This window comes from Streptomyces sp. bgisy027 (assembly GCF_057710365.1).
This window is the reverse complement of the sequence record NZ_JBYIVZ010000011.1, coordinates 1-56547: the sequence shown is the minus strand read 5'-3', so window position 1 is coordinate 56547 and position 56547 is coordinate 1. Positions and strand designations below refer to the sequence as shown.

Here is a 56547-nt window from a genome sequence, read left to right as displayed (position 1 = left end):
TGCTGAGTTCCTTCTGGGCGTCCTTCGTCATCTCTTCGGTGACGCCGTGGTCCACACCCCAGGGCACGCGGGCGTGGAGCGGCACACTGCGTCCGTGGACGGCCAGGAGAGGAACGCCCCTGGCCGCGGCGGAGTGGAAGGCGAAGTCGAGCACATCGTCGGAGGATCCGTGCAATTTCACAGCCGCGACCACGCGGGCTGCGGGTGCCGGGGCTGCTCCTTCCTGTGCGGTCTCGGCGCGGACCAGCACCACCGGCCGCTCGGCCCGTGCCACGACGGGCAGGCTGACGTCGCCCAGGAAATAGCTCTCCACGGGCTCCAGCCCCCGGGAACCGAGCACGGTCATCTCGGACTCCGACGCCGCTCGGAGCAGGGCGCTCTGGGCATCCTCGGCGACCAGATCCCCGACGACGGACAAGCCCGGGTGACGTGCGCGGAGTTCGGCTTCGGCGGTGTGGACGAGACGCTTCGCCCAGTAGTTCTGATCGACTTCCGAGGGGACGTCCGTCGGTTCCGGCGCCAGCAGTGGCCACGCGTGCAGGAGGTGCAGGGTGAGCTTGCGCTTCTGGGCCTCGTCGGCGGCCCAGCGGGCTGCGGCAAGGCTCTCGGGTGAGCCGTCCAGGCCCACGGTGACGATTGCTTGCATGGCGGCGGCCTCCGTCTCGTACGAAGCTGGAGTTGACGGTGAACGGGTCCGCCGGCGTGGATCTTCCGGACTTCGCCGGCATGCCGGGTGGGGCGTGCTCTCTCCTTCGAGGAGTACCCCAATCTCCTCCGCGGCGCATGTGGACCGGCGAATGAGAGGACCGACGTGGAGTCCGGCACGAAAGGAGACGGGGCCGGTGTCGATTCCCGTGGTGGTCGGCGTCGACGGGTCCGTGGCAAGCCTGGAGGCGGTCGACTGGGCTGCCGCCGAGGCGGGCCGCCACCAGGTTCCGCTCCACCTTCTGCACGCGGCGGCAGACGACCGCGAGGCATCCGACGTGATCGACGCCGCCTCGGAGCGTGTCAGGGAAGCCGCACCCACGGTGCGCCTGTCGAGCGAGTTGCGGCACCAGGACGCGGCTTCCGCCCTGGTCGACAAGGGGCGCAACGCCTTCGCGCTGGTGCTCGGATCCCGGGGGCTCGGTGGCCTCGCCGGGATGCTCCTGGGCTCGGTCGGCCTGGCCGTGGCGGCACGGGCGGACTGCCCTGTCGTCGTGGTCCGCGGCGCGGCGGACCACAGGGGCGTCCGGTTCGGGACCGTCGTGGTGGGTGTCGAGGACGGGGAGAGCAGCGGTACGGCTGTCCGGTTCGCGTTCCGGGAGGCCCGGGTGCGGCGCTGCCGGCTGGTGGCGGTGCACGCCCGGAACACACCGTTCGGCGCCTTCACCACACCTCAAGCCCCTTCCCGGTACGCCCTGGAAGCGCAGCAACGCCCGCCGGAGCAGGTACTCGACGACGCCCTGCGCGGCAGCGCGGAGCAATACGGGGACGCCCCGGTGAGCCGCAGGGTGATCGAGGGACCCGCGCGCCAGGCGCTGCTGGAGGCGGCTTCCGGCGCGGACCTGCTGGTCGTCGGCGCCCGCAGGAGGCAGGGGCATCTGGGTTTGCAGCTGGGACTGATCAATCATGCGGTACTGCATCACGCGCCGTGCCCGGTCGTGGTCGTTCCCCAGATATGACCGTGCCGGACCCGGCTGGGACCCGGCGGGGACGGGGCACGTCTGTGGCCGGCCGGCGTGGGGCCGGACGGCGGCTCCGCAGGGACTTTCGGCCCAGTGACCGGACTCCACCCGCCGTTCGATGGTGGGACGGAGAGATGGAGGAACGGACCAGCAACCTGCTGGAGGCCGACTCATGAGTGCACAAGGTTCACCGTCAGCGTCCGGCCCGTCCCCGCCGCATCAGGAGCACACCTCGAAGGGGGCGAACCCCCTGCGGCGTACGTCCGACAGGGTCGAGTCCTGGATTCTCACCTTCTTGATGTGCGTGTTCGTCGTCGGCATGCCGGCGGCGGCGCTGGGTGCCGGGCTGACGGCGTACGAGTCGTCGATGCGCGCTGTGCAGACCCAGTCGGCCGAGCGCCACGAGGTCAGCGCCACCCTGACGTCGGATGCCAAGGGCAGTGCCGAAGACGCGAAGCGACAGGCGCCCGTCCGCTGGACGGATGACAATGGCGCAGTGCGGACGGGAACCACCCTCGTGGAGCCGGGAACGCCCAAGGGCGCGACCGTGCAGGTCTGGGTGGACCGGGACGGAACCCTCACCGAACCGCCGATGAGCACGCTCAACGCCCAGACCACGGGCTGGTTCGTGGGCGGCATGGCGGCGGCGGGCGTCACCGCCGCCTTCTTCGCGGCGCGGACCGGCGTGCACCACGTGTTGGACCGCAGAAGGTACGCGCAGTGGGAGGCCGAGTGGGTCCTGGTGGAGCCCCTGTGGTCCGCGCGCTACCGCAGGTGACGGACGCAGAGACCGGGCGCACACCGAGGAGGTGACGCTCATGTCCGACGCGAGCACCATCGACCTGTACGAGGTCACGATGGCCATGTCCTATCTGCGGGAGGGCATGTCCGGCCCGGCGACCTTCAGCCTCTTCGTGCGCGACCTGCCCCCTGAGCGCGGCTTCCTGGTCGCGGCGGGGCTTGAGTCGGCCCTGGATCATCTCTGCGGCCTCCGTGTCGGCCAGGAAGACGTCGACGCCTTCGCTTCCGCCCTGCGCCGGCCGCCCCGGGACCTTCGGGCCCTGCTCGGCCTGGAGTTCACGGGCGACGTGCGAGCCGTTCCGGAAGGACGGATCGTGCTGGCGGGAGAGCCGCTGCTGGAGGTGACCGCGCCGCTTCCGGTGGCGCAGCTGGCCGAAACCTACGTCCTCAACCAGCTCAACCATCAGACCACGCTCGCCTCGAAGGCGGCGCGATGCGTGCTCGCCGCGGCCGGGCGTCCGGTCGTGGACTTCTCCTTGCGGCGGGCCCACGGCCCGCAGTCCGGGTTCCAGGCCGCCCGCCTCGGTGCGATGGTCGGCTTCGCCGGAACCAGCAACGTGGCCGCGGCCACGACTGTCGGGATACCTGCCGTCGGCACGATGGCGCATTCCTTCGTGGAGGCGTTCGGCACCGAGGAAGAAGCGTTCCGTGCCTTCGCACGGTCCCACCCCGGCCCTGTGACGTTGCTGGTGGACACCTATGACACCGAGGAGGGTGTCCAGGTCGCGGCGCGCGTCCTGCGGGACCTGGACCGCGGGCCGGGCTCGGCCCTGCGGCTGGACAGCGGCGACCTCGGGGCCCTGGCGGTACGGGCACGAACCGTCCTCGACGGCATGGGCCTGCCGGACGTGCGGATCATCGCCAGTGGCGGTCTCGACGAGTACGCCGTGGACGACCTGGTCCGCTCCGGTGCGCCGATCGACACCTACGCCGTCGGCACCCGCGTCGGCGTCTCGGCCGACGCCCCGTTCCTGGACTCCGCCTACAAAATGGTGGAGTACGACGGACGGCCGGTGATGAAGCTCTCCTCCGCGAAGGCCACGGCACCCGGCCCCAAACAGGTGTTCCGCCGCCCCGGCTACGCCGACGTGATCGGTCTGGCCGACGAGCAACCCCCCGACGACGGCGGGCCGTTGCTGATGACGGTGATGCGGGGCGGGCGGCGCACCGGTGACAGGCCCACGCTCGACGAGTGCCGGGCGAGGTTCGCCGCGGACCTGCGCGAACTGCCGTCGGCGGCCCGCCGAATCGGAACACCGCTCGCGCCTCACGCAACCGTGTCCGAGAAGTTGAGCGCTCTGACCGCCCGGGTCCGTCGCCGCATCGACGAGACGACGTCGGCCCCCGCCCCACGATCCCCGGACGCAGAACGAACCGCGTCCGGACCTCATCGGTCCGTCCCGACGTGAGGAGGAAAGCGATGCCGCACACGACGGAATGGAAGGTTCGGCTGCACTTGTTCGAGGACGACGAGGGGGCGACGAAGGCACGCGCCGTGGTCGACACCGGCACCACCACGCTCACCGGCACCGGCTCCGCGCGCCGTAATCCGGCCGACATCAACGTGCCTGAGATCGGCGACGAACTGGCGGCGGGCAGAGCCATGAACGACCTCGCCCGGCAACTGCTGAACGTTGCCGAGGGTGACATCGAAGACATGGGCGCGTCCCGGCCCGGCACCCGGCAGGCCGCTGGATGGCCCCTGTGAACTCCCGGATCGGAAGGCAAGGAGAATCAGTCATGACACATCCCGTACGACGCGGCCGGGGCGCCCATCCCGTGTGGGATCCGTTCCGTGAGATCGAGGATCTCCGCACCCGCATGGACCGGCTCATGCACGCGACCTTCCCGGTCGCCGGCTTCCCCGAGTTCGACACGGCCGAGGCGTGGGCGCCCCTGGCCGACGTCGAGGACACCGAGGACGCCTACCTGGTGGAGCTGGAGCTCCCCGGTGTGGACAAGGACCAGATCACCGTGGAGGTCGTCGAAGGCGAACTGGATGTCCACGGTGAGATCCAGGAAAAGGAACGCACCGGGGTGGTCCGCAGGCACTCCCGCCGCATCGGGCAGTTCGACTACCGCACGGCCCTTCCCCCGAACGCGGACACCGAGCACGTCAGCGCGGATCTGACGAACGGTGTGCTGACAGTCCGCGTCCCCAAGACCGAACGAGGGAAGCCGCAGCGCGTCGAGATCACCGGTTGATCCGCAGGCACGGCCGCCCGCCTGGACGTGCCAGGTCCGGCAGCCGGCGCCCGTCTCCGCCTGGACATGCCAGGTCCGGCAGGCCGGCGCCCGTCTCCGCGGAGGGCCGACGGTTCCGTCGCCGTCCGCCGACGGGCGCACCGCTCCGCCGGCCGGATGCCCTGTGTGGGCGGCCTCAGGTGGCGGGACCGGGCCGCAAGTCGTCCGTCCGGTACCCCACATGGTCGGCGACCGACACCACGCCGTCGACGCTCCGGCACAACCGCTCGATGACGGGGATCAAGCTGCTGTGCTCGACCGTGCCGTGGAGGCTGACCTGACCGTCGTGCACGTCGACCGTGACGTCCGAGGGAATGAGCCCCATCGTCCGGCGCAGCACGTCCTCGGTGATCTCGTCCCGGATGGCGTCGTCACGGCGCAGGAAGATCCGCAGAAGGTCGCCCCGGCTGACGATGCCCAGGAGCCGGTCGGTCTCATCGACCACCGGCAGCCGTTTGATGTGGCGGCTCTCCATCAGACGAGCGGCCTCGACCACGTTCCACTCCGGACGTGCGCAGATCGCCGGAGCCGACATCAGTTCCTCGGCGCGGGCCCCCTCGGCCTTGGCCCGCTCCCATGCCTCCAGGTGCGGAACCGGGTTCCGGCCCGAGGGGTCGGCCTGGTCGGCGCTCTTGCGCAGCAGGTCGGCCTCCGACACCACGCCGACCGGGTGGTCCCGGTCGTCCACCACGGGTGCGGCGGTGACGTCGTTCTCGGTCAGCAGTCTGACGATCTCTTTGAACGGCATGTCACGCCGCGCCCGCACGACGTCCCGGGTCATGAGCTCGGCGACCGTTCGGTGGTGCATGTTGCCTCCCGGATACGGGCCGCTCGCCTCGCCGACCCGGGGCTCTCGGCCCCATGCGGCGGCGTGTCGAGCGTGGCACGTTGGATACAGCACCATTCTGCGGAGAGGGCGGCGACCATGCGAGCTCACCTCGGCGACCAGCTCGTCATCGAAAGCCCGGCGACCGGTGTCACCAGGCGCGACGGCGAGATCGTGGGACTCCACCACGCGGACGGCACACCTCCCTACGACGTGCGCTGGTCGGACACGGACGAAGTGACGCTCGTGTTCCCCGGGCCCGACGCGCACATCCGCCCGGTCGAGCACGGACAGCCCGGCACGACCCACGAGTTCTCCCGGCCACCCGCGGGTGACGGGGAGAGCGCCGTCGCGGCCTCCCGGCCCACCGGCACCTTCAACCCCGGTGACGTCGGCCGGCGCGTGGCCGTCGAACGTCGCAGGCAGAGGCTCAGCCGAGTGGAAACGGCTCGCCGCGCACGGATGTCGCCCGGCTATCTGGCGTACCTGGAGGAGCGGCCCGCAGACCCGACCGTGGCGACACTCATCAGGCTGGCCGACGCGCTGGGCATCCCCGTCACCGCCCTGCGCGGAGGAGGCGTCGAGCTCCCTCCCGGTCAAGGCCACGCGCTGATGCATCCTCAGCTGAGCGACCTCGGCCCGGAGGAATGCCGCACGCTCCTGTCCACTCACGGGGTGGGCCGCGTGGCGGTGACGGCGTCCGACGGACGTCCGGCGGTCGTCCCGGTCAACTACGAGGTCGTCGACGACACGATCATGTTCCGGACCGCTCCCGACTCCGTTTCCGCGGCCGCCGTGGGAACGGACGTCGCCTTCGAGGTCGACCACGTCGACGAGGCTCTGAGCCAGGGCTGGAGCGTGCTCGCAGTAGGCCCGGCAGGCGTCGTGACGGAGCCCGATGCCGTGCGCAGGCTCTCCCAGCGGGCCCACAGCCGGCCATGGGCGGGGGGTCGACGCGAGATGTGGGTGTCGATCCGGCCCACGAGCCTCACGGGCCGCCGTATCACTCCGGCCGATCAGTAGCGGACGGCACGCGTCACGGCCTTGTCGCGGCCTGCCGCTCACTCACGACGGGACTCGGGTGAACGCCGCCTGTGCGAGAGCCGGTCCGTATGTCGCGGCGGTTCGCAGGCGGTGCGACGGTAGTCACAGGGGGCCTTCAGCAGCCGGACGGATAGGGCGGTGGCGACGATGGAACTCCCGCTGGTCGTGGGCGTCGACGGATCGGACTCCAGCCTGCTGGCAATTGACTGGGCAGTGGACGAAGCGGCACGCCACGGGCTGCCGCTGCGCCTGCTCTACGCCTCCCTCTGGGAGCGTTACGAGGGCGGCCGGCCGTCCCTCAGGACCGATCGTCCGGCTGAGGAGGTCATGGTGGAGCACATCATCGCCTCCTGTACGGAACGTGCCCGGCTCCGCAATCCCGAGGTGAAGGCATCGGGCGAGGTGCTGCCCGACGATGCCGTGTCCGTGCTGCTGGGAGCAGGACACGAGGCGTTCGCCCTGGTCACGGGTTCCCGCGGGCGAGGCGAGGTCGCAGGCCGGCTGCTGGGGTCGGTCAGCCTGGCAACAGCGGCTCGCGCAGTGTGCCCGGTCGTCGTGGTCCGCGGCTCGGATCGGAACCTTCAGGGGGCCTTCGGCCGAGTCGTGGTGGGAGTCGGCGACTCGACCGGCGGCGAGGGCGCCGTACGGTTCGCCTTCCGCGAGGCAAAGGCGCGCGGCTGCGCCCTCACAGCCGTGCGGGCGTGGCGCAGCCCGGCCCGTGAGCACGCAGAGCATCTGCTGATCACGGACGACGCCGCGGGAGCCTACGAGGAACAGGCTTCCAGCCGACTCACCGCCGCCCTTGGTGCATCCGCACGGGAGCACCCCGAAGTCGAGGTACACCGCCGGCCGGTCGAAGGCCCGGCCCACCGCGTCCTGCTTGAGGCGTCGGCCGACGCCGATCTGATCGTCGTCGGCGCTCTGCGTCGGCACGGTCACTTCGGACTGCAACTCGGCAGGGCCGCCCATACCCTGCTGCACCATTCCGACTGCCCGGTCGCTGTCGTCCCTCAGCGGCTCTGAGGATTCCACCGGGCCGGGGCCCCTCGGCTCCTCGAGGAGAGCGGAGTGCGGCGGATGTCGCAGTGGACGTGGCAGTGGGAGGGCTACGACCCCGCTGCCGAGCGGTTGCGTGAATCGCTCTGCACCCTCGGCAACGGCTACTTCGCCACGCGGGGCGCCGTGCCCGAGTGCCGGGCGGGTCTGGTGCACTGTCCCGGAACCTACGTGGCCGGGTGCTACGACCGTCTGAAGTCGACCGTGGCGGGACGACAGGTGGTGAACGAAGACCTGGTCAACCTTCCGAACTGCTGCTCCTGCGATTCCGTCTGCGCCGCACCGAGGGAGCGTGGGGCCGCTGGTTCTCCCCCGACACCCACGCCTTGCTGGACCACCGGCACACCCTGGACCTGCGCCGCGCCACGCTCACCCGCTCGTTCCGCCACCGGGACGACAAGCTAGGCGTACTCGCAGTCGAGCAGACCCGACTGGTGCATATGGGGGACCCGCATGTGGCGGCCTTGCGGACGGTCTTCACCGCCGAGGACTGGTCGGGAGAGATCGAGATCGAGTCGTGCCTCGACGGCGATGTGATCAACAGCAACGTGCACCGTTACCGCGCCCTCGACCGGCGCCACATGACCCGTGTGCGGACAGGGACACAGGCTCCCCACACGGCCTGGTTGAGCTGTCGTACGAGCACCTCGGACATCCGTGTCGCCATGGCCGCCAGGACGGTCGTGGTAGGTCGGCCTGCGGCCTCGTCGGAGCTTCGGCCGACCCGCAGCCGTGCAGTTCACCGCCTGGTGGTCCCGATCGATCCCGGCCGGCCCGTCGCCGTGGAGAAGACCATGGCACTGCACACCTCACGCGACACAGCGATCAGCGACCCACTCGACGAAGCGGTCGACCGCGCCTCCACCGCGGCGGATTTCCCGGCCCTGCTGAACCTCCACGCCGCCGCGTGGGAACGGCTGTGGCGGCACGCGGACATCCGAGTGCCGGGCCAAGCCGGTCGCATCCTGCGCCTCCACCTCTTTCACGTCCTGCAGACACTGTCACCGCACACCGCGGACCTCGACGTGGGCGTCCCGGCTCGTGGGCTGCACGGTGAGGCGTACCGGGGCCATGTCTTCTGGGACGAACTGTTCGTCCTGCCGTATCTCAACCTGCACTTCCCGGAGGTCTCCCGGGCACTGCTGAACTATCGCCACCGGCGCCTTGCGCGGGCCTGCCGGGCGGCCTCCGCAATCGGCAGGGCGGGGGCGATGTATCCGTGGCAGAGCGGAAGTGACGGCCGTGAGGAGACCCAGGAGTGGCATCTCAACCCCCGCTCGGGTCGCTGGCTGCCGGATCACTCCCGGCTCCAGCATCATGTGGGCTCGGCGATCGCATACAACGTGTGGCAGTACTGGGAGGCCACCGGTGACAGCGAGTTCCTGCACACCAAGGGCGCGGAGATGCTGCTGCAGATCGCTCGCTTCTGGGCGGACCTCGCGGAGTTCGACCCCGGCACGGGCCGTTACCGCATCCGCGGTGTCGTCGGCCCGGACGAGTACCACGACGCCTACCCGGGTGCCGTACTGCCCGGACTGGACGACAACACGTACACCAACGTCACCGCCGCCTGGGTACTCACCCGCGCCCTGGACCTGCTGCGCCGCCTCCCCGCCTGGCGCCGGGAGGAACTGTTCGAGCGCATCCGCCTCGACAGCGACGAGCTCCCGCGGTGGGAGGAGATCTCCCGGCGGCTGCGAGTACCGTTCCACCAGGGCGTCATCAGCCAGTTCGAGGGCTACGGCGATCTCGCCGAACTCGACTGGGACACCTACCGGGCGCGCCACACCAGCATCCGGCGGCTGGACCGGATCCTTGAGGCCGAGGGCGACACGGTCAACCGCTACAAGGCGTCCAAGCAGGCCGACGTCCTCATGCTCGGCCATCTGTTCTCGCCCGCCGAGCTGCGCACGCTGTTCCGGCGCCTCGGACACGACCTGGACGACGAAGTCTGGCGCCGAACCGTTGACTACTACCTGCAGCGCACCAGCCACGGCTCCACACTCAGCGGCCTTGTCCACGGCGTGGTCCTCGCCAGGGCCAGACGGGCCGAGGCGTGGAGTTACGTCCAGGAGGCCCTGGAGGCCGACATCGCCGACATCCAGGGCGGCACCACCGCCGAGGGCATTCACCTCGGAGCGATGGCCGGAACCCTCGACCTGGTCCAGCGCGGTCTGACAGGACTGGAACCACGCGAGGACGCCCTGTGGCTGGACCCGGTCCCCCTTCCGGCACTCTCCGAGTACGGATTCTCGCTGCGCTACCGCGGTCACTGGGGAGTCGGAGTGCGGCGCCGGAGCGGACAGCTGGAGATCAGCGTGCCCGACTCGGAGGAGTCACCGATTCGTGTTGTGCTGACCGACCGGGCCGTCACCATCGCGCCCGGGGAGACCTGCACGCTCGTGCTGCCCGCGAGCTGATTCGCGCGTATGGGCGTGCCGGACCCCACGTCTGCCGCCTGATCCGTCAGTTTGGGGCCTGGGCTCCGCAAGCGGGCGCGGCTCCGAATGACAGTGCTGTGGGAGACGTGCAATGAAGTGGTTGGTCTCACTGGTCGGTGCCGGACTCGTCATGGTCAGCTTGCGGGACCTGTTCCACACGCTCTGGCACCCCACCCGCCACGGCGGTCTGAGCCGCCTGGTGATGACGGTGCTGTGGCGACTGGCCCGGCGGATCCGTGCGCGCAGGCGGGTGGTCGGGCTCGTCGGGCCCCTCGCCATGGTGACGGTGGTGGGCATGTGGGCCGGAACCGTCATCATCGGCTGGGCGGTCGTCTACTGGCCTCACATGCCCGAGGCGTTCACCTTCTCGCCCGGTTCCGAGGCGGCTCAGGAGCCGGCGCTCCTCGATTCCCTCTACCTCTCGCTCGTCACGGTGACCACCCTCGGCCTGGGAGACATCGCACCCGCCGAGGGCTGGCTTCGCCTGGTCTCACCGCTGGAAGCCCTTGTCGGCTTCGCCCTGCTGACGGCCACGGTCTCCTGGGTGCTGGAGATCTACCCGGCACTGACACGCAGAAGAGTCCTCGCGATCCGGCTGGCGCTGCTGCGCGACGCCGACCCTGCGACCGGGCAGCTCGACTCCACTGCGGGAGCGCTGCTGCTGGACAGTCTGACCACCGAAGTCGTACGTGTCCGCATCGACTTCACCCAGTACGCCGAGGCGTACTACTTCCATGACGGCGACGACCACTCGTCACTGGCGGCCATGGTCGGCTTCGCCGCCGCCCTCGCCCAGCGCGGACAGACAGCACGACGGCCGGAGGTACGACTGGCCGGCGACCTGCTCGCCGGTGCGCTGGCGGACCTCGCCGCCGTCCTCGACCAGCGTTTCCTCCACACGGGAGGACCACCGGAGGCGGTTTTCGCTGCCTACGCCACCGACCACGGCCGCAGCGGCGCACCGTCATGAGTGCGGGCGCGCCCTCTGCGACGGCGGGATCCAGACGGACATCGTGTTCCTCGGGCCCGCCATGGTCCCACCATGGTCCGGGCCCGCCACGGTCCGGGCCCACCACGGTCCGGGCCCGCCGTGGTCCTCGCGTCCGCGCACGCCTCCGTCCTGCGCACCCGATCACCCGCCGTCACGCGTACTTGCCGTTGTCGCGGGGCCCACCGTGCGGTGACGGATCAGCGTCGCAACCACTCGTCGAGAAGCGCGGCTTCAGCTTTGCTGAGATGGGGCAGTTCGGGCACGAGGGTGCGGAAGGCGGCGACGACGGCCGCCGGATCATGCGTGGCAACAGCGGGCTCGTCCACGAGGATGGCGCGAGTGATCGCGTCGAAGGCGGCGTCGGCCAGGTGCGGGTCGCTCTGCTCCGGTGGCAGGGTCAGCAGGGTGTGGACGGTTCCGACTCCCGCCGAGCGGATGAGGTTGACGGCGTGTTCCTCGCTCACCCGGAGCCGTCCGGCGGCGGCGATTCGGTGCACCCGGTCGGCGAGGACCCGCACACCCTCGGCCTGTGCCGGGGTGTCGCGCGCGCGGGCCGGGTCGAGCAACAGGCCGTAGACGTACGGGTTGGCCAGCCCGAAGCTGATCTGGGTGTTCCATCCGTCTCGGAGGTCTTCCACCGGGTCGGCGGAGGGCTCCGTGGTCTGCTTGCTCGCGACGTGCTCGGCAAAGACCCGCTCCGCGGCGGCATCCAGCAGGTCGTCCTTGTCCTGGAAGATCCGGTAGAGGGCAGGAGGCTGCAACCCGGCCTCATGAGCGACGCGGCGCGTCGTCACCGCCGCCGGCCCTTGGTCGCGCAGCAGGTCGGCTGCGGCTCTCACGATGCGGTCCCGGGTGTCTCGCCGCTGCGCTTTCGATGCCATGGAGACGATGGTATCGCCGGTGCGCCACGTGCATGTTACCGACGATATCGCCATCTCTTCGCGGCGCTACCTGCTCATATCAGCTGCCGTCAACCGATGGATGTTCGAAGGAGCACGAACTCCGCAACCAACGAAAGTATCATTGATATCGATCATTTCATTCCATTGGAAAGGACGTCGGAAGGGAGCCACCAGCGCCGCCATCGACGCGGCACGAGATGCGGGCGCCCCACGCTGCCGCCGAGGAGCACCTCGAGTTCCCGTACTGCGCCCGTCCGATTCGGGTCTGCCCCCAGCGGACCGGCGGGCCGGCCTCCAGATCGAACGGCGTGGCGCTGAGCTGCTGCACCAACTCGCGCACCGCGTCCGACCGGTCACTGGATGACGTCACTGAATGACGCGCCAGAGCGGCGGACCGCCAGCAGCGCGGCGCCCATGTCCGCCGCCGCTCGTGGATCGGACAGGGAGCGGCCCGTCAGCTCCTCGATGCGGCGCAGCCGGTAGCGGACGGTGTTGGGGTGGACGAAGAGGCTCCGTGCCGCGTCCGAGGCGGAGCCGGCGGCGGCGTACCAGTGCTCCAGGGTTTCCAGGAGACGGGCACGCTCCGCGGCCGGGAGATCGAGCAGGGGCTGGAGGACCACCTCCACGAGGTGCGCCGCCTCGGCCGGGGCCGCGGCGACGACCATGGCGAGCGGGTTGTCGTCGAAGCGCGCGATGCCGGGGCCGGTGCCCGGGAGGCCGGCCAGGGCCAGTCGGGCGAAGCGCAGGGCCTGCGGGGTGTCCCGCAGCGAGTGGAAGCACGGACTGACGCCTACGCGGGCGCCGGCACGGCGCAGGATGCGCAGGCAGGTGCCCTCCGCCGACGCCGTGGGCAGGGCGGCCAGACCGATCTGCTGGTCGGGCAGCAGCCGCCAGGCGAAGTGGACCTGGGCCTGACGCAGCGCCGACTCAGTGCCCGCCAGCGGCTCCTCGCCGGGAGCGTCGGCCGCCGCCGCGACGACCACGTAGGGCCCGCGGTCGGGCAGCCCCAGCTCACGGGCGGCCTCCCACAGCGTGCGGTCGGTGATGGCACCGGTGAACAGCGCCTCCACCAGTGCCGAGCGGCGCGCCTGACGCCGTGAGGTCAGCTCGGCGGTGGTCTCCCGGTAGGCTGCCGCGACCGCCTCCGCGTAGCGGCCGAACAGGGCCCAGATCTCCGCGGACTGGGACACCAGTTGGGCGTCGGTGACCTCGGGATGAGTGCGTGCCTCGGCGAGGATGTCCGTCCACAGGAGCTCGAAGCCGATCCGGTACGCGTGCAGGGTGTCCGCCAGTGGCACGCCCTGCTCGGCTCGCAGGCGGCCGGTCTCCCGGGCCGGGTTCGGGTCCTGGGCGTCCGCGCGGCCGAGCTGGTTCAGGAGCAGGTCCGCGTTGGCGGTGCACGAGCGGCGCAGTGAGTCGAAGGGGATCAGCGACTCGTCCTTGTAGGCATCGACGTCCGAGCGGATGCGCTGCGCCATCCGCTCGCCCAGTTCCGGCAGCCTCGCATGCAGTACCGAGGCCACCCCAGAGAGGTTCATTCCCGCAGCGTAACGCCGCTGTTTTGTTCTCGGGAACAATGTGGGAGCACGGACGCTGTCACAGCGCACATAGGCCGTCGCCACGGACATCTGCACGATGTCGTCAGCGTGAACAACGGATTTCGACGGCGACGTTCGTGGAGGCGGTCATGGCCAATCTGGCTCAGTTCCTGGTGGAGACGGCGAGGCGGCAGCCGGACCGCCCCGCGCTGCGGCTGGGGGACCAGGTCACCAGCTACGAGGAGCTCGACGAGCGCAGCGCCCGGGCCGCCGCGCTGCTGCGGGCCGAGGGCGTGCAACCCGGCGACCGGGTCGCGCTGATGCTGCCGAACGTTGTCGAGTTCGTCGCCCTGTACTACGGCGTGCTGCGCGCCGGAGCGGTCGTCGTACCGATGAACCCGCTGCTGAAGACCCGGGAGACCGAATACCACCTGCGCGACTCCGGCGCGGTGATGCTCTTCGAGTGGCACCAAGCGCCCGGCGAGGGTGCGCAGGGAGCGGCCGCCGCCGGAGTGCGGCACATGGCTGTCGAGCCCGCCGCCTTCGCGGGCCTGCTGGCCGGGCACGAGCCGCTGTCGGAGGTGAGCGAGCCGGACGTCGAGGACGTGGCCGTGCTGCTGTACACCTCCGGCACCACCGGCCGGCCCAAGGGCGCCACGCTCACCCACGCCGGACTGCGGCACAACACGGAGGTCAACGCGGCCGAGGTGCAGCGGATGACGGCGGACGATGTGGTGGTGGGCTGTCTGCCGCTGTTCCACATCTTCGGTCAGATCTGCACGATGAGCGTGACCGTGCGCGCCGGTGCCTCGCTCACCCTGATCCCCCGCTTCGACCCGCAGACCGTGCTGGACGCCATCGCCCGCGACCGGGCGACGATCTTCGAGGGCGTACCGACGATGTACGCGGCGCTGCTCCAGCACCCGTCCGAGGCCGACGTGTCCACGCTGCGGATGTGCGTGTCCGGCGGAGCCTCGCTGCCGGTGGAGATCCTGCACGGCTTCGAACGGCGCTTCGGCTGCGTGGTGCTGGAGGGCTTCGGCATGTCCGAGACCAGCCCGGTGGTCACCTTCAACCACCCCGACCGGCCGCGCAAGGCCGGGTCCATAGGCACCCCGATCAAGGATGTGGAGGTGCGGCTCCTCGACGACAAGGGCCAGGACGTGGCACCCGGCGAGATCGGCGAACTCGCCGTGCGCGGGCCGAACGTGATGAAGGGGTACTGGAAGCGCCCGGAGGAGACGGCGGCCACCATCCCGGACGGCTGGCTGCGCAGCGGCGACCTCGCGCGCCAGGACGAGGACGGCTACCTCTACATCGTCGACCGCAAGAAGGACATGATCATCCGCGGCGGCTACAACGTCTACCCTCGCGAGATCGAGGAGGTGCTCCACGAGCACCCGGCCGTCGCGCTGGCGGCGGTGGTGGGCGTGGCCGACACGCATCTGGGCGAGGAGATCGCGGCCGCGGTGGTACTGCGCCCGAACGCGCAGGCCACGCCCGACGAGCTCCGGGAGTTCGTCAAGGAGCGCGTGGCGGCGTACAAGTACCCTCGCGAGGTGTGGCTGGTGGACGCACTGCCGACGGGTCCCAGCGGCAAGATTCTCAAGAGGGAGATCAGCGCGCCGGCGGGGTGAGGGCGACGCAGCCGGGAATCGACGCGTAGCGCTGCTGAACCGTTCCCGGGTTCCCGACGGTTCTGGAGCCCGGGGTCGTGGCCAGGGTCTCGGCGATGCCGAGACCGACCGGACCGCTCACGGGCCTCGACCGCCCCCTTCACCGGCACGGCGATCAGTCAGAACATGCCGATCACGCGATTCCACGGCCATCGGTCCGCCGACGCGGCCGGCGCCACCACCGCCGCGACGCCATCACCATTCGCCGCCGAGCAGCGACTTCGAGACCGACCGCAGTATCCGCCGTGCCGCTTCAGACGCCGGACGAGAATCGTCATCACCTCCACCACCGCACGAACACGAGTCATGCGGCGCACAGGTCGCGACTGTTCAGCTTCCGCCCGGCTCTTCGACGTGGCGGCGCACGCCCGCATCAGCGCGGGAATACGACCGTCAGCAGACGATAGAGCTCGGCGCGCTCGGCGTCGGACAGTTTGTCCAGACCGGTCTGCGTCTGCTCCATCCGTTCGCGGATCGTGTCGATCGCCTCCTGACCCGTCTCGGTGAGGGCGACGTTCTTCACGCGGCGGTCGGTGGTGCTGACCTCGCGGTGCACCAGGTCGCGCTTTTCGAGGCGGTCGATGATCCCGGTCATGTTCGACGCGTCACAGGCGAGGGTGTGCGCGAGCGAGCGCATCGAGGCGGGCGCGCGGCGCAGCACCGTGAGGGTCTTCGCCTGGCTGGAGGTCAGGCCCATGTCGGCGGCCGCGGCCGTGAAGTCGGCGTAGTGCGTGCCGACCGAATGGGCGAGCAGCTCCATGAACTGCGCCTTGGACGGGGTGGGTGGCATGCGGCGAGACTACCGCACAAAGCTTGAACACATCAACTTTTGACATCTACCGGAGTCTATTATTTGATGCCTTCAAGCATCGAGAACCTCAATGGTCTGACTCCTCGACCATCCATCGGTGCTTCTGCCTTCCGCCCTTCGGGCAACCACAGCTTCCACCGGAGAGAAGACCGTGAAGTCCTCCCTTGCCGCCGCGCCCGAGCGCCGCACCGGCAGCCTCAGCCTCGTCCTGGTGCTGGGACTCGCCGCCATGGTCGTGTCGATGATGCAGACCCTGGTCATCCCGATCCTCGGCATCATCCAGAACGACCTCGGCGCCACCACGGCCCAGGTCAGCTGGGTCACCACCGCCACCCTGCTGTCGGCCGCGGTCTTCACGCCGCTGCTGGGCCGCCTCGGCGACCAGCGCGGCACGAAGCCGACGCTGCTCGGCGTGCTGGTGGTGATGGTCGCCGGTTCCGTGCTCGCCGCGACCACCAGTTCGATGCTGTGGCTCATCGTGGCCCGCGTGATGCAGGGCGCCGCCACCGCGATCTTCCCGCTCGCGCTGTCCGTGCTGCGCGCAGAGGTTGCCCCGGCGCGGCTGCCCGGCGCCATGGCCCTGGTCAGCGGGACGCTCGGGTTCGGCAGCGGTCTCGCCCTGGTGAGCGCCGGACTCCTCTCCCAGGGTGCGAACCCCGACTACCACCAGGTCTTCTGGCTGGCCGCCGCGCTGGCCGTCGCCGCCCTCATCGCGGTTGCGGTCGTCGTCCCGGCGCCCCGGGCCCGGACGGGCGGGCGCACCGACTGGCTGGGGGCCGCCGGTCTCGCCCTGGTGCTCGTCCTGCTCCTGCTGCCCATCTCGCAGGGCCACACCTGGGGCTGGACCTCGGCCCGCACGCTCGCCCTGTTCGCCGGCGCCGCGGTCATGACCGTCATCTGGGTCCTCGTCGAACGCAAGGTCCGCGACCCCCTGGTCGACATGAAGATGTTCGTCCACCGGCCGGTGCTGTTCACCAACCTCGCCGGACTGCTCGTCGGATTCGCCATGTTCGCGCAGTTCATCGGCGTCTCCTACCTCGTCCAGACACCCTCTGAGATCGCCGGCTACGGATTCGGCGCCTCCGTCCTGCGCGCCTCCGTCGTCTACCTGCTGCCCTCCGCCCTCGTCTCACTCGTCGCCGCCCAGTTCGGAGGCGTGCTGGTGCGCCGTATCGGCGCGCGTCTCACCCTCGCCGCCGGCGCCGCCTTCGGCGTCATCGGGTTCGCCTGGCTGACCCTCGCCCACGACACCACGGCGTCGGTGATCCTGGCCGGCATGGTCGTCGGCGTCGCCGTCAGCTTCGGCTACGCCGCGATGCCCGCCCTGATCGTGGCCGGTGTCCCGCACCACCAGACCGGAATCGCCAACGGCATCAACTCCATCTCCCGCTCCACCGGCAGTGCGATCGGCAGCGCGGTCGTCACCTCCCTGCTCGCCTCCAAGACGCTCGACAACCTGCCCGCCGGAGTCCCCGCGCTGCCCGCCGAGAGCCAGTACACCCTGAGCTTCGCCCTCGCAGGCATGGCATTCCTGCTGGTCATCGGCGTGGCCATGGTCGGTTTGGCGATCCGCCGCAGGCCCCCGTCGCCCGCCATCGGCGCGCCCGCCGCGTCCAGCGCCGACGAAACCGCGAGCGCCGCGTCGAGCGACGGCGAGACCACACCCGTCCCACCGAACGACGGCAAGACCACACCCGTCCCGCCGAGCGACGGCGAAGTCACGCCCGAACGTACGGCCGTCACCGCCTGACCGCACCACCGGCACGGCCACGACGCTCCTTCTCCTCGATGCCGACCGACCTTCCCCGACCGGAACAGGGACACGACTGTGACTGACACCAAGGCAGCCTTCACCCTCGACGACAGCTTCACCGCCGCCGAAGCCACCGCGCTGGTCGACCGACTGCGCGCCACCTTCCGCACCGGCCACACCAAGCCACTGGCCTGGCGCCGGCAGCAACTGACCCGTCTGCGCGACCTGCTCACCGACAACCGCGCGGCGATAGCCGAGGCCCTCTACACCGATCTGCGCAAGAACCGCGCCGAAGCCGACGCCATGGAGATCGACCTCACGATCGCCGAGATCGACGAATACCTGGAGCACCTGGAGGAGTGGACCGCCCCGCAGCCCGCCCCCGTGACGGTGCCCGGCGTCCCCGGCAGCACCGCCCGCACCGTGTTCGACCCCCTGGGTGTCGCCCTGGTCATCGCGGCGTGGAACTACCCGGTCAACCTGCTGCTCGTGCCCGTCGCGGGCGCGCTCGCCGCCGGGAACGCCGTCGTCATCAAGCCCGCCGACTACGCCGCCCGCACCTCGGCACTGCTGGCCGAGCTCCTGCCCGCGTACCTCGACACCGACGCCATCGCAGTCGTCGAGGGCGGCGCACCGGAGACCACCGTGCTGCTGGAGCAGCGCTTCGACCACATCTTCTACACCGGCAACGGCACCGTCGGCCGCATCGTGATGACCGCCGCCGCGCGGAACCTCACCCCCGTCGTCCTCGAACTCGGCGGCAAGTCACCGGTGTTCGTGGACCGCGACGCCGACATCACCACGGTCGCGCAGCGCCTGGCCGTCACGAAGTTCGCCAACGCCGGACAGACCTGTGTCGCCCCCGACTACGTCCTCACCGACCCGGACACCGCCACCGGGCTCCAGGCCGCCCTCACCGATGCGATCAAGGGGCTGTTCGGTGAGCACCCGCAGACCTCCGACGCCTACGGACGGATCATCAACGAGCGGCACTTCGACCGGCTGTCCGCGCTGCTGGCCTCCGGCCGCACCGTCACCGGCGGGCAGACCGACCGCGCGGACAAGTACATCGCCCCGACCGTGCTGGCCGATGTCCGGCCCGACGAACCCGTGATGCGGGAGGAGATCTTCGGCCCCATCCTGCCGATCCTGCCCGTCGCGGACCTGGACGAGGCCATCGGGTTCATCAACGACCGCGACAAGCCGCTCGCCCTGTACGCCTTCACCGACAACAACACCACGAAGCGCCGCCTCGCCGCCGAGACCTCCTCGGGCGGCCTCAGCTTCGGCCTGCCGATGCGCCACCTCGCCGTGCCGACGCTCCCCTTCGGCGGCGTCGGTGAGAGCGGCATGGGCAACTACCACGGCCGCTACTCCATCGAGACGTTCAGCCACCGCAAGGCCGTCCTCGACGTCCCGCTGAGTTGAACCATCCCTGCCCCCTCCTCGGAAGAAGGCCTCTTCGTGCGCGAAGTGACTTCGCAGTACGCCACCCCAGTGGCCAACGACCTCGAACTCAGCAGCAAGGAGCAGGAACGCACCATGAACGCTGCGCTGCTGGAGCAACTCGCCGCCGGCAAGTACATGCTGATCACCAGCTACCGCAGGAACGGCGCCCCCGTCGCCACCCCGGTGTGGGTGGTGCGCGACGGAGACACGCTGGGCGTGCGGACCCCGGCCGACTCCTGGAAGGTCAAGCGGATCCGGGCCCGCGGCGACATTCTCGTCGGCCCCTGCGACCTGCGCGGCACCCCGACCGGTGACTCGGTCCCGGCCACCGCCGAGATCACCGACGCCGCGACCGGCGCCCGCTACCGCTCACTCATCGCCCGCAAGTACGGCATCGTCGGCCGTCTCATGATCTTCGACAGCTGGCTGCGCGGAGCGAACCGGACGCTGGGCATCCGCGTGCGGCTCACCCCGTGACGCGCTGACGCACCGTCTGGGGGGGTCGGATTATCCGGACAGCGCAGAGCCAGCAGCAGACGGAACCTGGCATCTTCGCTGCCTTCGCCCGCTTCGTACTCTTCGGCGGCGGAATGGGGCTCGCCTCCAGCTTCGCCGTAGCGGCCCTCGCCTCCTGGATTTACCGGAGCCTGGCCAACGCTCTGATCACCGCGGCTGCACCAACTGGTGGCGGCACCCGGATCGGTGCTGGAGCAGGTCGTCTACCTGTCCTGCGGCATGAGGGGCTCGGCTTCTCCGAGCCCATGCTGTGCGGGCTCGGCTCCGGGCTGTCCTTCATCTACTGGGACGGCAGAACCATGGACTTTCCCTCCCTGGAAGCCGGGTCGAGCCGTTCGAGCTCACCAGGAGCCTGACCGCCGTACTCGGGTTTGAGCTGCCGACGCGCCGATCGTCGCCTGCTCGGTGTTGATGTGGCGACTGGGAGCTGATGACGAGCCCCGCCGGTGCCGAGCAGTGGACTCCCACGGATCCTGCGGCCAAGGGAACGGTGCCCGACGCTCATGATCCGTCGAAGAGGCACGCTCCCATGCTGCCGACGACGGATCTCGCGCTGAAGCTGGATTCCGGTCTACGGGGACCGCGCCGGCCTGTTGTCGCTTGTTCCCGCCGACGGACAGCGGAGTCGTCATCGCACCACCGACATCACCACCCGGTGCCCGGGGAGCCGGGTCCGCATCGACCCCGAAACGTGATCCGCCACCGGCTTCAAGACATCCCAACCAGTCGGTATGGTGCGCCGCTGAGTCATTTCTCCCCGTTCACCTCGAGGGATCCGAGCCGCAGTGGAAGGCCAGGCGATGACACACTCCGACGAGAACCGGTATCCACCACCAGCGTCCCCGGCATGGCACCGGCCGCACACCGATCCCCAGCCGTACGGGTACGGCGCCCCTCACTACGACACCCCTCGCTACGACGCCCCTCACTACGACGCGCCTCGCTACGACGCGCCTCGCTACGACGCGCCTCGCTACGAGCCGTACGGGCAAGCCCCTTGGGACGAGCCGTACGCGCAGGAGGCTCCTCGGCACGGCGCCGATCTCGCCGCCCTCCGCTCGGCCTACCGACTGCTCCGCCGAGTCTCCACGCTCACCGCGCTCGGCTCCTTCGTGCTGTATGTCGTGCTGTCCTGCGGCGCCCCGGAGCTGATGGGGTCCAAGATCGCCGGCGAACTGAGCCTGGGCATGACCCTGGGGCTCCTCCAGCTCGTCGTCACTTTCGTCGCGGTCTTCTGGTACGGACGCAGCGCACAGCATCGGGTGGATCCGCTGGCCCGGGCCGTCAGGGAGCAGGCGGTCACCGCCGGCAGAAACACCGGGGTGGCGAGATGAACGACTTCAGCTCCGGGACACAGGCCACCGTCCTGCTCCTGTTCACCGTCCTGGTCACCCTCACGCTGCTCATGTGCGTGATGGCGGGGCCGGACCGCGACGACCTGACGAACTTCTACACCGGCTACCGCTCGCTCACCCCGTTCAAGAACGGCCTGGCCATCGCGGGCGACTACATCTCCGCGGCCACGGTGCTGAGCACCACCGGCATCATCGCGCTCACCGGATACGACGGCTACGTCCTCGCGGTCAGCACCGCCCTGTCCCTGGTGCTGCTCATGTTCCTGCTGGCAGAACCCCTGCGCAACGCCGGGCGGTTCACGATGGGTGACGTCCTGGCCCGCAACATGCCCGGGCGGGCCGTGCGTGTCGCGGCCTGTCTGGTGACGCTTTCGGCGACCGTGCCCTTCCTGATCGTCCAGCTCTCCGGGGCCGGGTCGCTCCTCACCTTCATCCTCGATCTACCGCACGTGGCGGGCGCCAGGACCGGCAGCATCGTCATGGTCGGCAGCCTGATGATCATTTACGCGGCGCTCGGCGGTATGCGAGGCACCGCGCTCGTTCAGATGGTCAAGATCGTGTTCCTGCTCGCCACCAGCGCCGGCGTCGCCGCCCTGGTGATGAACCGCTTCGACTGGAGCTTCGGCGCCATGCTCAGGGCCGCCCAGCAGGGCAGCGGCGCGGGTCCCGCCTTCCTCCAGCAGGGACTTCAGCTGGGCACCTCGGCCGGTGAGCGGCTGGACTTCATCGGGTTCCAGATCACCGTGGTTCTCGGTGTGGCCTGCCTGCCCCACATCACGATGCGTCTGTACTCCGCGCAGGACGCGCCGGCCGTGCGTCGCGCCATGTCGTGGGCGGTCGGCACGGTCACCACGTTCTGCCTGCTCGTGATCATCATGGGGACGGGCGCGGCGGCGCTGGTGGGTTCACAGTCCATCATCGCGGCCGACCCGCACGGCAGGACTTCGGTGCTCATGCTGTCGCAGATGCTCGGCGGGGCACCCGGCTCCGCGGGCACGACGATTCTGTACTCGGCCGTGGCGGGCATGGTGTTCATCACCCTGCTGTCGTCGGTGGCGGGGATGACCCTGGCCGCGGCCTCCTCGCTCGCCCACGACCTGTTCGCCCAGGTGGCACGGCGGGGGCAGGCGGAGCCGCGTACGGAGATGACGGTGGCTGCATGGACGAGTGTGGCCGTGGGAACCCTCGCCATCGGCCTCGCCACCCTGGTCCAGAACTGGGACGTCGGCGTGCTGACCACTCTGGCCATCTGCATCGGGGCATCGGCGGTGGCGCCCGCGCTGACCTACTCCCTGTTCTGGCGGGGCTTCACCCGTACCGGTCTGCTCGCCTCCCTCTACGGCGGCGCGGCCTGCGCGCTGGTGCTGATGGTCTTCTCCAAGGCCGTTTCGGGCACGCCGTCCGCCGCCTTCCCGGACGCCGACTTCGCCCTGTTCCCCATGCAGTCCACCGGACTGGTCTCCGTCCCCTTCGGCTACCTCGCGGGCTGGCTGGGCAGCCGTCTGGACCACCGGCGCCGCCCCGCCGACAGCGGGGAGAACCGGCGGCTGTACGAGGAGAACGAGGCACGGCTGCTCGCCGCGGCCGACTGACCACGGCGACGCGGGCGGGCTGCGCGAGCGGCTTCGGTGCCGCCGGCGTGGTCCGCCCGACGCCGCGGAGGCGGCCCGTCAGCCCGGGCTCGACGGGACGATGCCGTAATACGCCGTCGTGGTACACGGTCAGGAAGTTCATCGCAGGTGAAGGATCCCTCGCGCTGGCCGGCGTCACGCTGTCCGCTGCCCGGGACAGCCCGCACGGCACGAACGACGCGCAGGCGGGCGTCCGGCCCGAGTATGTCAAGATCGTCACGGATCCCGGTCCCAACACCTTCCCCGGCAGCCTGCAGGGCGTCACGGACCACGGCGCGCAGCGTGTGCTCGAGGTCGAGGTGGCCGGGCAGTTGGTCAGGACCAAGCCGCGCGCCAAGGCTCTTCCTTACGCGGACGGCCAGTTGGTACTCCAGTCGTAGTAACTCGTCATCGAAGGAATCCCCATGATCTTCATCACCGCCAAGTTCCGGGTCCGTCCCGAGCACGCCGACCGCTGGCCCGAGATCGCCGCTGACTTCACCCGGGCCACGCGCGCCGAGCCGGGCTGCCTGTGGTTCGACTGGTCGCGCAGTGTGGCGGACCCGACGGAGTACGTCCTGGTCGAGGCCTTCCGCGACGACGAGGCCGGGGCCGCGCATGTGCAGTCCGCGCACTTCAAGGCCGCGCAGCAGACGTTGCCGCCCCATCTGGCCGAGACGCCGCGCATCGTCCATATGAACGTTCCGCAGCACGACTGGTCACTGCTGGGGGAGATGGCGGTCCCCGGCCAGGAGTGGCAAGGCCTGGGACGGTCAGGCGAACGTGCCGGCCAGTGATTGTTCGGTCCAGACGGTCTTGCCGTCGCGGGTGTAGCGGGCGCCCCAGCGTTCGGCCATCTGGGCGACCAGGAACAGACCGCGCCCGCCCTCGTCGGTGGTCCGGGCGTGGCGTAGATGGGGTGAGGTGTGGCTGGTGTCGCTGACCTCGCACACCAGACACCGTTCACGGATCAGCCGCAGCGTCGCGGGTCCGCCGGCGTAGCGGTAGACGTTGGTGACCAGTTCGCTGGCGATCAATTCGGTCGTGAACGCCAGGTGCTCCAGGCCCCATTCGCTCAGCTTGGCCGAGGTCAGTGCCCGGGCCCGGGCGGCACTGGCGGGCTCCAGCGGCAGCCGCCAGGAAGCGACATCGTCCGGTGGCAGCACGCGGGTGCGGGCGATCAGCAACGCGACGTCGTCGCCGGGGCGCGCGGGAACGAGGGAGTCGACCACCGCCTGGCATGTGCGTTCCAGCGCGTCCTCGGGTCGGGTGAGTGCCGCGCACAGCTTGGTCAGGCCGACGTCGGGATCGATGTGGCGTTCGCCGATGAGCCCGTCGGTGTACAGGCACAGCAGGCTTCCCTCGGCCAGCTCGACGTCCCGGGCCTCGAACGGCAGGCCGCCCAGGCCGAGCGGTGGGCCGGCGGGCAGGTCCAGCGGAGCCGCCCGTCCGTCCGGAGGGGTGACCACCGGCGGCGGGTGGCCGGCGCGGGCCACGGAGCACCGCCCGGAGACCGGGTCGTACACGGCGTACAGGCAGGTGGCCCCGACGACCTGCTCCCCCACCGGCCGTTCGCCGGCCGCTTCCTGTTCGGCCACCAGCAGCAGGACCAGATCGTCCAGGCGGGAGAGGACCTCGTCCGGTTCCAGGTCGAGACTGGCGAGCGTGTGGACGGCGGTACGCAGCCGGCCCATCGTGGCAGCGGCGTGGATGCCGCGTCCCACCACGTCGCCGACGACGAGGGCGACCCGGGCCCCGGACAGGGGAATGACGTCGAACCAGTCGCCGCCCAGGCCGGGGGCCGCGCTGGCCGGCAGGTAGCGCAGGGCCACCTCGGCGGCCGACTGATCCGGAACCGCCCGGGGCAGCAGGCTGCTCTGCAGGGCGAACGCGGTCTGCTGCTGCTGAGTGAAGCGCCGGGCGTTGTCGATGGCGACGGCGGCGCGCGAGGCGAGTTCCTGGGCGAGGGTGAGATCGTCCGCCTCGAACGGATCGGGGCGGCGCGAGCGCCACAGGGTCATCACGCCCAGCACCAGGCCCCGCGCGGAAACAGGGACCACGATCAACGAGTGGGCGCTCAGCTCCGGAGCGTGGGCCCCCTGGCGGCCTCGCGTGGAGAACCACTCGGGCGGGAGGACCGGTTCCAGGACGGGCTCGCCCTCGTCCAGGCATCTGGCCTGGGGCGTGTCAGGCCCGAACTCCACCGGCACACCGTGGGGATGGGGCGGGCCGGTTTGCTGGGCGCCGACGCCGCTGACGCCCACACGCACCACCGGCTCCGCCGGCGTGTGTGTCAGCTCCTCACCACGCGTCACCGACTGCAGCAGGTCCACCGAGGCGTGGTCGGCGAGGTGGGGCACCATCACCTCGGCGAGTTCCCGGGCGGTCTCCGCCACGTCGAGGGTGGTTCCGATGCGGCTGCCGGCCTGGTCGAGGAGCGCGAGCCGGCGTTGGGCCCGATGGCGTTCGGTGATGTCCTCGATCATCTCGGCCACACCCAGGATGCGGCCCGACGCATCCACCATCGGGAAGGACGAGACCATCGCGACCCGCTCCTGTGCCGGATCCCACTGCAGGCGAACGAACTGTTCGGAGTAGACCGTCGGCCTTCCGGTCTCCATGACCTGGCGCACCCGGTCCACGGCCCTGCGTGCGTCGTCGGGGACGAGGAAACAGCCGGTGGGCCGCCCCCGGAACTGTGCCTCCGGGACGCCGCTGAAGCGTTCGATGGCCCGGTTGACCCGGAGAAGTCTCAGATCGGGGCCGTGGACGACCAGACCGATCGGGCACCGGCGGTACAGCCCCTCGAGCACCGCGCGGTCCCTCTGCCACTCCAGGACCTCGACCGCGGGTGCCCCGGCGAGGAACCACTCACGGATGTGGCCGGCACGCGAGAGGGCATGGGCCCGGAGCCCCATCTCCACGAGCCGCCCGTCGCGGTGCCGCACGTTGAGCACCCCGAACCAGCCGCCGGTGCTCCTGCAGCTCGTCACGGCGTCCCTGACCGCCGGCAGATCGCCGGGATCGACAAGGACCTCGAACGCCGGACGACCGATCACGGCTGTGTCCGGATGACCGAGCAGTTCCTTGGCCCGCCGGTTCCATGCGACCACCGTTCCCCGGTCGTCGAGCACCGCCAAGGCGGCGAGATGCAGGGCGAACGGATCGTCGTGGTCGCTGAGCTCCGTCATCCGCTTCTCCACCGCTGGACACCACCTTGTCCCCGGCCGCCGACGTTCCAGGCCGGTGGCGGGACGTTCGTCGACACGCACTCGGCTGCTGATGCCATGTAAGCCTATTGAACCCGGGGAGACCGCGGCCTCGCCCGCAGCGTGGTGCAGGTGGCGGACATGCGAGCATCACGGCGGGCCCCCGCCCGCTCATCAGCGCCCCGAAGCGGCGCAGCCGGTGAACGCCGTCTGAGCACGAGGGCGCCTGTCCGCACGGCACGGACGAGGCGGGGGCGGTCCCCAGGGGTCGGGCATCGACCGGGACCGCCCCCGCCGGTTCACTCGGCGAGCGGGCCGAACTCCTTGCGGGTGTCGACCGGCTCGCCGAACAGCTGCCACCGCTCGCCCTTGAACCGCATCAGCTGCATCGTCTCGATCGGGAAGGCGTCGTCGGCCCCGGTGGCGAGGGTGACCCCGGGCAGCAGCATGCCCACCTTCACGTCGTTCAGGTTGCGCACCGCCTCCCGCAGCCCCTCCCTGGTCGGGCACTCCATCGCGTCCAGCGCCTTGTGCAGGCTGGAGGCGGCGGCCCAGCCGTAGGCATTGAACTGGTCGGCCGGGTCGGAGTCGGGCGCGTACTTGCGCAGCGCGTCCGTGTACGTCTTCATCTCCGGGTCGTCGGCCCACTGCGGGTCGGCGGGGTCCTTGAAGTAGGTCGCCGAGACCACGCCCTGGACGTTCTTGAACCCGACGGGCTTGAGTACGGCCGCCGACGAGGACACGTTGTTGACGATGTGCAGCGGGTTCCACTTGGTGTTCTTGGCGTCGGCGGCGAGGGCCTGGCTGCCGAACTTGGGCGTGGTGATGTTGAGCAGCACGTCCGCCTTCGATCGGGCCAGGCTCGTCATCTGCGCCGAGACGGAGGGGGCCGTGACCTCGTAGCTCTCCTCGGCGACCACCTTGACGCCGCTGCCGGCGACGGCCTCCTTGAACCCGCCGAGCAGGTCCTTGCCGAAGTCGTCGTTCTGGAAGAGGACCGCGACCTCGGCCTTCGGCTTCTCGTCCTTGAGGTACTTGGCGTACACCCGCGCCTCGGACACGTAGTTGGGCTGCCAGCCGATGGTCCAGGGGTGCTTGTCGTCCGTGCCCCAGACGGAGGCACCCGTGGCGACGAAGGGCTGCGGCACCTTCTGCTTGTTGAGGTAGTCCCAGACGGCTGCCGTGGACGGGGTGCCGAGGCTCTGGAACACGGCGAAGACCTTCTCCCGCTCGACCAGTCTGCGGGCTTCCTCGACCGCCTTGGGCGGCTGGTAGCCGTCGTCACGGACGACGAAGTCGACCTTGCGGCCGTCTATGCCGCCGTTGTCGTTGACGTGGTCGAAGTAGGCGGCCACGCCCTTGCTGATCGTGCCGTACGCGGACGCAGGTCCCGACAGCGGGTAGATCCCACCCAGCTTGATGGTCTTGTCGGTGATGCCGGTGGTCTGCTGGCCCTTGCACGCGCCATCGGCGGCGGTGTCCTGGGAGTCCTGTCCTCGCTGGCTGCTGCAGGCGGTCGCGGTGAGCAGGGCGGCGGTCACGGCCGCGGCCGCCCGCACAGCGGTGGTCTTGCGCATGTGAGTCATTCCTTCTCGGTGCGGGGCGGTGCGCCCACGGGTTCGGCATCGGCAACTGCGGGGTCCGCGGGGGTGTCCGCGGAGGATTCGGATGCGGCCGGGGACTCGGGCCGTTCACCGGGCACGCATGCGGCTGGGGGCGCCGGCTCCACGCCGGACGCGGAGCCGGTGTCGGGCGTGCGGTCGGGGCCGGGCAGGCGACGGGCGACGACGGCCCGGACGCGGCCCGGCAGACCGGCCAGTCCCGTCGGCGCCACGAACATCACCGTGATGATCAGCAGGCCGAAGACCACTCCCGGTGCCGCCTCGCTCAGGTCCTGGGACACGCTCGGCACGTACATCACGAACGCCGCCCCCAGCAGGGGCCCGTACAGCGAACCGAGCCCTCCCACCACCAGGCCGGCCAGCAGCGTGATGGACAGGACGAAGCTGAAGGAGTCGGGCGAGACGAAGCCGATCACCCAGGTGTACAGACAGCCGCCGACGCCCGCGAACATCGCGCTCCACGCGAAGGCGAGGGTCTTGTGCAGCGACAGCCGTACGCCCATGACCTCGGCGGCGCTCTCGTTGTCCCGTACGGCGAGCAGAGCCCGGCCGACCCGGGAGCGCAGCAGATTGCGGGCGAGCAGCAGGGCGACCGCGGTGACGGTGAGGACGACGAGGTACAGCCACTGGTCCTCGGCCAGCCCGCTCCACTCGGGCGGCTGCAGTTTGTCCACGGTCAAGCCCATGGAACCGCCCGTCACCGGTTCGAGCCGCTTGAGCAGGGGCGGCAGGAACACTGCGAACGCGAGGGTGACCAGGGCCAGGTACAGGCCGCGCAGCCGCAGCGCGGGCACGCCGAAAGCCAGGCCCAGCAGGAAGCATCCGGCGGCCGCGACCGGCAGGGTGGTCAGGTGGCCGGTGTCGTACCGGTCGAGCATGACCGCCGACGTGTAGGCGCCCGCCGCGAAGAACGCGCCGTGCCCGAGCGAGATCTGCCCGCCGAAGCCGACCAGCAGATTCAGTCCCGCCAGCGCCACGGCGTACAGCAGCACCATGGTCAGCTGGAAGACCTGGAAGGGGGCGAAGTAGAACGGTGCGCCGACGGCGATTGCCACCGTGAGCAGGAGGGTGAGCGCGGCCCGCAGGCGCCGGGCTCGGTCCATGCCGAGGGGTGCGGTGATCGTGCTCATGCCCGTTCCACCGCCGCTCGTCCGAACAGGCCCTGGGGCCGCACCAGCAGCACGGCCAGGATGATCACCAAGGGGACGCCCACCTTCAGATCGGCGCCGACCACATCGACGTACGCCCCGGTCAGCGTCTCGGCGACACCCACGAACAGGCCGCCGACGACGGCGCCGACCGGGCTGTCGAAGCCTCCGAGGGTGGCCGCGGCGAAGGCGTAGATCAGCACTCCGCCCATCATGTTGGGCTCCAGGAACAGCAGCGGGGCGACGAGTACGCCCGACACGGCGCCGACCATCGCGGCCAGCCCCCAGCCGAGCATCAGCACCCGGCTCACCCCGATGCCCGAGAACCGGGCGGAGGCCGGGTTGCAGGCGACCGCCCGCATCACCAGGCCGATGGAGGTGTGCTGGAACAGCAGGTACAGCAGGCCCATCACGACGGCCACCACGCCGATGATCCCGAGCGTCGACCAGTCCACGCGCACTCCGGCCAGGTCGAGCCCGCCGTCGGGGAACGGCTGCGGGAAGTCCTTCACGGTGAACGACCAGATCAGGCCGGCCAGCGCGTTGACGAAGATGAACAGGCCGACCGTGACGATGACGACCGTCAGCTCGGGCGCACCCTGCACGGGGCGGATGACGATCCGTTCGACCAGCATGCCGCCGGCGAAGGACACCGCGAGGGTGACCGGCAGCGCCAGCCAGAACGGCATCCCGGACGCCACCAGCTGCCAGGCGACGTATGTGGAGAGCATGGCCAGCTCGCCCTGCGCGAAGTTGACGATCCCGGTGAACCGGTGGATCAGCACCAGGGCCAGTGCCAGGCTGGCGTACACCGCGCCGGAGCCCAGCCCTTCCACCACCTGCTGGAGAAGTTCGGTCACGGCACTCACCCGGCCTTCCGGGCGCCGACGGAGACACCGAGGTACACCTCGGCGACCTGCCCGTCCTCGCGGATCTGCTGGGCCGGCCCGGACAGCACCAGGCGGCCGGCCTCCAGTACGTGCGCCCGGTGCGCGATGTCCAGCGCGAGTTGGGCGTTCTGCTCGACGACGACCACAGTGGTGCGATCCTCCTCGTTGACGGCACGGACGATCTCGAACAACTCGCGGGTGACCAGCGGGGCGAGGCCCAGGGACGGCTCGTCCAGGAGCAGCAGAGAGGGCCGCAGCATCAGCGCCCTGCCGATGGCGAGCATCTGCTGCTCCCCGCCGCTGAGGCTGCCCGCGGCCTGCCGCGAGCGCTGGCGCAGCTTGGGGAAGTAGCCGTAGATCCGCTCCAGGTCGGCCGCCACGGCCGCCCGCTCGGCACGGCGCCGCATGCGCAGGTGGGCCCCGATGCGCAGGTTCTCCTCGACGCTCAGGTCGTTGAAGGTGCCGCGGCCCTCGGGTACGTGCGCCACACCGAGCCGGGCGGCCTGCTCGGGCGAGCGGCCCAGCAGTTGCGTACCGTTCAAGGTGATCGAGCCGCGGCCGCGGACCATGCCGCAGAGCGCCCGTAGCGTCGTGGTCTTGCCCGCGCCGTTGGGCCCGAGGATCGCGCAGACGTCGCCGCGGGCGACGGAGAAGTCGAGGCCCTGGAGTACGCGCGCCTGGCCGTAGCCGGCGTGCAGGTCGGTGACCCGCAGGAAGTCCGGCTGCTTCGCACTCTCCGTGGAGTCGGTGGACTCGGTGGGGCCGGTGGTGGGCTCGCTCATACGGCCACTCCCAGGTACGCCTCGATGACCGCCGCGTCACGTTGGATCTCCTCCGGCGAGCCCTCGGCGATCTTGCGGCCGAAGTCGAGGCAGACCACCTTGTCGCACAGGCCCATCACGAAGCCCATGTGGTGTTCGACCACCACGAGGGTGAGGCCGAAGTCCTGGTGCATCGACCGGACCACATCCGCGAAGTCGCCGACCTCGCCGTGGCTGAGCCCGTTGACGGGTTCGTCGAGCAGCAGCAGCCTCGGCCGTACCGCGAGCGCCCGGGCGAGTTCGACGCGTTTGAGCGTGCCGAACGGCAGTCCGGAGGCTGGGTGGTCGGCGACGCCCGCCAGGCCCAGCCGCCGTAGCAGATCGTCTGCCTGGTCACGCAGTTCCCTCTCCTCTCGCCGGACCCGGGGCAGCCGCAGCGCCGCGGCGAGGTGTCCGGTGCGCCCCCGGCTGTGGGCGCCGACCATGACGTTCTCCCGGACCGTGAGCCGCGGGAACAGGCCCAGGTTCTGGAAGGTGCGGGCGATGCCGCGCCCGGCCACGGTGTGCGGCGGAAGGGCGAGCAGGTCCTCTCCCTCGAACCGCACGGTTCCCGCATCGGGGGTGCAGCGCCTGGTGAGGCAGTTGAACAAGGTGGTCTTGCCGGCTCCGTTCGGCCCGATGAGCCCTACGGCGGTGCCGGGCTCGACGGTGAACGCGACACCGTCCAGGGCCGTGATCCCGCCGAAGCGCACGCTGATACCGTCGACCGCGAGCATGAGTGACGCCCTTTCCGACGTGCTGGGGGGTGGGCGAGCGTCACAGTAGGTGGGGGTGTTCGGGGCGCACATTGGGTGCGGGCACCCAACTTCCGGGGCGCCGGACTGTGCGCCGCGCACAGGTGTCCGCCGATGTCTCACTCCGAGCCTGTTGACGGAGCACGAGTCGGGCGGCGACGATCGGCGCCATGCCCCGCGGTCCCGCTCCGGGTACCCCCCGACTCTCCGAACCGCTCCGCCGGGAGCGGCGGCGGATCCTGCACACCGTCCACGACCGGATCGAGGAGGTGGCGGAGGCCGCCGTCGAGGTGATGCGCACGGAGATCCCCTCGTACGCGCTGCAGGACGAGCGGTTCTTCGACGACGTCCGCGAGCAGGTGCTCGAGCACTACCGGATGCAGTTGGCGGCGCTGGCCGGCGACCGGGACATCGCGCCCGAGGACCTGGTGTTCAGCCGCGCGGCGGCGATGCGCAGGGCCCGGGCGGGGTTCGCCCTGGAGGACTGGATCAGTGCCTTCCGGGTGGGCCGGCAGGTGCTGTGGGACGCGCTGCTGGACTGTGCGGGCACCTCCGCCGAGGGCCAGCAGGCCGCACTGTCCCTCATCACCCCGCTGATGCGTTACGTCGACTTCGCCAGCACCCATGCCGCGCAGGCCTACGTCGAGTACCAGCAGCACGTGGTGGCGGACGCGGACCGCGAGCGCCGGGATCTCCTGGACCAGCTGCTGGCGGGTGTGGCACCGGCGCGCGGTCCGCTGTTCGCGGCGGCGCAGGCGTACGGCATCGGACCGCGCTCGCCGATGATGGCGGTGGTCGCCGTGTGCGGCGACGGCACCGGGGACGTCACCTCGGCCGAGCACGGGTACGCGACCAGCGCGTCGATCAGCGTCGCCGGGCCCTGGGCCGGCAGAACCCTGGTCGTCGCGCGCCACGGCGAGGTGGTGACCGTGCCCGTGGTCCGGGCCGGCATGAACGCGGAGGACATCTGCGCCCACTTCGCGGCCGTGCAGGGGCGGCTCGCGCGATCCGGAACCAGGCTCTCCATGGGCATCAGCACCGTCGCCCAGGGCGCTGCCGAGCTGCCGCGCGCCTACGCGGAAGCGCGGGCCGCCCTCGACCTGGTGCCGAGCGGGGGCGGGGTGGCGGCGCTGCCGCGGCTGTCCCCGTTCGACTATCTGGCGCTGCGCGCCGACGATCTCGCCCGCCAGCTGGTCGATTGCCGGGTGCGGGCGCTGCTGGAGGAGGACCGCAGGCGTGGCGACACGCTGGCCGCCACCATACGGGCCTTCGCGGAAGCGGATCTCAACCTGCGGCTGGCCGCCGACCGGCTGCGGATCCACCACAACACGGCGCACTACCGGTTGCGCCGGATCGAGGAACGTTCCGGCCGCAATCCGCGCCGGATCGCCGACCTCCTGGAGCTGCTGGTCGCCCTCGCCATCCGCGACGGGGCCGGGGAAGGTGAGGACAGCCAGTGAGCGGCATCGTCGAATCCGCTGGGACCGAGACGGCACGCCAACTGCCGGAACAGCAGGGGAAGTCGGGCCCGTCCGAGGGCTGCGGCGGCCAGGACCGAACCGTGCGGCGTGCACTGCTGGACGCCGCGCTGCAGGTGTTCACCGAGCGCGGTTACACCGACGCGGGCCTCAGCGAGATCGCGGTGCGCTCCGGCATCCCGGTGGGCACCCTGTTCCAGCACTACGGCGGAAAGCGGGGGCTCTATCTCGCGCTCTGGGAGGAGTTCCGGGAGGAGCAGGAGCGCCGGACCGCGGCCATGCTGGCCGCCGAGCGCGGCCGTGGCGTGGACGACCCCATCGCCCTTTTCGTGGCGGGAGCCACGGCGTATCTGGAGGGCATCTGGGACAACCGACGGCTCGGCGCACTCCTCGTGGACGACGACGCCCCGGCGGGCTTCGACGCGCTGCGGCGCCAGTGGGACCGCGCGTGGGTACGGCGCAACGCCCGGCTGTTGAAGGTGGACGAGCGGCAACGCGCCGGCCGGGTCCGGGTGAGCGTGCTGACCACCGTCATCGGAGGAGCCGCACGCGAACTGGGCGACTGCGGGGACGAGACGGAGGCGCGGGAGATCGTGGACGAGGTGTGCGGCATCCTGATCCATTTGTCGGCACCGCCCGGCTGGGACCGCCAGGGCGACAGCGGCCGTTGACGCCCCGGCCGCCACGAAACCGTGCGCGATCATCAGCCCGTTTCCGTGTGAACCGCCGGTCACCACCACGGTCTTTTCCGCAGGCGTCGACCAGTGCGACGGGGTTCACGACACCCCGGTCAGCGCCGCCGCGCCCATGCCGCCGAACGACGCACGCCTCTGCGATCGGCGTACGCGCCGTCGATACGAGGGCTGCTCGCCTCCTCACAGCTCCGGTCCGTTTGCCTCAGTTCCCGGTCCCGTGGGCGGACGAAAGGGTCAGATGCCTGCCGTGTCCGCGACCTCGTTGCCCTTCGCCACCAGCGCGTCGATGCGCTCAGCGGTGGGAGTCCCGGACGCGGCCTTGTTCCGCGGTTCGTCCATCGCACGGCGCATCACACCCTCGGCGATGATCGCGACCTTCCACAGGCCCATCGCGTGCCAGTAGCCCAGCGCCGTCAGGTCGCGTCCCGACGACGCCGAGTAGGCCGCCACGAGTTCCTCGCGGTTCGGGAAGCCGTCGAGAGCGGTCGCGGCGAAGTCGCCCGAGGTCTTCTCGCCCTCGGCCGGCCAGTAGGCCAGCAGGCTGCCCAGGTCCGCCAGCGGCTCCCCCAGCGTCGACAGTTCCCAGTCGAGCACCGCGGTCACCTCTCCGGTGCCGTAGGAGGTGATGACGTTGCGCAGATGGAAGTCGCCGTGCACGAGCGTCAGTTCGTGCTGCTCCGGGGCTGCCGCGACAAGGCGCCGGGTGAGGTCGTCCAGGGCGGGCAGCTCGCGGGTCCTGGACCTCTCCCACTGGGCCGACCACCGCTTGAGCTGACGCTGCGCATACGGCTTGTGGCCGGACAGACCGGTCAGCCCGGTCTCCTGGAGGTCGACCGAGTGGATCTTCGCCAGCGTCCGCGGCAACGACATCCCGATCGCCCGGCGGCGTTCGGGCGTCAACGACCGTGCGATCGTCATCCTGTCAACGACCTGGCCGTCCACGAACTCCATGAGCAGCAGCGGGACGTCGGTGACGGCGGGGTCTTCGGTCAGCCCGAGCACCCGCGGGGTCGGGACGGCGGTGCCTTCCAGGGCGGTGAGAATGCGCGCTTCGCGGGCCACGTCGTGCGCCGACGCCAACAGGCGACCCAGCGGCGGGCGCCGCAGCACCCGCCTGCGGCCCGCCCGGTCCCGTACGAGATACGTCAGATTCGACTGGCCCAGCCCGATCCGTTCGAAGGTCAAGGGCCCGTCGAAGTCGACGCCGAGGGTGTCGAACCAGCGGCTCACCGCCCCGGCGTCGATTCCGCCGATGTCCGCACTAGACACCGATGCCCGCTCTCTGCCTGAACGGGAGTGCGTCACCGAGGAGTTGTCCGCCGTCGATGACCATCGTCTCGCCGGTGATCCAGCTCGCGGCGTCCGAGACGAGGAAGGTGACCGCGGAGGCGATGTCGGCGGGCTCCCCGATGCGGCCCAGCGCCACCGAGGCGGACACCTCCTCCTCATGTTCCTTCCACAGTGCCTCGGCCAGCTTCGTGCGCACCACACCGGGGGCCACCGCGTTGACGCGGACCTTCGGAGAGAGCTCCAGGGCCAGCTGCTTCGTGAGATGGATCAGCGCGGCCTTGGAGGCGTTGTACAGCCCGATGTTCGCCTCGGAGGCCATGCCGCCCACCGACGCGGTGTTGACGACCGCCCCGCCGTGCTCGCCCATCCAGGCCCGGGTGGCCAGGGACGTCCACAGGACGGGAGCCCACAGGTTCACGTCGAAGGTCTTCGCGAACCGGCCGTGGTCCTGGTCGATGACCGGCCCGAAGGCCGGGTTGGTCCCCGCGTTGTTGACGAGGATGTCCAGGCTGCCGAAGCGTTCGAGTGTCAGCTCCGTACAGCGCCGGGCCGCCTCTTCGTCCACCGCGTGCGCCCCGACGCCGAGCGCTGTGCCCTTGACCTGGGCCGCGGCGGCGTCGGCCGCCTCCTGGGAGCGGGAGGTGAGGACGACGTTCGCGCCGGCTGCGGCGATGGACTGGGCGATGGCCAGCCCGATGCCGCGTGAGGCTCCGGTGACGACGGCGGTGCGGCCGGTGAGATCGAGTCCTGTCATCTCAGCTCACCGCCGCCGTCGCGTCGCGGTACTGGCGCAGTTCCTGCTTGGCGATGGCCCGCTTGTGGACCTCGTCGGGTCCGTCCGCCAGCCGCAGCGTCCGCAGGTGCGCGTACATCATCGCCAAGGGGAAGTCGTCGGTCACTCCCGCTCCCCCGTGCACTTGGATCGCGCGGTCGATGATCTTCAACGCGATGTCGGGGGCGGCCACCTTGATGGCCGCGATCTCGGTGCGCGCCTCCTTGTTCCCGACCGTGTCCATCAGGTACGCGGCCTTGAGCGTGAGCAGGCGGATCATCTCGATGTCGATCCGCGCTTCCGCGATCCAGTCCTGGATGTTGGACCGTTCGGCGACCGGGCTGCCGAACGTCACCCGAGACTGTGCGCGCCGGCACATCAGTTCCAGCGCCCGCTCGGCCGCGCCGATGGCCCGCATGCAGTGGTGGATACGACCGGGCCCGAGCCGGGCCTGGCTGATCGCGAAACCCTCGCCCTCGCCCTTGAGGAGGTCCTTGGCCGGCACCCGGACGTTCTCGAAGACGATCTCCGCATGGCCCTCGCGGTCCGCGTAGCCGAACACCGGGAGGTTGCGGACCACGGTGACGCCGGGGGCGTCGATCGGGACGACCATCATCGACTGCTGGCGATGGGGGGCCGCCGTGGGGTCGGTCTTGCCCATCACGATGAGCACCTTGCAGTTCTTGTGCATCGCGTTCGAGGCGAACCACTTGCGTCCGTTGAGCACGTAGGCGTCGCCGTCGCGCTCCATCCGCAGCTCGATGTTGGTGGCGTCGGAGCTGGCGACACGCGGCTCGGTCATGGCGAAGGCCGAGGCCATCGTCCCGTCGAGCAAGGGCTTGAGGTACTTCTCCTTGTGCTCGTCGGTGCCGAACAGCGTGAGCACCTCCATGTTGCCGGTGTCGGGCGCGTTGCAGTTGCACGCCTCGGAGGCGATGTGGCTGCGGCCCATGATCTCCGCCAGCGGCGCGTACTCGAGGTTCGTCAGACCGGGGCCCCACTCGGGGTGCGGGTGGAACAGGTTCCACAGCCCACGCCTGCGTGCCTCCGCCTTGAGCTCTTCGAGGACCGGCGGGTGGAAGTGCGGGTCGCCCGACGCGCGCATCTGCTCGTCGTACACCGCCTCGGCGGGGTAGACGCGCTCATCCATGAACTCGAGCAGATCCGCCCGGTACTTCTTGGCGCGGTCCGACATCTCAAACAGGGACATCCGAACTCCTGACGGGTAGGGAGGGAAAGTTGGGCGGGCGCTTGTCCAGGTGACCGGCCACGCCTTCGACGACGCCGGACCCGCGGAAGGCCTGGAACATGAGGCCCTCCGCCCGGGTCACGGAATCGGCGTAGCTGCCGTCCGCGTCGTTGCTCAGTTGGCTCTTGACGGTGGCCATGGAGGCCGGGGAGCAGCGCGTCGCCAGATCGGTGCCGTACGCGGCGGCGGCATCGACCACGCTGCCGGTGGGGACCAGGTGGTGTCCGACATGTCCGCGCCGGTGCTGACGGTGCTTCCGGGATGGCCGGCGCCGCCGCCTCCACTGGATGCGTCCGACCTGTATAGTTGAATCCGACGTCAAGTTCAATAGCTGCCGCCACGGGACCCCATGAAGAAAGCCGCCCAGCCCCAGGGGAATGAGCGGCTACGAGACAGACGGATCAGCGGTGGCCGGGGAACCGGAGAGCGTTCGCCCAGAGCCGGGTGACCGTGGCCACGAGCTCCTCGAAGTCCACCGGCGTGCCTTCTTCTTCCTGCCCTTCACTGCGCACGAAGGCGTTGTAGGCCATGACGCTGACCATGCCCGACAGCGCCCGGGACGCCATCATCGGATCGACCTCACGGTCTGCGACGCCCCGCGCCTGCAGGTCGGCGATACCGCGGGCGTTACGGCGGATGAACGCGTCCCCGCGTCGCCTTCGGAACTCACGGAACTCCGGCTCCACTTGGGCCACCTGCTCCAGCAGTGCCATCAGCTTCGCGTTCCGCCTGTATGCCGCGAGATAGGCACGGTTGCTCGCTTCCAGTACCGCATAGGGATCGTCGGTGCCCTCCACCCGGCCCGTGCCGGGGTGCATCATGTCCTCCTGCGCCTCCAGGAGGACGGCGGCGAGCACCTCTTCCTTGTTGGAGAAGTAGGTGTAGAAGGATCCCGCGGCGCACCGAGCCTCTTTGGTGATGTCGGTCAGGCGGGCGTCGAGGTAGCCGTCCCGTTCGAACACCTTGCGCGCGGCCTTCACCAAGGCGGCCCGTGTCCGCGCCCCGCGCTGCGTCGTGGGCGGCTCGCGCAGTTGCGAGAAGGGCGCCACCGGCGGTGCCTTCTCGCTGTCGGTCTCCTCGGGCGCGGTGGTGTCCATCTCCGGGACCTTACTTGAATCCGACGCCATAGTCACAAACCCCCAAGGGGCAGGAAGGGCCGGCTGCTCTCCCGGGCCTCCGAGGCTCACGGGCGGCCGGCGGCGACATCGCCGAGCGCGGTGTCACCGGTCAGAGCGCTACGGTCGACGGCCCGCTTGAGGATCTTCCCCGTCGGGCCCTCGGGCAGCGCGTCGACGAAGGCGATGTTGTCGGGGATGGCGGCCGCGTGACGGCGCACAGGATCGAAGACGCTGGTCATGAGTGATGCCTTCCCGGGGTGTGAGCCGGTGTCGGTGCGGGTCTCGCCCTCGCCGATCGGTTGAGCTGGCCCGGCCTGCTCGTCAAGTCCGCTGCCGGGGCGGCCGGATGACGCACCTCACTGCGCTTGATGCGCCGATCGGTCAGGTGGTGATACGGAAGCGTTCGGCGAGTTGACGGCGGGTGTCGGCGGCACTGGTGTGCAGCACTCCCCCGATACCGATCCGCGCCGCTCCGTCGAGGTTCTGCTGCAGATCGTCGATCATGACCGCCTCCTCGGGCGCGACACCGAGGCGCTCACATGCGATCGCGTAGATCCGTCGGGAAGGCTTGCGGATGCCGACCGCGGAGGAGATGACGACGACATCGGCGACGGTGGCGAGGTCGACGCCGTCGTAGGTCCCGGTTCCGAACGAGTTGGACACCAGCGCGACGGGACAGCCGGCGGCTCGAAGACCAGCCAGCAGCGCGAGCATGTCCTGGTCGATCGACATGCCCGCTTGCATCCGCGCCGTGAGCCCCTGGGCCGGGACGTCGGCGCCGTGGGCGCGGAGACGTTCGGCGAATCCGCGCTCGAACGCCTCGGCGTCGATACGTCCGCACTCGTGGTCGGCCAGGAGGGTGCGTGAGGGCTGGTCCCGGGCGAGGAGATCCAGCGGCAGACGCGGGTCACCGCCGAGGGAGGCGCCGAAGTCGGTGAAAGCCCGCAGCACACTGGAGGTGATGACCCCGCCGAAGTCCACCAGGACCGCGGTCCGGTCCTTCTCCCGCTCCATCAGACGACCTCGAACAGTCCGGCCGCGCCCATTCCGCCGCCGACGCACATCGAGATCACGACGTACCGGACACCGCGGCGCTTGCCCTCGATGAGGGCATGCCCCACCAGGCGGGCGCCGGTCATTCCGTAGGGATGGCCGACCGAGATCGCGCCGCCGTTGACGTTGAACCGCTCCGGGTCGATCTTGAGCTCGTCGCGGCAGTACAGGGCCTGGGAGGCGAACGCCTCGTTGAGTTCCCACAGGCCGATGTCGTCGATGGTGAGGTTGTGCTGCTTCAGCAGCTTCGGGATGGCGAACACCGGGCCGATGCCCATCTCGTCCGGTGCGCAGCCGGCGACGGTCGTCCCCCGGTAGACGCCCAGCGGTTCCAGCCCGCGGCGCTCGGCCTCCTTCGACTCCATCAGCACCGACGCCGAAGCCCCGTCCGACAGCTGCGAGGAGTTTCCCGCCGTCACGCTGGAGTGCGCGCTCACCTGACCGTCGGGCAGCACCGGCGTCAGCCCGGCCAGCCCGTCGAGGGTCGTCGAGGCGCGGTTGCCCTCGTCCCGGGTCAGGGTGATCTCCTCGTCGCGCACTGCCCCGGACTGCTTGTCGAGGACCTTCTTGACACCGGAGAGCGGGACGATCTCCTGGTCGAACCGGCCGGCCTGCTGGGCCGCCGCGGTGCGCTGCTGCGACAGCAGCGCGAACTCGTCCTGGCGTTCCCGGCTCACGGCGTAGCGTTCGGCGACGATCTCCGCCGTCTGCAGCATCGGCAGGTAGATGCCCGGCTTGTGCTCGGCCAGCCAGGGATCGGTCATGCGGTGGGTGTTCATGTGGTCGTTCTGCACCAGGGAGATCGACTCGACGCCGCCACCGACAGCGACCTGCATGCCGTCCGTGACGATCTGCTTGGCGGCCGTCGCGATGGCCATCAGGCCCGACGAGCACTGCCGGTCGATGGTCATCCCTGACGCGGTGTCGGGAAGTCCGGCGCGGAGGGCGGCCTGTCGCGCGACGTTGAATCCCGCGGACCCCTGCTGCACGGCACAGCCGAAGACGACGTCCTCGACCTCTCCTCCGTCGAGCCCGGCGCGCCGTACCGCGTGCGAGAGAGCATGCGCGGCGAGTTCCTGTGCCTGGGTGTCGTTGAACGCGCCACGGTAGGCCTTTCCGATCGGCGTCCGCGCCGTCGAAACGATGACTGCTTCCCTCATGTCGCCTCACTGCTTCCTGTCGGTCCGGTTCTCCTCCCGACCCGGTTATAGTTGAAGTCGGCGTCATGTTCAACCACGTTCCCGCCTCCCGGGGCCTTGACATGCCCCCTCCCTGACTGGAGGCTACCGACCAGTCGGTACGAGGAGAGGGATGGTGACCGAGCTGAAGATCTCCACCGCTGCGGGCGTCTTCGACGCGATCGTCTCGGGCCCGCCCGAAGGCCGCCCGGTACTGCTGCTGCACGGCTTCCCACAGACCGGAGCGGTGTGGCGGGAGCAGATCGAGGCGTTGGCCGCCCACGGCTATCGGGCGGTGGCACCCGACCAACGTGGCTACTCCCCCGGAGCCCGCCCTCGGCGGCCCGAGGACTACCGCATGGGCCTTCTCGTCGACGACGTGGTCGCGATCACCGAGGAACTGGGCTGGTCGGCGTTCGACCTGGTCGGCCACGACTGGGGCGGTGCGGTGGCCTGGTGGACCGCGCACGCCCACCCCGGCCGCGTGCGCACCCTGACGGTCGTCTCGACCCCGCACCCCGGCGCGCTGGCCACCACCCTGCGCACCGATCAGGATCAGCGGGCACGCTCGCGCTACATGATCGACTGGCGCGACACACCCGCGACCGAAGAGCGCATGCTGGCCCACGACGCCCAAGAGCTACGCGGCTTCTACGCCGGGAAGGTCCCGCAGGACAGCGCCGAGGCCTACGTACGGCACCTGTCCCGGCCGGGCGCTCTCACGGCGGCGCTGAACTGGTACCGGGCCGGCCGCCCCGACAGCGCGATCGGCGTCATCGACCTGCCCACCCTGTACGTCTGGAGCACGGAGGACAGCGCGTTCGGCCCGGCGGCCGCGAGGGAGACCGGACAGTGGGTCAAGGGGCCGTACCGGTTCGAGACCCTCCAGGGCGTCAGCCACTGGATCCCGGAGGCAGCGCCCGAAACACTGAGCCGCCTGGTGCTCGAGCATCTGCGAACGCACGGCGAGGCGAGTACTGAACCGCAGCGAACACCACAAGGTTCGTCGACTCCCTGAAGGTGATCCGTGAAGACGGCGCGGGCGGCCTGGCGCCGCCTTGAGCCCCTGCACGCGATGATCTGCTTCGCCCCCGAGGGACGGCGACGGTACACGGACCTCGGTCCCGAGCGGCCGCGCCGGGTACTTCGCCTCCCGGAACGCCGCGTCCGGCCGGGCGTCCGCCGAACTGGTCATCTCGATCTGGCCCAGCGCCCCCTGAGCAGTGGCCCGTGACCGTGATCCTTCGTGTCCGGTGCGACTGCTGGAGCAGGGCTCGCACCGGCCCGGCACCGTGGCCGACCAGCCTGAGCCCCCCCTCAGACGGCGGCCGGCTTCCCCGGGCCGGGGACGGTGCGGAAGCGGAACGGTTCCGGTTCGCGGCCCGCCTGGACGAACCAGCACTCCCCCGCACCGTCGCCGGTGACGATCCGCAGCACCGTGTCCGCCACGACCTCGGCCGGGATGACGGGCAGGCCCTGCTCGGAAAGCATGTCGCGCAGCGGGTCGATGATGCGCGATTCGGCGAACCCCGGGCAGACCGCGTTGAAGCGCACATTGTCCGGGGCGAGAGCCGGTCCGAGGGAGCGTGCGAGTCCGACGACCGCGTGCTTGTTGGCCGCGTACAGGGGGTCGAGCGGTACCGCCGCCAGTCCGGCGAGCGAGGAGGTCGCCACGATCGCCCCTCCGCCGCGGGCTCGCAGCGCCGGCAGCACCGCGTGGGTGCCGTAGACCACGCCGTCGAGGTTGGCGCCCATCGCCCGGCGGTAGCGCGCCGGATCGAAGTCGTCGCCGACGCCGCATCCGGTCGCCACGCCCGCGTTGAGCAGCGCGATGTCGACCCCGCCGTACTGCTCCTGGGCGAAGTCCACCAGCGCGCGGTTGGCCTCGAGGTCGGAGACGTCACAGGCGCGGAAGGCACCGTCGATCAGGTCGGCCACCTCTCGGCCGCCCCGCGCGTCGAGGTCCGCGACGACCACCCGTGCCCCGGCCTCCGCCAGCGCGAGTGCCATGGCCCGGCCGAGTCCGCCGGCACCTCCGGTCACGATCGCCACCTTGCCTGCGAGTGCGGCGCCGTCCGCCTGCCCTCCTCGAAGGGCCTCGGCGGCGGTCACACCAGCTCCAGCACGAGCTTGCCGACGTTCTCGCCGCGGAAGAGCATCTGCAGCGTCTCGGGGAAGTCGTCCACGGTACCCCTCACCACGTGTTCCTTGACCTTGATACGGCCGTCCGCGATCCAGGCGGAGATCTCCTGGGCGGCCTTGGCGTACTGCTGGGCGTAGTCGAAGACGACGAAGCCCTCCATGCGGGCCCGACGCACCAGCAGCGTCAGATAGTTGGAGGGGCCCTTGACCGGGGTGGCGTTGTTGTACTGGCTGATCGCGCCGCAGACCACGACGCGCGCGTGCATCGCCAGCCGGGTCAGGGCGGCGTCGAGGATGTCCCCTCCGACGTTGTCGAAATAGACGTCGATGCCGTCGGGAGCCTCCCGGCGCAGTGCCTTCCTCACGTCCTCCGCGCGGTAGTCGATCGCCGCGTGGAAACCCAGTTCGCCGGTGAGCAGCGCGCACTTCTCCGGTCCTCCGGCGATGCCCACGACCCGGCAGCCCTTGGCCTTCGCGATCTGCCCCACCATGGTGCCGACCGCGCCGGCCGCCCCGGACACCACGACGGTCTCGCCGTCCTTCAGCGCCCCGACGTCGAGGAGGCCGAAGTAGGCGGTCATGCCGGGCATGCCCAGTGCGCCGAGATAGGTGGAGGGCGGGGCGAGAGAGGTGTCGATCTTCATCGCCCCCTTGCCGTCGGAGACCACGTGCTCCTGGACACCGAACGTGCCGACCACGTGATCACCCGGCCGGTAGTCGGGGTGGTTCGAGGCGGTGACCTCGACGACCGACCCGGCACGCATCACCTCACCGATGCCGACCGGCGGGAGGTAGGAGGGACGGTCGTCCAGCCAGCCGCGCATGGCCGGGTCGAGGGAGACGACTCGCGTCCGGCCCGCGAAGCGGCCCGGGCCAGGGTCCTCGACGGGCACGGAACGGTGTTGCCAGTCCTCGGGTTTCACTTCGCCGACGGGGCGGGCTGCCAGACGGATCTGGCGGTTGGTCGCAGACATCACGTCTCCTGTCGTTCACGGCTCCACAGCGAGGATACCGACCAGTAGGTATGTCCTGAGTAGTGACGTGCGCCACATGCAATGAAGCGAGCGGATCGCGGAGCCCGCGCCGCGTCAACGCGGCTCCCACGATGAGGGCATTGCTACTACGGCTACGGGGTGATGACGTGGCCGATGCGCGGCGAGGTCCGACCCGACTGGACCTCGTGCCAGACCCGCTCGAGGCTCTGCGGGCCGGCGCTGCGCACGATGTCGACCCATCCCTCGGCCACGGGCAGGAACTCCTTCCACGCCTCGGCGAAACGGTGGTCCAGCCCTTCCCGCCCCCAGTCGCCGATGCGCTTGCGCATCTGGTCGGGGGCGAAGAACATGCCCGGCCCCGTCTCCGCAAGGGTGCCGGCGGGCGCGGGTTCCTGGTTGGTGATGCCGACGACCACCTCGTGCACCAACGAGTCACCCAGGTGGGCGCCCAGCCGGGCGGACAACTGCTCGTCGCCCGCGAAGTCGGCGTACAGCGTCTGCGTCTGCGGCAGTCGGGAAACGTCCTCGTAGGTCAGTACCCGGTCGTAGCAGCCGAGGCCCTCGGTGAAAGCCAGATTGCGCGGGGAGGTCAGGCCGACCACCTCGCAGCCCTGCCCCTGGAGCAGATGGGCGGCGCCGTAGGCGGTCTTGCTCGAGGCGGAGGACAGAACCACGGTCTTCGCACCCAGCCAGGCGTTGTCGACGAGCCAGTCGGCCAGCATGAACGAGGTCCAGAACAGCGGGCGGTACAGAACGTGCAGGTCCTCCCGGCCGGCCTCGTAGGCGAGGTCGCCGGTGGTGAGGGCGTAGGCGTTGTAGGGCCTGGGCAGCGGCACGCGATGGGGGCCGGCCTCGCGGAAGCCGCGCTCGTCGACCCGGTCGGGGCGGACCAGCAGGTGGCTCGCGGACGGGTAGTAGCCGTAATAGCGACTGCCGGTCTCGATGCCCCCGACCCGGGAGGCGATGACTTCGGCGAAGCCCCAGAGGGGCACGATGCCCCAGCCGGCCCGGGGCGCGGGGAAGAACTCCCAGTAACGGAACGAGTCGCCGAGCGCGGCGTAGGTGACGTTGTTGGCGGTCAGGCCGACCCGGTCGACGCGCAGCAGAGCCTCACCCTCCCGCACCTGCGGGACGGGGGCGTCGGCCAGCTCCGCGGTAGACAGGTCGTCGCGGCGGACGAGCAGGTTCCAGGCCGTGCCGGCGGTGGTGTTGTCCATGCCCGGAACGTACTTGAATCCGGATTCGGATTCAATACTGAGGGCCGGGGACACCAACCGCGCCTGTCTGGAGTCCTGTCGCCCCGACACCGACCTGATGGCCGCCATCGAGCAGGCCGCCGCAGTCGCCCCACGACCTTCTGGTGCCGAGCGGCCCCGAGAGCACCGAGAGCACCGAGAGCACCGAGAGCACCGAGCAGTATCGCGTCCCGTTCGCCGCCACCGGACCTACGCCCGGAGGGCCACGCGGAGGGCGGAGTGCAGGCGGGGTGTGTGCGTCCACTCACGGTCGCGTGACGGAGGGATCTGCCAGCACAGACCCGGACTCAGGACGCGGTGCAGCGGCGGGATCACGACGTGGCTGCCCCGCCCGAGGACACGCACCTGCGGGAGGTCCCAGTCGGCTGCGGATCCGGGAGGAATCAGCCAGTACAGGCGCCCGCCGAAGCCGTCCCTGATCACGGCCCCCGTCTCGTCGCCGAGGTGCCTCAGTACGTCGATCCCGAGGTCGAGCGGCACGCGTACGGCGTCCCACCAGCCCCCCGCCGCCACGGTCCGCACCTCGACACTGCACGGTTGCATCCACCACGGGGGTCTGCCGACTGCCATCGCCCTCACCGGCTTTCCGATCCGACGCCCCGACCGTAGGGCGCAAGCGCACCGCCGACTTGCCTCCGGGCGCAGAGAAGTTGTCCCCGTGCGCAGCGCGCCCCGACCACTGTGGCCCGGACACGCTACGTCCAAGTAGCTTTACTGGTCGTATTGGTGTGCGAGCTCCAGGGAGACTTCCATGGGACACCCCCGCCCCTTAGTGATCGACCCGACCGGCCGCGACATCCACGGCGAGGCCGCCCGGATCCGCGAGCGCGGACCGGTGACCCCCGTCGAACTGCCCGACGGCGTCCAGGTCTGGGCCGTCAGCAGCCCCGACCTCCTCAAGCGCCTGCTCACCGACCCACGCGTCTCCAAGGACCCGCGCCGGCACTGGACTCAGTGGATCAACGGCGAGATCGCCCCGGAATGGCCGCTGTTCACCTGGGTCGCGGTGCAGAACATGTTCACCGCCTACGGAGGCGAGCACAAACGGCTGCGTGCCCTGGTCTCCAAGGCCTTCACCGCACGCCGTACCGCGGCACTGCGGCCTCGTATCGAAGAGATCGCCGCGACCCTCCTGGACCGCATCGAGACGGCCGGGCAGCGGGGCCAAGTCGTCGATCTGCGCGAGGAGTTCTGCTATCCGCTGCCGATTCAGGTGATCAGCGAACTCCTCGGCCTGCCCGAGGAACAGGGTGCGGAGCTACGGGCCGTCGTGGACGGCGTCTTCCACACCTCCGCCACCCCTGAGGAAGTCACCGACAACTACGCGCGGTTCTACGCGGCGCTGGGCGAACTCGTCGCCCTCAAGCGGCGGTCGCCGGGCGACGACCTGACCTCGGCGCTCATCGCGGCCCGCGACGACGGCGACACCGGGCTGAGCGAGCAGGAACTGCTCGACACCCTGGTGCTCATGATCAGCGCCGGCCATGAGACCACGGTCAACCTGATGGACAACGCCATCCATCTCCTGCTGACCCATCCGGACCAGCTCGCCCATGTCCGCTCCGGCCGCGTCCTGTGGGAGGACGTGGTCGAGGAGGCACTGCGCGTGGAGGCGCCCGTCGCCAGCCTGCCGCTGCGGTACGCCGTCGAGGACCTCGAGATGAGCGAGTTCGACGGCCCGGACGAGATGGTGATCGGCAAGGGCGAGGCCATCCTCGCCGCGTACGCGGCCGCCGGGCGTCACCCCGGGAAGTACGGCGAGGACGCCGACCGTTTCGACGTCACCCGCATCGACAAGGAGCACCTGTCCTTCGGGCACGGCGTGCACTTCTGCCTGGGTGCTCCGCTGGGTCGGCTAGAGGCCCACATCGCGCTGCGGGCGCTCTTCGACCGCTTCCCCGGACTCCGGCTCGCCGTGTCCAAGGACGAGTTGGAGCCGGTCGACTCCTTCATCTCGAACGGTCACCGCTCCCTTCCGGTGCGCCTCGCCTGATCACTCGCCACGCCACCACGCCAGCAGTCGCGCGGCCCATCCGTGCCGCACGCGTCCGCCCTCCGGCACCGCCGACGGCTGGGGCGTCGGCGCGGACCGCTCGACGGGCAGCTCTTCACCGACGGTGAGCGGGGTGACGGTGGACGGCGGGAACCTGACCGGCAGCGCAGCCAGCGCACGGTGGAAGGGACCCGGCCGCCAGGTCAATTCCCCGACGGGCACGGCCAGTTCGACGTCGGGAAGCCGGTCGAGCAGCTTCTCCACGGCCACCGCCGCGATCAGCCGGGCCGGACTCTGCGCCGGGCAGTTGTGCGGGCCCGCGCTCCACGCCAAGTGGGCGCGGTTGCCCGCACGCTGAGTCACCGTCAGGGACGGGTCGGTGTTCGCCGCAGCGAGACTGACCACGAGCGGATGCCCCGCCCGCAGCGCCACCCCTTCGTACACGACGTCGTGGATCGGGTAGTGCACGGCGTAGTTGGCCATGGGCGGGTCGGTCCACAGCACCTCGTCGAGGGCGTCCTCCACCGGCAGACTGCCGCCCGAGAGGCTGCCCGCGAACCGGTCGTCGGAGAGCAGCAGCCGCAGGCTGTTGGCGATCAGGTTCTGCTGGGGCTCGGTGCCCGCGCCCATGAGCAGGACGAGTGTGTGCACCATCTCCTCGTCGGTGAGACCTGCGGGATGGTCCATGAGCCAGGACGTCACATCCGGCCCGGGCTGCCGGCGCTTCAGCACGACGAGGTCCAGCAGCGTCGTCGCGAGCAGTTCGTTCGCCTTCTCGGCATCCACTCCGTCGAAGATCCCGGACATTCCCTGCACCAGCCGCTCTCCGTACTCGTCCGGGCAGCCGAACAGACGGTTGAACACCAGCAGGGGAAGCACCTGGGCGTATTCGCCGAGCAGATCGGCCCGCCCGGCCGGGGCGATGCGGTCGATGAGCGTGTCCGCGCTCGCCTCGACATGGCCGCGCAGGGTGGCGGGGGCGACCCGCGCCAGGCTGTCCGTGATCGCCCCACGCAGTCTGCGGTGTTCCGCGCCGTCGGTCCACAGCGCGTTCGGCCGGTACATCATCATCGGCACGACCGGGCTGTCCAGGGGGACGGTGCCGTCCGCCAGGTCGTTCCAGCGGCGGGGGTCCTTGGAGAACGTCTCGGTGCTGCGCAGGACGTGCAGGGCGGCGTCGTATCCGACGACGAGCGAGGCCCGCACGCCGGGCGCCAGCTCGACCGGCGCGATCGGGCCGGCCTCGCGCAGCCGCCGGTACACGGCCGCCGGGTCGGCAGCGAACTCGGGCCCGTACAGGGACTCGTGCGCGGGGCAGCCCGGCGGCGGGAAGGACGGTACGGGGGATGCGGAGGTCACGCGTGCTCCAGGTGGCCATCGGGGGTCCCGCCGCCCGGGCGAGGCCGAGTGTGGGAAAGGGTCAGGAGGTACTCGACGAGATCGATGAGAGCCCGCGTGGACGAGACCCGGTCGCGGGCGTCGCAGCGGACGAGGGGTGTCTCGGGCAGCAGGTCGAGGGCCTCGCGCACTTCCTCGAGCTCGTACGCGGGAGCGCCGTGGAACTGGTTGAGGGCGACCGCGTACGGCAGTCCGTGCTCCTCCAGGACGCCCATGACCTCGAAGGACTGGCTGAGGCGGCGGGTGTCGGCGAGGACGAGCGCGCCGAGGGCGCCCCGTGTCATGTCCTGCCACAGCCGGGTGAAGCGCTGCTGGCCCGGGGTTCCGAAGAGGTAGAGCACCAGGCGGTCGTTGAGGGTGAGCCGGCCGAAGTCGAGGGCGACCGTGGTGGTCGTCTTGTCCCGCGTACCGGCCAGGTCGTCGACGAGGGCGCCGGCCTCGGTCATGACCTCCTCGGTGCGCAGGGGACGGATCTCGGAGAGCGTGCCGACGAACGTGGTCTTGCCGACCGCGAAGTGGCCCACGATCAGCAGCTTGGCCCCGGTCTGGACGCTGGGTCGCAGGTAGACGTCGTCAGAGGCGGGCGCGGAGTCCATCGAGCACCTCCTGGAGGATTCGGGCGTCGGTCGGCCGAGCGGCGGGAATCGGCGCGCGGGTGACGATGTGGCCGCTGTCCATCAGGTCGGCGATCAGCACTTTGGCCACGCCCACCGGCAGCGACAGATGGCCGGCCACCTCGGCGACGGACAGGGCTCCGGGCCGGCACAGCTCCATGAGCCTGCGCTTTTCCGGGTTGAGACCGGTCAGCGGCAGATCGCCGGTCGCGATCAGCAGGGTGACGAGGTCCAGGGTGTTGCGGGTGGGGTGGGCGCGGCCGTCCGTGACGACGTACGACCGCACCAGCCGGTCTGCGGGGCGGCGCCGGGACGTCATTCCGGGCTGCCGGTGTCCTGCCGGGCGGGGCTGGTCAGCTCCTTGCCGAGCCGGTCGACGAGCTTGTGCATGCGGTAGCTGACCGCCTCCATGTCGACGTCCTCGCCGGTGGAGACCGCGAGGTAGGCGCCCTCGCCGGCGGCGACCAGGAAGACGTAGCCGTGCGCGAACTCGATCAGGGTCTGCCGCCACGGGGTGTGCGAGGTGCCGCAGAACTCGGCCGTGCTGCGGCTGATCGACTGGACGCCGGACAGGCCGGCCGCGAGCCGTTCGGCGTCGTCCCGGTCGATGTCCTTCGAGAAGGCGCGGAGCATGCCGTCGGCGGAGAGCAGGATCGCGTGGCGTGCCTGCGGGACCTTCAGCACCTCGTCCAGCATCCAGCCCAGCTCGTTGCTGGTGGGCCCGGTCATTCGTGGCTGTTCCCTTCGTGTTCGTCACGGGTGTGCTGGGCGGCCCGGCCGGTGCGGGTGCCGCGTGCGAAGGCGCCCATGCGCCAGGCGTTCTCCTCAGCCGAGCGGCCGCCGACCTCGTCGGCCGGTACGGGCTCCACGGCCGGTTGCCGTGCGCTGCGGCGGCGGCGTCTGGGCAGGCCTCCCGGGGTGGTCGCCGCCGCCGGTTCGGTACCGGGCACGGATTCGGGGGCGAAAGGATCGGCGGTGGGTGCCGTGCCGGGCGAGGGCGCCTGTGCAGGAGAGGGCGCGGGCGCGGCGGCGGACGTGGGCGAAGACGGTTCGGCGGACGGCACGGGTGCCTGGATGCCGGCGTCCAGGTGGGTGAGTAGGCCGGTCGGCAGGAACACCACGGCGCGTACACCGCCGTACGGAGAGAGCGTGTCCACGGACACGCTGAACCCGTAGCGCTGGGTGAGCGCCCCGATGACGGCGAAGCCGAAGCGGGGCGGGTCGCCGAGCCGGGTGATGTCCACCGCGTGCGCGCCGGCGAGCAGCTCGGCAGCGTGCTCGGCGGCCCGGGCGTCCATGCCGACCCCGGCGTCGTCGATCACCACGCAGGCGCCGTTGTGCACCGTCTGGACGGTGACCTCGACCATCGTGCCCGGCTGGGAGTGACGTGCCGCGTTGTCGAGGAGTTCGGCGACCGCGAGCACCACCGGTTCGACCGCCCGGCTCCGTACGGCGATGTCGACCTCGCCGTTGATGCGGATGCGCCGGTAGTCACGGATGCGGGAGGTGGCGCCACGTACGACCTCGATGAGCGCGGAGGTGGCGCGCTGGCGGCCCGGCCATGAGCCGCACAGCACGGCGATGGCCTGGGCACGGCGGCCGAACTGGGCGTTGGCGTGGTCGATTTCGAGCAGGTCCCGCAGCACGCCGGGGTCGTCGTGCCGGTCCTGCATCTCGGCGATGGACACCTGCTGTTCGTTGGCCAGCGCCTGGATGGAGCGCATCGACGCCTTCAGGGCGGCCTTCGCCGACTGGTCGGCACGCGACCGGGCGTGCTCGACCGCGCCGGTGAACCTTTCCAGGACACCGTCGAGGCATTTCGCGAACTCCGTGTCGGCGAGCCGGCCGTCGAGCAGGCCGACGGCCGGGACCTGCAGGTGGGGCGTGTCCTCCAGGGCCGGCAGCCGCACCGAGACGAGGTGCCGCAGTTCCTCGTCCCGTGCCCGCAGGCCGTCCCTCAGTTCGGTGTTCCGTCTGCGCTGGCGTGCGGTGATGCCGCGTTCACGCACCATCAGCACGCCAACGGCGAACAGGCCCACGGCCAGGCACCAGAACACCGCCTCCGGTATCCGTTCCGTCATCAAGTCCTCACAGCAGGTGGCGGGTCGGCGAGCGCACGACGGTAGTGCCGCATCCGCGGGCCCACTTGTCCGGGCGCGCAGAGAAGTTGCCGTGGCACGCAGGCGCGTGCGCGGGACCGGCCGAGCGCGCCGGGCTCGCGCCTGGCGTAGGCCAATGAGGCCGGAACGAGTTCCGGAAACCGATTGCTGGTCCCTAGTCTGCGCCGAGTGACAGCTCGCGGACACAAATGACAGCTCGCGGACACAGCGGACACAGCGGACACAAGGGAGTTCCGGGCTGCTCTCACGGCCGTCGGGACACGTCACAGCAGAGGGGATACGTTGCCCACGGGAAGCTACGTCGTGGAGACGACGAGGACCGCCGAGGTCGAAGCGCGCGAGCAGACCGATCTGTGGAGTGAGCGCGTCGCGGCCTACCAGACCCGGATGGACTACAGGTTCACCCGCGCCGAGGTCTTCCGCGGTGAGATGGTCCGGCAGCGCAGCGACACCTACCAGGTCGTCACGTGGGACAGCGACCAGATCGCGTACGCCCGTACACCCGTCCTGATCCGCCAGGTGCCGGACCCCGACTACCGGCTGCTCTTCCCGCTCTCCGGTGAGCTGCAGCTGCGGCAGGACGACCGGGAGGTGCGGCTGACGCCGGGCACGGGCACCTTGATCACACTCGGTGCGCCCTTCGAGATCCTGCACGGCGCGTCCCTGCGCGGTGTCATCATGTCGATCCCGGCGCAGTCCATCGACGGCCCGCTGAACCGGAAGGCACCGCTGGCCACCGGGCTCGATCTGGCCAAGGGGCTGGGTCGCGTGGTGCACTCCGTGGTGCGCAGCCTGAACGAGGAGCGCGACCACCTCGACGCTCCGCAGTTCGACGCCGTCTGTGACCGCGTCGTCGAACTGCTCTGCATGCTCGCCTGCGGCGACGACCGTCCCGACGCACCAGGGCATCTGAGGGAGGTCGAGGCGGTGGTCCGCCGCTACGTGCGCGATCACGCAGCCGACCCCGACCTGTCGGGCAACTCCATTGCCCGCGCCCTCGGCTGGTCCCTGCGCCAGATCCAGCTCGCGCTCCAGCACGCGGGTACCACGCCCCGCGACCTGATCCGCGAGGAGCGCCTGCGGCTGGCCCGCGAGCGTCTCCTGTGCGCCGACTGCACGCATATGACGATCACGGATCTGGCGTACGCCTCCGGCTTCTCCTCGGGCAGCGCCATGAGCACGGCCTTCCGCCGACGCTTCGGGGTGAGCCCCCGCGAGATGCGTCACAAGGCCCGCTGATCCGGCACCCGCCGGGTCTGCCCAAGAAGGCAGCGTCACGCACGAGCCAAGGGCGCAACCGCTGATGATCGTCCGGTGCCGTTTGGCCGATCGGGCGCCGTCGTGGAGCGTGACCTGGTGGACGTCGCCATGCGCGTCGCCTCTTTGCGGTCTACCTACTGACGCGATCACGCGCGGGGACGCCTGCGAGACTGTTCGGTCCGCCCCAGATGACGGGGTTCAACGCAGCGTAGTCAGCACCTGCTCAGCACGGGAGAGGTTGAGAAAGGTGATGACGTGCGCTTCTGGTCAGCACCGAACCAGCACGGGGACCAGCACGTCAGCGCCAAATCATCCCGAATGACGCAACAGGGACACTGCCCGTTCCGCCATGAAATCAAGTCCTCTGGACGGCCGCCGAAGCACCGGCATAGGGGCAACACGCACACCCCGCCCCCGAACTATGTAGTCCCACCACATGTGCCCCTGACCAGCAGATTCCTACCGTGTGCGAACACACACCCGTCCCCACCGCACACGAGGAAGTGGCGAACATGGCCTCCGCAACAACCGCTCCCCCACCACCCGGGAATCTCAAGCGCATAGTCGCCGCCAGCCTCATCGGCACCACCATCGAGTGGTACGACAACTCATTCGATCGGAGCTAGGACCTGCGGTTTTTCATGATCCCGGCGACCGAAGTCAGCACGGAACCAGCACGGGATGGTGGCGTGCTGACTCACTGCTGGCCGACTTGATCCACAGCACGCTCTGCGGAGCCTGATGGCACCCGTCTACGGTTACACGCTGTCACGTACGGCTCCGTCATCTCGCATGGCACTGGCTTCCGTTCACATCAAGGCAGTAGCCGGGCACGTGCGAACGCCTTGAAGTGTCGGCGGCGAGTGCGCACCAGCACGCCTTCTTCGTGGACGGGTAAGCCCCGGGGCGCCCTGCACTGACGGGGAGCCTCGGATGTTCCCGCAGCCATTTCACGAGCATTGCAAGCAGAAACCGCGCGCACGCGCATCGGCGCCACAGCTCCGGCGAAACCCCGTCAGCCGGATCCGCACTGCCATCACGGCTTGCCCTGTGAGAAGAGAGCTCTGTCCAACGCGGTGCGGACCGTCCCGGAGGTGAGATCGTGGCTCGGCACCAGGGACAAGAGTGCCGTCATCAAAAGCAGCCAGCGAACCCCCTCGCCGGTCTGCCCGTTCACACCGGGCAGCACAGGGACTAGGAACGCGGCGGCCAGGAGGATGAGGGCCGGAATGAAGCGGCGTAGCAGGCGGCTCGCGCGCGGCACGAAGGGCTCGGCCATTTGGTGGGCCAGCAGTTCTTCCAGGTCGTCGGTGGCCAAGGAGTGCACGCCGCTGAGCAGTGAGTCACAGATACGCAGGTACTCGCTGCGCGTTCGCACTCTGGCGAGTGCCAATCTGTGGCGCTCTACCAGCTCGGCGAGTGCGGCACCATCTCGGCAGCCCTGACGACGTATTGCCCAGTCGGCGAGGGTGGTACGACGGTGGACAACCGAGGCGCGGCGAAGGTCCGCCGCGAGGTCATCGAGGTACGTCCGAGCTTGATGCAACGCGCGTGGATACCACCAGCGGGGGGCGAGTTGGTAACAGCGGGCAGTGATGAAGAACAGCCGGTACAGCGCGACGTCGAGGGGGCGCTCCCGGTCCGCGTACCTGTAGCGGTGGTTGAAGGCGCGGATCCATACCAACATCCACTTCTGCGCTCCCAGACCCAAGAAGTATCCGAAGAGGACACCGACCGCCGCGACAGGCCGTTGGTCCGCCGCGAGGTGAACCCACAGCACGCCGGCGGCCCACGCCATCACGGCCGTAGCGATGAGCAGCAGGACCGTACCCGCAAACAAGAACGGGACGGCGAACGTCGCCCCCCACAGCAAGGAGCGTGGCGAGCGCAGAGCGATCCGGATGTCGCGACGGCGGTTGACGACTGTGCCCACGCCCATAGCAGCGCATTCGACGACGGCGAAACTCATGACATCGACCCATGCGGCAACCACTGCTGCTCCCGACGCAACCACAGCAATCATCGACAATGCAGCAAGCACGATGGCGAACACGACCACCGTGTTCCGCTGCACCACCGGAACTCGCAGACGGACCCAGGCCAGGTACACCGCCAGGCGAAGCTTCGTCTGTTCGGGACCCCCCTCGGGCAAGTACTCGCTCGCCGAATGTATTGATCTCGCGACGTCACGCAGCTCCGCCAGCTCTGTACGTAGGACGTCCTCGTGGACGATTAGCCGCATGAAGGCCAAGAGTCCTCCCCACGCGGCTTCCACCGCTGGTATTCGTGCGAGACTGGCACCTGTCAGCCAGGGCCCACCAGACCCACTCAGGTCACACGCCACACGGCTGGCAGCAGGCTTCGAGGGCCTGCTACCCGGCCGACCGGGCCTGCTGCGGCGTACGAGTGCCACCTGCGCTGCTGACGGTATGACTTGAGGCTTCCGTAGGGGAATCCGCTCCAGGGGATTCGCGCGGATGGCAACAAGATATGGGCGATGCAGCAGTCCCGGCACGGGTGCTGCATCGCTCAACCACCGTCACATCTTCGCCCTGCGCGGCGGCGGCAGTGACAGTCCCGGCGGAGTACCGCTGCCGGGTGGGAACTTCACTCATCATGTCGCCGCGATCCGTTCCGCGCGACGGAATGCTGTAGCAGGTGCTCTTTGAAGGGGAGGAAGCGTGCTCACAGGAAGTGAGGCGACCACTATTACCCGGGCATGCGGCGCCGTCCTCCCGGAGGTTAGACAGCAGGCCACCACCTCACCGGAATGGCCATCCCTGCACGCCAGTCTGATGGACTTGCACGCGATCATCGATCAGTACGGACGCTCAACACATGCAACGGACAGCGCTCGTGAGATCCTCAGCCGCTTCAGTCACGAAGACCCGTGTCGGCAGCGATTTGCGGGCCGATGGCGGGCGCACCGTCAGCTATCGGAGTCAACTGACGGTACCGCCAGGGCTACCGGACGTGTGAAACTCGCTACGTAGATCTGCTACTCGCGGGAGGGACGTTGACGAACACCCATCCCATCGCGGACCGGCAGGAGAGCGTCGCGGCCATCCGTGTACTCAAAGGCGTCGCCGCGGCTCACCTGCGCAACCAGCGAGCGCAGACGCTGAGTTTGAGCGTCTCGATCGCCTTGGCCGTCGCTGGCCTTCTGACCGGCTCGGGTTCGCGGTACGGCACCGTCATCACCCTCGGCGGCACTCTCTGGGCCGCGCTCTACATGGGGGTGATGGCACCCTGGGCCGAGCGGTACCTGCGGATCGCCGCGACTCTTCAGGAGATGTTCGACGTCGATGTGCTCGGCCTGCCGTGGAACAACGTGGCGGTCGGGAACCGGATCGGCGACGACGAGGTGAGTCGACTCAGCCGGCGCTTTCGTGGCGGCGAGGACCGGCTGCGGGGTTACTACCTTGTGGTGGACGCCGCCGCGCCCTACGACGTGCTCTTCTGCCTGGAACAGAACCTGGCCTGGGGATCGCGGATTCGGCTTCGCTTCGCCCAGCTGATGCTCGGCGTGCTGGTGCTGTGGTCCACGGCGGGCGTCCTTGTCACCCTCGCATCCGGCGCGACGGTAAGCCGGCTCGTTGCCGGGTGGTTCGTTCCTTCGCTCGGTCTGCTGCTCCTGTGCCTGGAGATGTACCGCACCCAGATGGCGAGCATTCAGGAGCGACTGCGCGTCCTCGGGTTGGTACGTGCTGTCATCGACGACCCGACGTCACCGGTGATCGCCACACCGGCCACGCTGACCCGATTCGCCCGACAGGTGCAGGACACGCTCTATCAGATGCGGCGGCTCCAGCCGCGCCTGCCGACTTGGTACTTCCGGCGCTACCACGACCAGGACAAGGAGGATTTCCAAGTCAGGATGCAAGAGTTGGAAACGAGGTTTCCTCGGTCATGACCGTCCTCAAGGAGCTGACTCGCGAGTTCGGGGACGCTGCCGTTGCGTCGGCGATCATCGAATCGCTGCTCCACAACGGCCTTGAGATCCGTAGTGACAGCGTCAGGGCACTGCGGCGCGGCTACACCGGGGCTCGGTTGGCGAGGGCGCAGTTGGCCAACGTCGAGAAGCCGTACAAACCGCGTTCGTGCGTGATCAAATTCTGCCCTCCGGTGCCGGTGAACCGCCGCCGTGTGATACACGAAAGCCAGCAGCATTCTGCGATCCTGCAGCAGCGGCCCCGAAAATTCAGCCGATGGCACCTCACTGAAATCGCCTTCCCCCCAGTTATGTGTCCCGAGGGCGCCCTCGTCATCGGCCAGTCCATGGCCGACGGCATTCCGCTCGGCACGGTGGAACTCGACCAACTCGCCGACGCCTGCGAGATCATTTGGGGCGAAATGCTCTTCGGCTGGACCGGTGAGTGGTACGACAGCGAGCCGACGACGTTGGCTGCGTTACTCAAGCGCGAACTGGGCGACAGCTTCCACGCTGATGGGTGGCTACGTGGCTGGGCGCAAGATCGCGGCCTGCTCGCGCCCTCCTTCCTGGAGTTGCCGGACGAGGAAAAGCCGCTGCCCAACCCGTGGCGGCTGTTCGACGTGGGCACGCCCACGACACAGATGGGGCTCGACTGTCTGGTGGGCCGGACACACGGGGACCTGCACGGAGACAATGTCCTCATACCCGCGCACGACGGGATTGTCGATCCGGCTGGCTTCCGGCTGATCGACCTCGCCACCTACGATGCGCAGGCACCGCTGAGCCGGGATCTCGCCACTTTGCTCATATCGCTCTGTTGGCGCGAGATCGGGGCGTCCTCTTTGGACAGCCGGTCCACGTTCCTGACGTATCTGGAGCGTGACAAGCGCGACAAGCG

At 70.0% G+C, this 56547-nt stretch carries 52 protein-coding genes and 1 pseudogene (1 of these 53 only partly in view); 24 read left to right on the top strand and 29 right to left on the bottom strand.

From position 1 onward, the window contains the following. Positions 1 to 646 carry the 5' portion of a universal stress protein gene (locus AC3ETA_RS13675; protein WP_432193139.1) on the bottom strand. The gene continues 224 nt to the left of window position 1, outside the view, so 646 of the gene's 870 nt are visible here — the first part of the coding sequence; its start codon is at positions 644 to 646; its stop codon lies beyond the left edge, outside the window. Positions 647 to 842: 196 nt separating this feature from the next. On the opposite strand from AC3ETA_RS13675, the gene AC3ETA_RS13670 reads away from it, so the two are divergent. The 5 genes from AC3ETA_RS13670 (at position 843) to AC3ETA_RS13650 (ending at position 4673) form a co-directional block, all read left to right on the top strand. Next, positions 843 to 1664, top strand: a complete 822-nt coding sequence (locus tag AC3ETA_RS13670) for a universal stress protein (RefSeq protein ID WP_432193138.1) — start codon at positions 843 to 845, stop codon at positions 1662 to 1664. 175 nt (positions 1665 to 1839) lie between these two features. Then, the gene (locus AC3ETA_RS13665; RefSeq protein ID WP_432193137.1) at positions 1840 to 2445 is read left to right on the top strand and encodes an Rv1733c family protein; all 606 of its coding nucleotides are present in this window, start codon (positions 1840 to 1842) and stop codon (positions 2443 to 2445) included. Between the two features lie 40 nt (positions 2446 to 2485). Further along, positions 2486 to 3877 (top strand): nicotinate phosphoribosyltransferase, encoded by a 1392-nt coding sequence (locus AC3ETA_RS13660; protein ID WP_432193136.1) that lies wholly within the window; start codon positions 2486 to 2488, stop codon positions 3875 to 3877. 11 nt (positions 3878 to 3888) lie between these two features. Next, positions 3889 to 4176, top strand: coding sequence for a dsRBD fold-containing protein (locus AC3ETA_RS13655; protein WP_432193135.1), 288 nt, complete (start codon positions 3889 to 3891; stop codon positions 4174 to 4176). A 32-nt stretch (positions 4177 to 4208) separates the two neighbouring features. Then, positions 4209 to 4673: an Hsp20/alpha crystallin family protein gene (locus tag AC3ETA_RS13650; protein WP_432193134.1), complete on the top strand. Its 465-nt coding sequence runs from the start codon at positions 4209 to 4211 to the stop codon at positions 4671 to 4673. Between the two features lie 175 nt (positions 4674 to 4848). Here the strand turns inward: AC3ETA_RS13650 and AC3ETA_RS13645 are convergent, their stop codons facing one another. Beyond that, positions 4849 to 5520: a CBS domain-containing protein gene (locus AC3ETA_RS13645; RefSeq protein ID WP_432193133.1), complete on the bottom strand. Its 672-nt coding sequence runs from the start codon at positions 5518 to 5520 to the stop codon at positions 4849 to 4851. A 117-nt stretch (positions 5521 to 5637) separates the two neighbouring features. On the opposite strand from AC3ETA_RS13645, the gene AC3ETA_RS13640 reads away from it, so the two are divergent. The 4 genes and pseudogenes from AC3ETA_RS13640 to AC3ETA_RS13625 all read left to right on the top strand — a co-directional run bounded on the left by AC3ETA_RS13640 (position 5638) and on the right by AC3ETA_RS13625 (position 11049). Then, entirely contained in the window at positions 5638 to 6561 is a 924-nt protein-coding gene (locus AC3ETA_RS13640) for a pyridoxamine 5'-phosphate oxidase family protein (protein ID WP_432193132.1), read from the top strand. 168 nt (positions 6562 to 6729) lie between these two features. Beyond that, entirely contained in the window at positions 6730 to 7605 is an 876-nt protein-coding gene (locus tag AC3ETA_RS13635) for a universal stress protein (protein ID WP_432193261.1), read from the top strand. 54 nt (positions 7606 to 7659) lie between these two features. Then, positions 7660 to 10058: pseudogene (locus AC3ETA_RS13630) on the top strand (glycoside hydrolase family 65 protein). Between the two features lie 112 nt (positions 10059 to 10170). Continuing rightward, positions 10171 to 11049, top strand: a complete 879-nt coding sequence (locus AC3ETA_RS13625; RefSeq protein ID WP_432193131.1) for a potassium channel family protein — start codon at positions 10171 to 10173, stop codon at positions 11047 to 11049. A gap of 218 nt (positions 11050 to 11267) precedes the next feature. Here AC3ETA_RS13625 and AC3ETA_RS13620 read toward each other — a convergent pair whose 3' ends face one another. Beyond that, a complete protein-coding gene (locus tag AC3ETA_RS13620; RefSeq protein WP_432193130.1) occupies positions 11268 to 11951 on the bottom strand; it encodes a TetR/AcrR family transcriptional regulator in 684 nt (227 codons plus the stop codon). 374 nt (positions 11952 to 12325) lie between these two features. Continuing rightward, on the bottom strand, positions 12326 to 13510 hold the full coding sequence (locus AC3ETA_RS13615; protein WP_432193129.1) for a PucR family transcriptional regulator: 1185 nt from the start codon (positions 13508 to 13510) through the stop codon (positions 12326 to 12328). Positions 13511 to 13659: 149 nt separating this feature from the next. Here AC3ETA_RS13615 and AC3ETA_RS13610 point away from each other — a divergent pair, with 149 nt between their 5' ends. Then, positions 13660 to 15147: a long-chain-fatty-acid--CoA ligase gene (locus tag AC3ETA_RS13610; RefSeq protein WP_432193128.1), complete on the top strand. Its 1488-nt coding sequence runs from the start codon at positions 13660 to 13662 to the stop codon at positions 15145 to 15147. Between the two features lie 412 nt (positions 15148 to 15559). Here the strand turns inward: AC3ETA_RS13610 and AC3ETA_RS13605 are convergent, their stop codons facing one another. Continuing rightward, positions 15560 to 15976: a MarR family winged helix-turn-helix transcriptional regulator gene (locus tag AC3ETA_RS13605; RefSeq protein ID WP_432193127.1), complete on the bottom strand. Its 417-nt coding sequence runs from the start codon at positions 15974 to 15976 to the stop codon at positions 15560 to 15562. A 172-nt stretch (positions 15977 to 16148) separates the two neighbouring features. Between AC3ETA_RS13605 and AC3ETA_RS13600 the strand changes: the two genes are divergently transcribed. The 7 genes from AC3ETA_RS13600 to AC3ETA_RS13570 all read left to right on the top strand — a co-directional run bounded on the left by AC3ETA_RS13600 (position 16149) and on the right by AC3ETA_RS13570 (position 23477). Further along, positions 16149 to 17747, top strand: a complete 1599-nt coding sequence (locus AC3ETA_RS13600; protein WP_432193126.1) for an MFS transporter — start codon at positions 16149 to 16151, stop codon at positions 17745 to 17747. A gap of 78 nt (positions 17748 to 17825) precedes the next feature. Further along, positions 17826 to 19178 (top strand): aldehyde dehydrogenase family protein, encoded by a 1353-nt coding sequence (locus tag AC3ETA_RS13595; RefSeq protein ID WP_432193125.1) that lies wholly within the window; start codon positions 17826 to 17828, stop codon positions 19176 to 19178. A 114-nt stretch (positions 19179 to 19292) separates the two neighbouring features. Then, positions 19293 to 19676 carry a PPOX class F420-dependent oxidoreductase gene (locus tag AC3ETA_RS13590; RefSeq protein WP_432193260.1) on the top strand — a complete coding sequence of 128 codons (384 nt, stop codon included), beginning with the start codon at positions 19293 to 19295 and terminating at the stop codon, positions 19674 to 19676. 839 nt (positions 19677 to 20515) lie between these two features. Then, a complete protein-coding gene (locus tag AC3ETA_RS13585) occupies positions 20516 to 21049 on the top strand; it encodes a DUF485 domain-containing protein (RefSeq protein WP_432193124.1) in 534 nt (177 codons plus the stop codon). Continuing rightward, positions 21046 to 22662: a sodium/solute symporter gene (locus tag AC3ETA_RS13580; protein WP_432193123.1), complete on the top strand. Its 1617-nt coding sequence runs from the start codon at positions 21046 to 21048 to the stop codon at positions 22660 to 22662. The genes AC3ETA_RS13585 and AC3ETA_RS13580 overlap by 4 nt, the downstream gene beginning before the upstream one ends. Before the next feature lie 47 nt (positions 22663 to 22709). Next, complete coding sequence (locus AC3ETA_RS13575) at positions 22710 to 23081, top strand: TOBE domain-containing protein (protein ID WP_432193122.1); 372 nt, start codon at positions 22710 to 22712, stop codon at positions 23079 to 23081. Positions 23082 to 23105: 24 nt separating this feature from the next. After that, a complete protein-coding gene (locus AC3ETA_RS13570; protein ID WP_432193121.1) occupies positions 23106 to 23477 on the top strand; it encodes a putative quinol monooxygenase in 372 nt (123 codons plus the stop codon). On the opposite strand, the gene AC3ETA_RS13565 is transcribed toward AC3ETA_RS13570, so the two are convergent. The 6 genes from AC3ETA_RS13565 to AC3ETA_RS13540 all read right to left on the bottom strand — a co-directional run bounded on the left by AC3ETA_RS13565 (position 23454) and on the right by AC3ETA_RS13540 (position 31086). Next, positions 23454 to 25871, bottom strand: coding sequence for a SpoIIE family protein phosphatase (locus AC3ETA_RS13565; protein ID WP_432193120.1), 2418 nt, complete (start codon positions 25869 to 25871; stop codon positions 23454 to 23456). The two genes, AC3ETA_RS13570 and AC3ETA_RS13565, sit on opposite strands and share 24 nt — an antisense overlap. Positions 25872 to 26188: 317 nt before the next feature. Continuing rightward, on the bottom strand, positions 26189 to 27466 hold the full coding sequence (locus AC3ETA_RS13560) for an ABC transporter substrate-binding protein (RefSeq protein WP_432193119.1): 1278 nt from the start codon (positions 27464 to 27466) through the stop codon (positions 26189 to 26191). Positions 27467 to 27471: 5 nt separating this feature from the next. Continuing rightward, positions 27472 to 28641: a branched-chain amino acid ABC transporter permease gene (locus tag AC3ETA_RS13555; protein WP_432193118.1), complete on the bottom strand. Its 1170-nt coding sequence runs from the start codon at positions 28639 to 28641 to the stop codon at positions 27472 to 27474. After that, positions 28638 to 29519 carry a branched-chain amino acid ABC transporter permease gene (locus AC3ETA_RS13550; RefSeq protein WP_432193117.1) on the bottom strand — a complete coding sequence of 294 codons (882 nt, stop codon included), beginning with the start codon at positions 29517 to 29519 and terminating at the stop codon, positions 28638 to 28640. The genes AC3ETA_RS13555 and AC3ETA_RS13550 overlap by 4 nt, the downstream gene beginning before the upstream one ends. A gap of 5 nt (positions 29520 to 29524) precedes the next feature. Further along, entirely contained in the window at positions 29525 to 30331 is an 807-nt protein-coding gene (locus tag AC3ETA_RS13545; RefSeq protein ID WP_432193116.1) for an ABC transporter ATP-binding protein, read from the bottom strand. After that, positions 30328 to 31086, bottom strand: coding sequence for an ABC transporter ATP-binding protein (locus AC3ETA_RS13540; RefSeq protein ID WP_432193115.1), 759 nt, complete (start codon positions 31084 to 31086; stop codon positions 30328 to 30330). Before AC3ETA_RS13540 ends, AC3ETA_RS13545 begins: the two co-directional genes overlap by 4 nt. Positions 31087 to 31274: 188 nt before the next feature. On the opposite strand from AC3ETA_RS13540, the gene AC3ETA_RS13535 reads away from it, so the two are divergent. Both AC3ETA_RS13535 and AC3ETA_RS13530 read left to right on the top strand, forming a co-directional pair. Further along, entirely contained in the window at positions 31275 to 32564 is a 1290-nt protein-coding gene (locus AC3ETA_RS13535) for a PucR family transcriptional regulator (protein ID WP_432193114.1), read from the top strand. Next, positions 32561 to 33253 carry a TetR/AcrR family transcriptional regulator gene (locus AC3ETA_RS13530; protein ID WP_432193113.1) on the top strand — a complete coding sequence of 231 codons (693 nt, stop codon included), beginning with the start codon at positions 32561 to 32563 and terminating at the stop codon, positions 33251 to 33253. The genes AC3ETA_RS13535 and AC3ETA_RS13530 overlap by 4 nt, the downstream gene beginning before the upstream one ends. A gap of 258 nt (positions 33254 to 33511) precedes the next feature. On the opposite strand, the gene AC3ETA_RS13525 is transcribed toward AC3ETA_RS13530, so the two are convergent. The 8 genes from AC3ETA_RS13525 to AC3ETA_RS13490 all read right to left on the bottom strand — a co-directional run bounded on the left by AC3ETA_RS13525 (position 33512) and on the right by AC3ETA_RS13490 (position 39919). Then, positions 33512 to 34546 (bottom strand): phosphotransferase family protein, encoded by a 1035-nt coding sequence (locus AC3ETA_RS13525; protein WP_432193112.1) that lies wholly within the window; start codon positions 34544 to 34546, stop codon positions 33512 to 33514. Next, on the bottom strand, positions 34539 to 35321 hold the full coding sequence (locus AC3ETA_RS13520; RefSeq protein ID WP_432193111.1) for an SDR family oxidoreductase: 783 nt from the start codon (positions 35319 to 35321) through the stop codon (positions 34539 to 34541). Before AC3ETA_RS13520 ends, AC3ETA_RS13525 begins: the two co-directional genes overlap by 8 nt. A gap of 1 nt (position 35322) precedes the next feature. Next, positions 35323 to 36549, bottom strand: coding sequence for an acyl-CoA dehydrogenase family protein (locus tag AC3ETA_RS13515; protein WP_432193110.1), 1227 nt, complete (start codon positions 36547 to 36549; stop codon positions 35323 to 35325). Next, complete coding sequence (locus AC3ETA_RS13510) at positions 36536 to 36787, bottom strand: Clp protease/crotonase-like domain-containing protein (RefSeq protein WP_432193109.1); 252 nt, start codon at positions 36785 to 36787, stop codon at positions 36536 to 36538. Before AC3ETA_RS13510 ends, AC3ETA_RS13515 begins: the two co-directional genes overlap by 14 nt. A gap of 202 nt (positions 36788 to 36989) precedes the next feature. After that, positions 36990 to 37685 (bottom strand): TetR/AcrR family transcriptional regulator, encoded by a 696-nt coding sequence (locus AC3ETA_RS13505; RefSeq protein WP_432193108.1) that lies wholly within the window; start codon positions 37683 to 37685, stop codon positions 36990 to 36992. 86 nt (positions 37686 to 37771) lie between these two features. Then, positions 37772 to 37945, bottom strand: coding sequence for a hypothetical protein (locus AC3ETA_RS13500; RefSeq protein ID WP_432193107.1), 174 nt, complete (start codon positions 37943 to 37945; stop codon positions 37772 to 37774). Positions 37946 to 38087: 142 nt separating this feature from the next. Continuing rightward, a complete protein-coding gene (locus tag AC3ETA_RS13495) occupies positions 38088 to 38720 on the bottom strand; it encodes an HAD-IA family hydrolase (protein WP_432193106.1) in 633 nt (210 codons plus the stop codon). Further along, positions 38720 to 39919, bottom strand: a complete 1200-nt coding sequence (locus AC3ETA_RS13490; RefSeq protein ID WP_432193105.1) for an acetyl-CoA C-acyltransferase — start codon at positions 39917 to 39919, stop codon at positions 38720 to 38722. The genes AC3ETA_RS13495 and AC3ETA_RS13490 overlap by 1 nt, the downstream gene beginning before the upstream one ends. 151 nt (positions 39920 to 40070) lie before the next feature. Between AC3ETA_RS13490 and AC3ETA_RS13485 the strand changes: the two genes are divergently transcribed. Further along, entirely contained in the window at positions 40071 to 40955 is an 885-nt protein-coding gene (locus AC3ETA_RS13485; protein WP_432193104.1) for an alpha/beta fold hydrolase, read from the top strand. A 299-nt stretch (positions 40956 to 41254) separates the two neighbouring features. Here AC3ETA_RS13485 and AC3ETA_RS13480 read toward each other — a convergent pair whose 3' ends face one another. The 4 genes from AC3ETA_RS13480 to AC3ETA_RS13465 all read right to left on the bottom strand — a co-directional run bounded on the left by AC3ETA_RS13480 (position 41255) and on the right by AC3ETA_RS13465 (position 44843). Next, the gene (locus AC3ETA_RS13480) at positions 41255 to 42049 is read right to left on the bottom strand and encodes an SDR family NAD(P)-dependent oxidoreductase (protein WP_432193103.1); all 795 of its coding nucleotides are present in this window, start codon (positions 42047 to 42049) and stop codon (positions 41255 to 41257) included. Next, positions 42046 to 43053, bottom strand: a complete 1008-nt coding sequence (locus AC3ETA_RS13475) for an NADP-dependent oxidoreductase (RefSeq protein ID WP_432193102.1) — start codon at positions 43051 to 43053, stop codon at positions 42046 to 42048. The genes AC3ETA_RS13480 and AC3ETA_RS13475 overlap by 4 nt, the downstream gene beginning before the upstream one ends. A 152-nt stretch (positions 43054 to 43205) precedes the next feature. Then, the gene (locus AC3ETA_RS13470) at positions 43206 to 44291 is read right to left on the bottom strand and encodes a DUF2855 family protein (RefSeq protein ID WP_432193101.1); all 1086 of its coding nucleotides are present in this window, start codon (positions 44289 to 44291) and stop codon (positions 43206 to 43208) included. Positions 44292 to 44519: 228 nt separating this feature from the next. Then, positions 44520 to 44843 carry a hypothetical protein gene (locus AC3ETA_RS13465; protein WP_432193100.1) on the bottom strand — a complete coding sequence of 108 codons (324 nt, stop codon included), beginning with the start codon at positions 44841 to 44843 and terminating at the stop codon, positions 44520 to 44522. A gap of 238 nt (positions 44844 to 45081) precedes the next feature. Here AC3ETA_RS13465 and AC3ETA_RS13460 point away from each other — a divergent pair, with 238 nt between their 5' ends. Further along, a complete protein-coding gene (locus AC3ETA_RS13460; RefSeq protein ID WP_432193099.1) occupies positions 45082 to 46323 on the top strand; it encodes a cytochrome P450 family protein in 1242 nt (413 codons plus the stop codon). Here AC3ETA_RS13460 and AC3ETA_RS13455 read toward each other — a convergent pair whose 3' ends face one another. The 5 genes from AC3ETA_RS13455 to AC3ETA_RS13435 are packed head-to-tail and all read right to left on the bottom strand — an operon-like array spanning position 46324 to position 50416. Beyond that, complete coding sequence (locus tag AC3ETA_RS13455; protein ID WP_432193098.1) at positions 46324 to 47682, bottom strand: cytochrome P450; 1359 nt, start codon at positions 47680 to 47682, stop codon at positions 46324 to 46326. It lies immediately after the preceding gene. Continuing rightward, on the bottom strand, positions 47679 to 48317 hold the full coding sequence (locus tag AC3ETA_RS13450) for a GTP-binding protein (RefSeq protein ID WP_432193097.1): 639 nt from the start codon (positions 48315 to 48317) through the stop codon (positions 47679 to 47681). Before AC3ETA_RS13450 ends, AC3ETA_RS13455 begins: the two co-directional genes overlap by 4 nt. Beyond that, complete coding sequence (locus tag AC3ETA_RS13445) at positions 48295 to 48654, bottom strand: DUF742 domain-containing protein (protein WP_432193096.1); 360 nt, start codon at positions 48652 to 48654, stop codon at positions 48295 to 48297. Before AC3ETA_RS13445 ends, AC3ETA_RS13450 begins: the two co-directional genes overlap by 23 nt. Further along, the gene (locus AC3ETA_RS13440) at positions 48651 to 49064 is read right to left on the bottom strand and encodes a roadblock/LC7 domain-containing protein (protein ID WP_432193095.1); all 414 of its coding nucleotides are present in this window, start codon (positions 49062 to 49064) and stop codon (positions 48651 to 48653) included. The genes AC3ETA_RS13445 and AC3ETA_RS13440 overlap by 4 nt, the downstream gene beginning before the upstream one ends. Then, positions 49061 to 50416, bottom strand: a complete 1356-nt coding sequence (locus AC3ETA_RS13435; protein ID WP_432193094.1) for an ATP-binding protein — start codon at positions 50414 to 50416, stop codon at positions 49061 to 49063. The genes AC3ETA_RS13440 and AC3ETA_RS13435 overlap by 4 nt, the downstream gene beginning before the upstream one ends. A gap of 321 nt (positions 50417 to 50737) precedes the next feature. On the opposite strand from AC3ETA_RS13435, the gene AC3ETA_RS13430 reads away from it, so the two are divergent. Beyond that, the gene (locus AC3ETA_RS13430) at positions 50738 to 51694 is read left to right on the top strand and encodes an AraC-like ligand-binding domain-containing protein (RefSeq protein ID WP_432193093.1); all 957 of its coding nucleotides are present in this window, start codon (positions 50738 to 50740) and stop codon (positions 51692 to 51694) included. Positions 51695 to 52751: 1057 nt separating this feature from the next. On the opposite strand, the gene AC3ETA_RS13425 is transcribed toward AC3ETA_RS13430, so the two are convergent. Next, entirely contained in the window at positions 52752 to 53966 is a 1215-nt protein-coding gene (locus AC3ETA_RS13425) for a hypothetical protein (RefSeq protein WP_432193092.1), read from the bottom strand. Between the two features lie 765 nt (positions 53967 to 54731). Here AC3ETA_RS13425 and AC3ETA_RS13420 point away from each other — a divergent pair. Beyond that, entirely contained in the window at positions 54732 to 55628 is an 897-nt protein-coding gene (locus AC3ETA_RS13420) for an S-4TM family putative pore-forming effector (RefSeq protein ID WP_432193091.1), read from the top strand. After that, positions 55625 to 56547 (top strand): hypothetical protein (locus AC3ETA_RS13415; RefSeq protein ID WP_432193090.1); only part of this gene is annotated, 923 nt, incomplete at its 3' end. The genes AC3ETA_RS13420 and AC3ETA_RS13415, both read left to right, overlap by 4 nt.

Coding starts and splice junctions, on each gene's coding strand:
- AC3ETA_RS13665 (WP_432193137.1), top strand. CDS start 1,840: ATGAGTGCACAAGGTTCACCGTCAGCGTCCGGCCCGTCCCCGCCGCAT.
- AC3ETA_RS13660 (WP_432193136.1), top strand. CDS start 2,486: ATGTCCGACGCGAGCACCATCGACCTGTACGAGGTCACGATGGCCATG.
- AC3ETA_RS13655 (WP_432193135.1), top strand. CDS start 3,889: ATGCCGCACACGACGGAATGGAAGGTTCGGCTGCACTTGTTCGAGGAC.
- AC3ETA_RS13650 (WP_432193134.1), top strand. CDS start 4,209: ATGACACATCCCGTACGACGCGGCCGGGGCGCCCATCCCGTGTGGGAT.
- AC3ETA_RS13645 (WP_432193133.1), bottom strand. CDS start 5,520: ATGCACCACCGAACGGTCGCCGAGCTCATGACCCGGGACGTCGTGCGG.
- AC3ETA_RS13640 (WP_432193132.1), top strand. CDS start 5,638: ATGCGAGCTCACCTCGGCGACCAGCTCGTCATCGAAAGCCCGGCGACC.
- AC3ETA_RS13635 (WP_432193261.1), top strand. CDS start 6,730: ATGGAACTCCCGCTGGTCGTGGGCGTCGACGGATCGGACTCCAGCCTG.
- AC3ETA_RS13625 (WP_432193131.1), top strand. CDS start 10,171: ATGAAGTGGTTGGTCTCACTGGTCGGTGCCGGACTCGTCATGGTCAGC.
- AC3ETA_RS13620 (WP_432193130.1), bottom strand. CDS start 11,951: ATGGCATCGAAAGCGCAGCGGCGAGACACCCGGGACCGCATCGTGAGA.
- AC3ETA_RS13615 (WP_432193129.1), bottom strand. CDS start 13,510: ATGAACCTCTCTGGGGTGGCCTCGGTACTGCATGCGAGGCTGCCGGAA.
- AC3ETA_RS13610 (WP_432193128.1), top strand. CDS start 13,660: ATGGCCAATCTGGCTCAGTTCCTGGTGGAGACGGCGAGGCGGCAGCCG.
- AC3ETA_RS13605 (WP_432193127.1), bottom strand. CDS start 15,976: ATGCCACCCACCCCGTCCAAGGCGCAGTTCATGGAGCTGCTCGCCCAT.
- AC3ETA_RS13590 (WP_432193260.1), top strand. CDS start 19,293: ATGAACGCTGCGCTGCTGGAGCAACTCGCCGCCGGCAAGTACATGCTG.
- AC3ETA_RS13585 (WP_432193124.1), top strand. CDS start 20,516: ATGACACACTCCGACGAGAACCGGTATCCACCACCAGCGTCCCCGGCA.
- AC3ETA_RS13580 (WP_432193123.1), top strand. CDS start 21,046: ATGAACGACTTCAGCTCCGGGACACAGGCCACCGTCCTGCTCCTGTTC.
- AC3ETA_RS13570 (WP_432193121.1), top strand. CDS start 23,106: ATGATCTTCATCACCGCCAAGTTCCGGGTCCGTCCCGAGCACGCCGAC.
- AC3ETA_RS13565 (WP_432193120.1), bottom strand. CDS start 25,871: ATGACGGAGCTCAGCGACCACGACGATCCGTTCGCCCTGCATCTCGCC.
- AC3ETA_RS13560 (WP_432193119.1), bottom strand. CDS start 27,466: ATGCGCAAGACCACCGCTGTGCGGGCGGCCGCGGCCGTGACCGCCGCC.
- AC3ETA_RS13555 (WP_432193118.1), bottom strand. CDS start 28,641: ATGAGCACGATCACCGCACCCCTCGGCATGGACCGAGCCCGGCGCCTG.
- AC3ETA_RS13545 (WP_432193116.1), bottom strand. CDS start 30,331: ATGAGCGAGCCCACCACCGGCCCCACCGAGTCCACCGACTCCACGGAG.
- AC3ETA_RS13540 (WP_432193115.1), bottom strand. CDS start 31,086: ATGCTCGCGGTCGACGGTATCAGCGTGCGCTTCGGCGGGATCACGGCC.
- AC3ETA_RS13535 (WP_432193114.1), top strand. CDS start 31,275: ATGCCCCGCGGTCCCGCTCCGGGTACCCCCCGACTCTCCGAACCGCTC.
- AC3ETA_RS13520 (WP_432193111.1), bottom strand. CDS start 35,321: ATGACAGGACTCGATCTCACCGGCCGCACCGCCGTCGTCACCGGAGCC.
- AC3ETA_RS13515 (WP_432193110.1), bottom strand. CDS start 36,549: ATGTCCCTGTTTGAGATGTCGGACCGCGCCAAGAAGTACCGGGCGGAT.
- AC3ETA_RS13505 (WP_432193108.1), bottom strand. CDS start 37,685: ATGGACACCACCGCGCCCGAGGAGACCGACAGCGAGAAGGCACCGCCG.
- AC3ETA_RS13500 (WP_432193107.1), bottom strand. CDS start 37,945: ATGACCAGCGTCTTCGATCCTGTGCGCCGTCACGCGGCCGCCATCCCC.
- AC3ETA_RS13495 (WP_432193106.1), bottom strand. CDS start 38,720: ATGGAGCGGGAGAAGGACCGGACCGCGGTCCTGGTGGACTTCGGCGGG.
- AC3ETA_RS13490 (WP_432193105.1), bottom strand. CDS start 39,919: ATGAGGGAAGCAGTCATCGTTTCGACGGCGCGGACGCCGATCGGAAAG.
- AC3ETA_RS13485 (WP_432193104.1), top strand. CDS start 40,071: ATGGTGACCGAGCTGAAGATCTCCACCGCTGCGGGCGTCTTCGACGCG.
- AC3ETA_RS13475 (WP_432193102.1), bottom strand. CDS start 43,053: ATGTCTGCGACCAACCGCCAGATCCGTCTGGCAGCCCGCCCCGTCGGC.
- AC3ETA_RS13470 (WP_432193101.1), bottom strand. CDS start 44,291: ATGGACAACACCACCGCCGGCACGGCCTGGAACCTGCTCGTCCGCCGC.
- AC3ETA_RS13460 (WP_432193099.1), top strand. CDS start 45,082: ATGGGACACCCCCGCCCCTTAGTGATCGACCCGACCGGCCGCGACATC.
- AC3ETA_RS13450 (WP_432193097.1), bottom strand. CDS start 48,317: ATGGACTCCGCGCCCGCCTCTGACGACGTCTACCTGCGACCCAGCGTC.
- AC3ETA_RS13445 (WP_432193096.1), bottom strand. CDS start 48,654: ATGACGTCCCGGCGCCGCCCCGCAGACCGGCTGGTGCGGTCGTACGTC.
- AC3ETA_RS13440 (WP_432193095.1), bottom strand. CDS start 49,064: ATGACCGGGCCCACCAGCAACGAGCTGGGCTGGATGCTGGACGAGGTG.
- AC3ETA_RS13435 (WP_432193094.1), bottom strand. CDS start 50,416: ATGACGGAACGGATACCGGAGGCGGTGTTCTGGTGCCTGGCCGTGGGC.